This window comes from Flavobacterium sp. LHD-80, from assembly GCF_030929605.1.
In the GTDB taxonomy this organism is placed as follows: Bacteria; Bacteroidota; Bacteroidia; order Flavobacteriales; family Flavobacteriaceae; genus Flavobacterium.
Map to the genome: position 1 here is coordinate 115,343 of NZ_JAVFVS010000008.1, position 57,671 is coordinate 173,013.

Sequence of the window (57,671 nt, forward strand, 5' to 3'; positions counted from 1 at the left end):
AACTCTCAGTTGGCTATCAGGCAAGAAAAGTTTATTCGCGATTTAAAAAACGCGCTTTTCCGTGTTGAAAACAAAACATATGGTATTTGCAAAGTAACAGGTAAATTAATCAGCAAAGAAAGGCTTAAAATTGTTCCTCATGCTACAATGAGTATCGAAGCTAAAAACTTGCAGAGATAATGATATAATTATCATAAAAAAAGCGCTCCATTTTGGGGCGCTTTTTTCTTTAATACGACTCTCCACGTTTTAATTTCGGTAAATTATATTGCGAAAAAGAATTTCCGACACAGACAATAAGCGAATCAGTTCGATTTCGATTTATTACGAAACAATTAACGTTACTTAAAAAGCGCTTTTTTGATTTAATTAGTTATTTTTGCGCATCAAAATTTTATAAAATGTCATTACGAAAAGCGTATTTCCTTATATTTTTAGTTTTAATTGTCGATCAGCTGTCAAAAATTTATGTAAAAACAAATTTTATTCTTGGTGAAGAAGTGGTTCTTTTTGATTGGTTTCGAATTCATTTTATTGAAAATGAAGGTATGGCTTGGGGAACTAAGATTCCTGGAGAATATGGAAAATTAATTTTGACAGTTTTTAGAATCTTCGCAGTGTTCGGAATCGGATGGTGGCTTGCAGATGCCATTAAAAAACGTCATTCTACTTATTTAGTAGTGGCGATTGCTTTAATTTTTGCTGGTGCTGCCGGTAATATTATCGATTCTGTTTTTTACGGAGTAATATTTGACGGTAGTGAGCATAACATTTCAACGCTTTTTTCTCCTAATCCTTACGGAACTTGGTTTCATGGTTTAGTAGTTGATATGTTTTATTTTCCTATCTGGGAAGGAAATTTGCCAACATGGCTTCCGTTAGTTGGAGGGAAACATTTTGCTTTTTTCAACGCAATCTTCAATGTTGCCGATGTTGCAATCTCGACAGGTGTTGGTATTTTATTAGTTTTTAATAAAAGAGCTTTCCCAAAACACGCATAAATTATTTTAAAATTCAAAAAATAAATTCCAAATTCCAATATTTGAAAGTGTTCATTGCGCACAGATATTGGAATTTGGAATTTTTCATTATTGGGATTTAAATATTTATTGTGTTATTTTTACAGTACAAAAAATCAAATTATGCAAAGTCCGTCTTTCTCAATTTATGATGCTTCTGCAGGCTCAGGAAAGACGTATACATTGGTTAAAGAATATCTGAAAATTATTCTCTCTTCACCTAAAAATGATGCTTACCGAAATATTCTAGCAATAACGTTCACCAACAAAGCGGTTCATGAAATGAAAAGCCGAATTGTTGGGAGTCTTTCTGAATTTGCAAAAGAACAGCCTTCTGCAAAAGCAGTTGATTTGATGGAAGATTTGTCTCGCGACACAGGACTTTCGATTATTAAAATCAAAACTAAATCTCAGAATATCATAAAGCATTTAATTCATAATTATGCTGCTTTTGATATTTCCACAATTGATAAATTTACTCATAAAGTAATCCGTGCTTTTGCACACGATTTAAATCTTCCGATGACTTTTGAAGTTACTTTGGACACGGAAAATTTATTGATCGAAGCTGTTGATGCTATAATTGCGCAAGCAGGTCAAGATGAAACGCTGACCAATTTGTTGATTGATTTCACAATGGAAAAAACCGACGATGATAAAAGTTGGGATGTTTCTCGTGAGATTTTAGAAACTGGAAGATTGGTTTTGAACGAAAATAATCGAAATGAGATTTTACATTTTCATGATAAATCAATCGAAGAATTTATTGAGATTAAAAAGAAAATGCTTGCGCTTTGTAAAGATTTGGAAGCTGAAAATGAATCTTGGGCAACAGATGCGCTTTCATTAATTGATAAAAACGGAATTGATTTGAAATCATTTTCGCGAGGTACTTTTCCGAATCACTTAGAAAGTATCCGTGATGGAAAATTCAATCCCAGAAATAAAACATTTCATGAGTTTGATGATATAGCAATTAATAAAACAGCCAAAGACAAAGCATTAATTGAAAACATTATTCCAGAACTGCTTCAAGTTTTAGATAAGATTTATAAAAACTTCGAAAAAAGAGATTTTTATAAAGCTTTCCTGAAAAATATAACACCACTTTCTTTATTGAATACGGTGAGTAATGAATTGGCAAAAATTCAGTCCGAACAAAATATTCTTTCTATTTCAGAATTTAATGCTATTATTCATCGCGAAATTCAAAATCAGCCTGCGCCTTTTATTTATGAGCGTTTAGGCGAGCGATATCGTCATTTTTTTATTGATGAATTTCAGGATACTTCTGAGATGCAATGGCAAAATCTAATTCCTTTAATTGATAATTCGCTTTCCGGTCTAGATGATTTTGGGAATAAAGGAACTTTAATGATTGTGGGGGATCCAAAACAATCTATTTATCGCTGGCGTGGAGGAAAAGCGGAGCAATTTATTGAATTAAGTAAAGATGTAAATCCGTTTAATAATCCAGATAAACAGATAAAACATCTAGATACAAATTACAGAAGTTACAGTGAAGTAATTGATTTTAATAATTCGTTTTTTAAACTAATTTCTTCGGAATTTTCAAATGTAGATTATAAAGATTTATATGAAAATCATAGTTTTCAAAATGCAAATTCTAAAAAAGGCGGTTATGTGAATATTTCGTTTCTTCCAATTGTTGAAAAAAACGATGCTGTCGATGAAGAGGAAGTTGTTGAAAAATCGGATTTATATGTTTTGGCTACTTTAAATACCATTTTAAAAGTTCTTAAAGATGGTTTTCAGTATAAAGATATTGTGATTTTGACCCGAAAAAGAGGTCAGGGAATTGCAATTGCAAATTATTTGACTGAGCAAGGTATTCCGCTTTTGTCGTCAGAAACTTTGATGATACAAAATGCGACAGAAGTGCGTTTGATTATTCATCTTCTAAAATATTTAAATAATAGCGCCGATCTAGAATCCAAAGCTAATTTTCTTCATTTTTTGGCTGAAAATGTAAATTCACAAATGCCAATTCATGATTTTATTGCCGAAGGAATGTTAAGAAAAATAGAAGCTGATTTTGAAAAATGGCTTTTAACTTTCGATGTTTCATTGTCTTTTGAAGATGTTAGAAAAAAATCATTGTATGAAGCTGTAGAAATTATTATTGCGAAGTTTATTCTTCCGTCAGAAGGTAATGCATATGTGCAGTTTTTCTTGGATATAGTTCTTGAAAGAGATGTGAGAAATCAAGCCGGAATAGCTGATTTTTTGAATTATTGGGACAAAAACGCTGAAAAGTTTAGTATTCCGTCTCCAGAAGGAAATAATGCAGTTCGAGTTATGACGATTCACAAGTCTAAGGGCTTGGAATTTCCGGTGGTAATCATGCCTTTTGCTGAAGAAGATTATAATCGAAAACCAAAAGATAAATTATGGCTCGACACAACCGATTCTGATTTAAATATTCCAAAAGCTTTAATAGATAACAGTAGTGCGGTTGAAGGTTTTGGTGAAAATGCTTCAGCAGTTTTTAATCTGAAAAAGCAAGAAGAACTGCTGGATAATATTAATGTTCTATATGTTGCTCTAACTCGTGCAGAAGAGCAGTTGTATGTCATTTCGCAATCATTAAAAGAGAGAAAAGATGGTGAATTTCCTAGCAATATGGCTTCTTTTTTTATCAAATATTTGATTCATCTTGGAATTTACGATTCCGAAAAATTAGAATATGAATTTGGAAACCGAGTTAAATTGTCTCCTTCAATTGAAGTGATTAATTCGGTAAAAGAAATTCCAGTAGTAAAAGAAGTTCTGAATCCTAAAAACATAAAAATCGCCCAAAGAGAAGCATTGATGTGGGGTACACATCAACAGGAAGCAATATCTTATGGGAATGTGGTTCATGAGATTTTGGCTTTTGTTAAAGATAAATCAGATGTTGATTTGGCAGTTACAAAAGCAATGGAAGATGGGCTGATCAAGGCTGATCAAGCAGATCAGGTTTTAAAAACACTTCAGCATATTGTGAGTCATCCAGAAATCAGTATTTGTTTCGATGGAAACAACAAGATTTTGAATGAGCAGACGATAGTTCAAAAAGAAGGAAAAATCCTTAAACCAGATAGAATTGTGTTGACAGAAGATAAAAAAGCATATTTACTAGATTATAAAACTGGAGCAATAAATTCAAAATACAAACAGCAAATTCAGGAATATCAAGATGCTATTGAAGATTTAGGATACAAAGTGTTAAAAAAGGCTTTGGTGTATATAGGAACCGAAATCGATGTAGTAAATTTGTGAAAAAATTAATCAGATGTTAAAGAAAAAAGGGCTTGTTTTTGTTGTAAGCTGTTAATTTTTAACGTTTTAAATATAAGGAAATGTACGGTAAAATTAAAGAACATCTGCAAACTGAATTGCAGACAATTGAAGAAAACGGAATTTTTAAAAAAGAGCGTATCATAACTTCAGCTCAAGGTGCTGAAATTCAAATTTCAACAGGAGAGACTGTTTTGAATTTTTGCGCAAACAACTATTTAGGGCTTTCTTCGCATCCAGAAGTAGTTCAGGCGGCAAAAGATGCTATGGATACACACGGTTTTGGAATGTCGTCAGTTCGTTTTATTTGCGGAACTCAGGATATTCACAAAACATTAGAAAAAAAGATCGCTGATTTTTACGGAACAGAAGATACTATATTGTATGCTGCAGCTTTTGATGCAAATGGTGGTGTTTTCGAGCCTTTGTTGGGAGAAAATGATGCTATTATTTCAGATAGTTTAAATCATGCTTCTATTATCGATGGCGTTCGTTTGTGTAAAGCGGCTCGTTATCGTTATGAAAACAGCAATATGGAAGATTTGGAACAACAATTAATCAAAGCAAATGAAGCTGGAGCTCGTTTCAAATTAATTGTTACAGATGGTGTTTTCTCTATGGATGGTTTAGTTGCCCCGTTAGATAAAATTTGTGATTTAGCAGATAAATATGATGCAATGGTAATGGTTGATGAATGTCATGCTGCAGGTTTTATTGGTGCGACGGGAAAAGGAACTCTTGAAGCAAAAGGAGTAATGGGTCGTGTTGATATTATCACGGGTACATTAGGAAAAGCTTTGGGTGGTGCAATGGGAGGTTATACAACTGCCAAAAAAGAAATAATCGAGATATTGCGTCAGCGTTCAAGACCTTATTTGTTTTCTAACTCGTTAGCACCTGCAATTGTTGGCGCTTCTATCAAAGTTTTCGAATTGCTAGAAAAAGATACAACACTTAGAGATAAATTAGAGTGGAATACTAATTATTTCAAAGAAGGAATGAAAAAAGCCGGTTTTGATATTATCGATGGTGATTCTGCAATTGTGCCGGTGATGCTTTATGATGCAAAATTATCACAAACTATGGCAAATGAGTTATTAAAAGAGGGTATATATGTAATCGGTTTCTTTTTCCCTGTGGTTCCAAAAGATAAAGCTAGAATACGCGTACAGCTATCTGCGGCTCATACTAAAGCGCATTTAGACAAGGCGATCGAAGCCTTTACATTAACAGGTAAAATGTTAAAAGTTATATAATTACCACATTCAGTGAATTTTTGTAGGTTTTTTTTAACATTTCATTTTGTATTTAAAAAATTTGGTGTTACTTTTGCTTGTAATTAACTAAATTGTAATTAAAAAAATTAAGTATGAAACATCTTAACAAACTTTTAGTTGCTGTGATGATGGTGATGGGTTTAAGTTCTCACGCACAAGACAGTAACAATCCATGGGCTATCTCATTTGGAGTTAATGCCGTTGACACTAGAACAAGTTCTGGTTCAGGGAGTGGTTTCTTTGATCAACACTTCTCGCAGCCATTCGCTGTAAAAGACAACTGGAATATTTTACCTTCTTTATCTTACATTGGTGTGTCTAGATATGTTGGTAGTGGTTTCTCTGTTGGTTTACAAGGTTCTGTAAACAAAATTGATAAATTTGTAGTTTTTAATCAGCCAAGTTACGGACCTGTAGACGGAAGAGGTAATAGTGTTTACAATCCTGGAGACTTAATGTACTACGGAATTGATGCTACTATTAAATACAGCTTCCAAGAATTAATCAAATCTAAAGTGATTGATCCTTCGTTATCTGTTGGTGGTGGTTATACTTTCTTCGGAGATAGCAGCTACGGAACTGTTAACCCAGGTGCTGGTTTAACTTTCTGGTTTACTGATGCTATTGGTCTTGAATTAGCTACAAAATACAAATGGGCTGTTAGTGGAGATAGAGTAGATGCTTCTGGTACTCCAGATGCTGTTTCTCACTTCCAACATACAGCTGGTCTTATCTTCAAATTCGGAGGTAAAGATACTGACGGAGACGGAATCTATGATAAAGATGACGCTTGTCCAGATGTTGCTGGTTTAAAACAATTCAACGGATGTCCTGATACTGACGGTGACGGAATCGTTGATGCTTCTGATGCTTGTCCAGATGTATTTGGTTTAGCTGCATTAAACGGATGTCCTGATACAGACGGAGACGGAATTGCTGATAAAGATGATGCTTGTCCAGATGTTGCTGGTTTAGCTGCTTTAAAAGGTTGTCCTGATACTGACGGTGACGGAATCGCTGATAAAGATGATAAATGTCCTACAGTTGCTGGTCCAAAAGAAAACGGTGGTTGTCCTTTCTTAGACGCTGACAAAGATGGTGTTGCTGATAAAGATGACGATTGTCCTACAGTATTCGGTCCTGCTAGTAACAGAGGTTGTCCAGAAGTTACTTCTGAGGCTTTAGAAGATCTTAAAGTTCAAGCAAGAGCGGTTTACTTCAACTCAGGTAAAGCTACTTTCAAAACAGGAGATAAAGAAACTCCAGCTAGATTAGATGCAATTAAAGAAATCCTTAAAAACTATCCAAACGCGAAATTCTCTATTGAAGGACACACAGATAGTACAGGTTCTGCTAAAATCAACCAAAAACTTTCTGAGGACAGAGCTAAAGCTGTATTAGATGCATTAGTTCAAAGAGGTGTTAATCCAGAAAACTTAGAGTCTAAAGGATTTGGATCTTCTCAGCCAGTTGCAAGCAACAAAACTGCTGCAGGTAAAGCACAAAACAGAAGAACTGAAATCAGACACATTGGTTCTAAATACCAAGGTAAACTATAATTTACTTTGTAAATAATACTTAAAAGCCATTCTTAATTGAATGGCTTTTTTTATTTTTATAAAATGATAAATAATTCTTTTCTAGATAAAATTGCTGCCGTAGTTATTCAGAATTATGGAACAAAGCTTGCGGAAACAACCATCATCCTTCCTAATAAAAGAGCTAAAGTATTTTTAATTGATGCTTTGAAAAAAGAAACTCAAAAAACGATTTTATCACCTGAAATTATTAGTATTGAAGACTTTGTGCAAGATGTAGCTGCAATTCGTTCAGTAGATTCAATTGAGCTTTTGTTTGAGTTTTATGAAGTTTATTTATCTGTTACTGAAAAACAGCATCAGCAGTCATTTGAATTATTTGCTAATTGGGCAAAAACACTTTTACAGGATTTTAATGAAATTGACAGATATCTTCTAGACCCTGTTCATGTTCTTTCTTATTTGAAAGATATTGAGGATATAAAAAAATGGGGTATTGAAGTCGAAAACAAAACAAAACTTTTAGAAAAGTATATTGATTTCTGGAAACTTCTTCCTCTGTATTACGATTCATTATACAATCACTTGCTAAACAAAGGAATTGGGTATCAAGGATTGATTTATCGTGAAGCGGTTAATAATCTGAATCATTTTTCAAATACAGTTTCAAATCGATCTTTTGTTTTTGCTGGTTTTAATGCTTTAAATGCAGCAGAAGAAAAAATTGTACAACATTTATTGGCTTTGGATCAGGCGAAGATTTATTGGGATACAGATCAGACTTTTTTAAATGATCCTTATCACGACGCAGGCCTTTTTGTGAGACGATTTAAGGAGAGCTGGAAACATTACAAATCACATCCATTTGAATGGATTGTAGATGATTTTTCGCAATCCAAAAACATTCAGGTTATTGGTTCGCCAAAAACCATTGGCCAGGCAAAAATAGCAGGAAGTATTATTGAAAGAATAATTTCCGAAAACCCTGGAGGATCTTTGGATAAAGTGGCTGTTGTTTTGGGTGAAGAAAATTTGCTTATTCCTGTTTTGTATTCATTGCCTTCTTCTGTGGGAGCTTTGAATATAACAATGGGATATTCGGGAAAAAACAATCCGTCGCAAATATTGATTGCCAAATTGTTTAAAATGCATACAAATGCGCTTTCTCGAAAAGGCGAAAGTTATGTTTTTTATTACAAAGACGTTCTCGATATTTTGACACATCCGCTTGTCGCTCCATATGCAAATGCAAGTCATTTGGTCAAAATTATTAAAGAGAATAATTACACATTTATTTCTCAAAACAGAATAGTAGAATTAAATACGAATACTTCGCCTTTATTTGATTTGCTATTCACGAAATGGGAAAATAACTCACTAGCTGTTCTCGAAATTATCTCATCACTTTTGCTTTTGATCAAAGAGAATTTTGACAAAGATAACGAGGAGGAAAAAATTGCAAAATCCTTTGTTTATGCCGTTTTCAAAGTAATAAATAAGTTGATTAATTATTACACCAGCCACCATTATATTGACAATATTGATACGCTTCATGCAATTTATAAGCAAATTATTGATGTTGCCGAAGTTTCATTTGAAGGTGAGCCTTTACGAGGACTCCAGATTATGGGAGTTTTGGAAAGCCGTGTTCTGGATTTTGAAACTGTAATTATAACTTCAATGAATGAAGGGAAATTTCCAGCAGGAAAATCTCAAAATTCATTTATTCCTTATGATGTTAAACGTGAATTAGGATTGCCTACTTTTAAAGAAAAAGACGCTATTTATACCTATCATTTTTATCATTTATTGCAAAGAGCAAAAAATATTTATCTTATTTATAATACCGAAAATGATGGACTAGATGCTGGTGAGCGAAGTAGGTTTATTACACAATTAGAAGTTGAAAAACAGCCAAAGCATAACTTGACTTTTGATATTTATAATCCGGTTTTGCCTGCGACTGCGAGTCAGCCAATGGTAATTCCGAAATCAGAAGCGGTTATGGAACGCTTAAAAGAAATTGCTCAAGCAGGTTTTTCACCTTCGGCATTGACAAGTTATATTCGGAATCCGATTGATTTTTACTTTCAAAAGATTCTTCGCATTCGGGAAGTAGAAGAAGTTGAGGAAAACATTGCCTTAAATACGCTTGGAACAATTATTCATGAAACTTTGAAAGGTCTTTATGAGCCTTTTATTGGTAGGTTTATCTCAGAAGACGATATTAAGAATTGCTTTAAACTTCTTGATGAAGAAGTTTTGAAGCAATTTAAAGTGGTTTATAAAGAAGGTGAGATTAAAAAAGGTCGTAATCTTTTGGCTTTTGAAGTCGCAAAACGAAATGTTTTTAATTTTCTTAAAATGGAATTAGAGGCAATTAAAAATGGAGACGCAATTAAGATCATTGCTTTAGAGCAGACATACGAACGAGAGTTGATGCATTCAAGCTTGCCATTTCCTGTTCTTATAAAAGGAAATGTTGACCGCATTGAACAACGAAACGGTAAAATAAGAATTATTGACTATAAGACAGGAAAAGTTGAAAAAGCCAATGTGGTATTGAAAACTTGGAATGGATTGACGAAAGAGCTTAAAAACGATAAAATCATTCAAGTTCTGGCTTATGCGTTTATGTTTGAAAAGGAAGCAGGAGCAATGCCAATTGAAGTTGGTATAATTTCCTTTAAGAATTTGAAATCAGGATTTTTGCCTTTTGGATTTAAGGAAGAAAAAGAGTTGGATATGGTAGTTTCTAAAGAAATTCTGGATCTTTATCTACAAGAAATTGTTTTGCTTTTAAATGAAATTTTTGATGTTGCAATTCCTTTTGAAGAAAAAATAAACTAACAATGAGAAAGTTATCGAATATATTCGAGTTTTATAAAACGACATTGCCTTATAATTTGCTGTTTTGTGGCATTGCTGTTTTCTTAGGCGGTTTTGATTATTTCTTTATATTTTTTCTGAGTTTTGGTTTTTTGGCTAGTATTGGCTACAAAGAATTTTATCGTAAAAGTGATTATTTGTTTTATATAAATAATGGCGTTTCTAAAATCCAGCTTTTGGTTTTTAGTTATCTTATGACATTTTGCACTGCAGTTTTGTTTGGGCTTATAATTTTTTTAAAAAAATAAATTATTTTGAAGAAACATACTTTAGAAATCAGCGGAATCCAGAAAAGATTTGGTGAAAAAACAATTCTTTCAGATGTTTTTTTGAAATGTGAAACATCTGAAATTATTGGATTGCTTGGACGGAATGGCTCTGGTAAATCGACTTTATTGAAAATTGTTGCTGGACTTGAATCGGTTCCTGATCGATGCGTTCGAATCAATTCGGTTTCCTTAAATACTAAGAATGTATTGCTAAACGAAGTCAGTTATTTAGATCAAGATCAGTTCATTCCAAAGCATTTTTCTGTGCAAAAAGCAATTTCCTTGTCAATCGAAAAAGAGGAGAGAATAGCTTTTTGCGATGATGAGTTTATTAAAAGTCTTTTAAAGAAAAAAATCAAACATTTATCAGCTGGCGAATTGCGTTATCTCGAAATAAAAATGGTACTCAATAATCCTTCTTTGTTTGTTTTGCTTGATGAGCCTTACAATGGACTTTCTCCGTTGATGATTGAAATTATTAACGAAATGCTCAAAGCAAGCTTAAACAAAAAAGGAATTATCATTACGGACCACAACTATCATAATGTAATAAAAATCGCAAATAAACTCGTTTTGATAAAAGATGGAAAAACGCATCAAATAAAAGAAAAAAACGAGCTTATTGAAAAAGGGTACCTTACAAGTTTAGCCTTTTGAAAAACATGTTTTAATATTAGTATTTTTTAAAACATATTTATTTTCAGATTGTTACGGTATTTTTTTTGTTTTTTTTCTTTTCAATACAAAAAAATATAAGCTTCATCAATTTTGTTTTTAGACTAAATCTTGCTTTTTGATTCGACTTTGTTTTTTTGTTTTTTGACTAAAGAGCTAAAAAAGTTTTACTTCTTAGAAAGTTCAAGTGAAAGTCTAAAATCGGAAATGAATTTTATGGAAGAAAATGTTATGTTTTTAAATGAATTTCTTTTTTCTGTTGTTTTTTATTGCGCATCTTCTTTTTATAAAAGCCAATAAGTATGTGATAAATAAAAGTGATTCAAATGGTTACGTTTGAAGTTTTTTTAACAAGTGTTTATCGAACAATTATGTTAATTAAAATATCTTTGACGCTTCTTAAAAAGAATTGCAAGTCTGTTTATTTTAAGAACAATGATAGAGAAAACAGGTATTTGAATTTTAAAGTATCTGAAAATGTGGATAATGGGAATCTCCAACAAAGAATAATTAATAAAACAATTTTGGATTAACGAGAGCGACTTTGTCTAAATTAAGGAAAGACATTATTGCCAAATTATAATTTTTTGCCCCCACAAAAGGAAGAAAAGGCTGTTTCGATGTTTATTCGAAATGGCCTTTTCTGATTTTTAAAATCTTTATTTTTAATTGAAGAACTCGGATAAAATTGTTTTCAGTTCTTCTTTGTTTTCAATATGGCTCATGTGTCCATCTTCAAAAGAAATTAATTCTGCTGTTGTGTCTTCAATTTGAGAAAGACTTTCTTCGTAATTTAAAACGGGATCTTTTTTGCCTAAAATCAATAAAACCGGAAAACGATTTTCGTGCAAAAGCCATTCCCTGTCTTTTCGTATTTTCATTCCTTCAAGAGATGCGACAATTCCTTGCAACGGTGTTTTTAAAGCCTGTTCTTTTACTTTTTCAATTTCATTTGTCAAACGAATTCTGTTGTTTTCACTAAATAAATTCGCAATAGCAAGACTCACAAAACCAATATAATTCTGTTTTACAGCTTTTATAGCACGCGTTCGGTTTAGTTTTTTCTCGGCGCTGTCTTCTTTGGAAGTTGAATTAAGTAAAACTAATTTTTGAATTTTCTGCGGATATAATTCGGCGAAAGCCAAACCAACATAACCGCCCATTGAATGTCCAAGAATAATTGCTTTTTCGATTTTTAAATGTTCCAAAACTTCGTTTACAGCATTGGCATTATCTTCCATTTCATGAACATAACCTAAAGAGTCAGATTCGCCGTGGCCCAATAGATCAATTGTAATTATGCGATATTTTTCTGAGAAAAGATCAACATAATCTTTCCACATTTTTTTGTTTTCTAGAAAGCCGTGAAGTAAAACTATTGTGTTTCCAGTTCCAAAATCTGAGTATGATATTTTGGTATTTTTATATAAAAGCGTTTTCAAACTGAAGATTTTTTGTTGTGAACCACAAAGTTAAGAAAGCTTAAGGGAAATATCTTGATGTCTTGATTTAATTGGGAAATCTTTAAAACAGATATAAATTTATTTATATCAAATTCGTGTTTGAAATAAAAAAAATGGCTTTCGTTTCTGAAAGCCATTCTAAATTAAAATCGGTTATCGCCATCTAGAAGATTTCCTAATCCGCCAAGCAAGCTTCCTTCATCACGGCTGTTTCCACCAGATCTTGGTGCCGAGGCAATAATTCGGTCCGCCAATCTCGAGAATGGAAGTGACTGTATGTAAACCGTTCCCGGACCTTTTAGAGTAGCATAAAATAATCCTTCGCCGCCAAAAATTGAATTTTTGATGCCACCAATAAATTCAATATCATAATCTACATCTTTGGTAAAACCAATAATACAGCCCGTATCTACTTTTATGACTTCGCCGTGGGCTAATACTTTTTTAGCCATTGTTCCGCCAGAATGTACAAATGCCATTCCGTCTCCTTCTAGTTTCTGCATGATGAAACCTTCACCGCCAAATAAACCGCGTCCTAACTTCTGAGAGAATTCGATTCCGACAGAGACGCCTTTGGCAGCGCATAAAAATGAACTTTTTTGACAGATAAATTTGCCTTGAAATTCGGTTAAATCAATCGGAAGGATTTTTCCAGGATAGGGCGATGCAAATGAAACTTTACTTTTGCTGTTGCCTTGGTTTAAAAATGCTGTCATAAACAAACTTTCTCCAGTAAGCACTCTTTTACCTGCATTTAAAAGTTTACCAAACAAACCAGAACCCTGTTGCTGAGAACCGTCTCCAAATATGGTTTCCATCTGGATATTGTTTTCCATCATCATAAAACTGCCAGCTTCGGCAATTACAATTTCTTGTGGGTCCAGTTCTATTTCGACATACTGCATTTCTTCTCCAAAAATTTGGTAATCTATTTCGTGCGCTTGCATAATTTCTAAATTTTTTGTTTTTAAAATTAGACACAAAATCCTGTAGAATGTTACAACATTTAGTGTACTTCGACTGTTTTTAAGAACATTATATGATTTTGTTATTTTAAATTAGTCTTAATTATGTTTTTTATTGCTTTAAATTCTATATTTTTGCACCGTTATTATATTTTATCAGAATGGCATTAGTTAGTGATTTGACCACCAAAGTATTATTTGAAACCGAAAAAGGATACAGTTATCAATGTGATTTGACCAACAGCATAATTATCAATTTTGTTGATACAGTGTCAAGTTATAAAATTCAAGATTTTTTGATTTTTCAAAGAAAGGTTAATAGCGTTGACATTCTTAACATGCTTTATGATTTGTCTGACCACTCAGATGCGCAGTTGATTGAAACTACCAAAAGAAATTTTTCCAGAAATCTTACCATCTGCGAAATAGTGCAGTTGAGAGATTTATTAAACGGAACAAAATTTACCCTTACATTACATTCTATGCTTTGCAATATTGTCAATGTAGAGCTTATTTAGATTCTTACTTAGATTAAATCCAAATTTTCAAGGGGTTACAGTTGCCGTCTTTAATTTTTGTAATTTTACACGTATAAAAATTAAAGGTTATGAAAGATTTACTAAGAACAAGTACTTCATTAGTTGAAGGAATCGAAAATATATTGAACTTACAGGCAAAATTAGAAAGCGATGCTTCTAATAAATATTTAGCTATGGCTGCATGGTTAGATAGAAATGGTTATGCAAATACAGCATCTTATATGTACAAGCAAGCCGAAGAAGAAAGAGAGCATTTTCTAAAAGTTTTCAAATATATTACAGACATGGGAGGGATTGCAGTTACGCCATCTGTTCCAGAAGTGCAACAAGAATTTGCTTCTTTTAGAGAAGTATTCGAAATTGCTTTGCAAAACGAAATTGCAGTTACACAGGCAGTCAATAAAGTAATCGCAAAATGTAGAGCGGAAAATGACTATGCTACAGAAGATTTTATGATGTGGTACGTAGCTGAGCAAAGAGAAGAAGAGAAAAACGCAAGAAGAGCTTTAGAACTTTTTGAATTAATCAACGGAAACGAAGCTGACGGCAAATTTCAATTGGATGTTCAGATTTCAAAAATCGGATAATAAACGATTTATATAAAAATAAAAAAGCCCTTAATAACATTAAGGGCTTTTTTATTTTTATGATTTTAAAAACGAATTAATATCCGAGAAGTACTTTTCTCTTGCATCCAGCCATCCGTAATGCTTGGAATGCTCCAATAAAATTAGTTTTGAATTTGGAAAAGTCTTTTGTGCCAATTCTCCAATTTCATTGCTTATAATATCTTCTTTTCCCTGAATAATCAGAACAGGATTTTTGAAGCTTTTCAATTTGGCTTTACAGTCAAAATTCATTTGTTGCATATTAGACCACAACAAACCATTTATTGTCGAATTTCCCTGAGTTAATCTTTCAGCAATTATCGGAATATATTTTCGATCGTAAACATAAGCCGGCGCCATTGCTCTTCCGCGCGCTAAACGAGCGTTGTGAGAAGTGTCGCCTTTTTCGATTTTATCATTCCAATAATCCATCGAATCTTTTTCGACTTTGCTTAGATTTTTTTCAATCAAATTTGGGCCTTTCAATAAACTCAAATCAAGACCTCCTGAAGAAGATAAAACCAATTTATCAATACTATTTGGGTAAACTGTGGCGTAATAAGAACCCAACATTCCACCAAAAGAATGTCCAAGAATATTCCATTTTTTGATTTTCAGATGTTTTCGCAATGATTCAATATCATCAGCCATTATCTTCATCGAAATGGTTTTAGAATCTATTTTTGAAAGCTTCGATTTTCCGGTTCCTCTTTGATCGTAAATAATCGTTTGTTGGTTTTCAGCCAAAACTTTTGCCATATCCTCAAAACCATTACTATTCATTCCCGGTCCGCCATTTATAATTAAAAGTGGTTCACCTTTTCCGAATGTTTTGTAATACGTCTTGCTTCCATCATTATTTACTGCATAACCTTCGGTTTGAGCGAAAGTATTTGCGGTAATAACTAGAAAAAGGAATAGAAAAATCTTTTTCATCAGGAAATTATTCATTCATCAACGTTTCGATTTCGTCAACTTCAACCGGAATATTACGCATTAAGTTAAAAGGCGCACCTTTTTCCTGAACAACAACATTATCTTCTAAACGAATTCCGAATTTTTCTGCTGGAATATAAATTCCAGGTTCAACTGTAAAAACCATATTCGCTTTCATAGGTTCGTGAAGCAAACCATAATCGTGCGTGTCAAGTCCCATGTGGTGCGAAGTTCCGTGCATGAAATACTTTTTGTACGCTGGCCATTCTGGGTTTTCGTTTTGAACATCAGCTTTGTCTAATAAGCCTAAACCAAGCAATTCCGAAGTCATGATTTTACCCACTTCAACGTGGTATTGTTTCCAAAGCGTTCCTGGAGTCAACATTGTTGTAGCTTCATTTTTAACTTTCAAAACCGCATTATAAACCGCTTTTTGACGCTCAGAAAAACGTCCCGAAACCGGAATCGTTCTTGTCATATCACTAGAATAATTAGCATATTCAGCCGCAACGTCTAACAAGATCAAATCGCCGTCCTTACATTGTTGATTGTTTTCGATATAATGCAAAACATTAGCATTATTTCCAGAAGCAATAATTGGCGTATAAGCAAAACCTTTAGAACGGTTACGGATAAATTCGTGCGCCAATTCGGCTTCGATTTCATATTCCGTAACATTTGGTTTTACAAACGAAAGCAATCTGCGGAAACCTTTCTCCGTAATATCACAAGCATGCTGAATCAAATCGATTTCTTCGCTTTCTTTTACAGAACGAATACGCTGTAAAATTGGATTGCTTTTCGCAACATTATGTGCAGGATAACGCTCTTTCCACCATTTTACAAAACGAGCTTCGCGGGTTTCAGTTTCAACTGTTGCGCGGTAATGTTCGTTTGTATTGATGTACATCGTATCAGCATACGTCATCATTTCGTTCAAAATTTTATGAAAATCCTGTAACCAATAAACTGTTCTGATTCCAGAAACCTGAAAAGCACGTTCCTTGCTTAATTTTTCGCCTTCCCAAACTGCAATATGATCGTTAGTTTCTTTCAAGAAAAGAATTTCTCTTTGGCTTTCATAAGGTGCATCCGGAAACAAAAGCAAAATACTTTCTTCCTGATCGACACCGCTCAGATAAAAAATGTCACGGTGTTGTGCAAACGGCAAAGTACTGTCGGCACTAATTGGGTAAATGTCATTTGAATTGAAAACGGCAACCGAATTAGGTTTCATTTCTGCCGTGAATTTTCTGCGGTTTTTTACAAAAAGAGCGCTGTTTATTTGATGATATTTCATAATAACTTAATTTTTGAACTTCGAATTTCAAAATTAGTGATTTTTGAAGAAGTGGCGCACAGTTGATTTCTTAAAGTTTTATTATTTGTTTTGGTTCTAATTGTTGAGTGTTTTTTAACCGCAAAGAACGCTAAGGTTTTGCGCAAAGTTCACAAAGTTTTTAGGTAATATTGTCATTTCGACAGAGGAGACTCGAGCGATAGCGAACAGACGAAGTAAATCTTCGCAAGTAACTCGACAAAGATTAATAAGTACAAAGTTTTGTCATCTCGACGGAGGAGAGATCACACTAGAAACTCGACAAATATTATCGGTTTTGTCTCGCGCAGATTTGGCAGATTCCAGAGATTTTTAATCTCAGCAACTTAGCATCTTAGAAACTTAGTATCTTAAATATGGGCATGCCCCTCCGGGTCGGGCTTTCGGCTATATCTTTTATTCCGTCCCGATAGCTATCGGGACAAATAAAAGGATACCGCCTCTATCCCTCACGCTTTTAGTTTCAGAATAAGTTTGTTATTTACGACGGAAAAAATCTAATCGATTCTGGTATTTTGTATATTGGCTGAAACTAATCCATTAAATATATGTTTGAAAACTTAAAAACTTTTCGTCAAGATTTTTATATTCTCTTTGTAAGTAGTTTAGCCGTAATTTTAGTGATGGAAATCTACTTAATTCATCAACCTGAAATATTTAAAGGTGCAGAAATTATAGGTTTAATTGTTTTGAAATTATGTTATTCAATAATGGCATCCGTTGTTTTTTATTTTTTTTTCCGTTCACTTAAGAGAAGAGAAGAAAAGAAAGCAAATATTGTCTTTGTTAATAAGTCATTTGGATAAATTAAAATCAATTAAAGATGTATGGTTTTCGGAATTATATTTTATTGCATATAATAAAAGTAAAGGTGAATTAAATTGGCCTAGTAAAGATTCCTTTATAGAAAATTATTATCCATCTTCTGAAGAAATTTCTATAATTGCAAGATGTACACCACTTAATCTAACTAGATCAGGCGATTCAAATTGGATAGATAGAATAAATAAATTAAAAAACGAAGTTCAGCCGTTGTGTGAAGAAATTTTTCTTTTAGGTAATAATTTAAAAGGCGATGAGATATCTTTAATTGGTAAGTTAAAAATATGTCAATTGTTTTTAAAAATAGCAGTATATAAATTTAGATCAGATGAAGTGTTAATTGATAATGATAATCTTAGTTTTCTAGAGCCAGAATTAATAAATTTTTTAAGTTTATATAAAGAGATTGAAATAGGTATATTGAAAAAAATAAAATAATTTATAGCAAAGATTTGAAATCCGTTCTAGCAACGAAGTTTATGAACTCAAATATCAAAATCAGAAAAATCAAAATCAGAGATTTAGATTTTATCTACAAGTCAATCTGCGAACTAGAAAATGAAGTTTTAGATTTCGAAGTTTTCAAAGAAATCTTCAATGAAAACATTTCAAACCCAAAAAATCTTTATCTAATTGCCGAAAATGAAAATGAAGGTTTAGGATTTATTAGTTTTCACACCCAGAACCTACTACATCATTGCGGATTAGTTGGTGAAATTCAGGAATTTTTTATTCATCAAAAATTTCGTGGTCAAGGTGTTGGAAGATTATTAATAAATGAGATTTTGAATTTTGCAGAGCAGAATAATTTAAAAAGTATTGAAGTAACGACGAATAAAAAACGAGTTGAAAACGTAGCGATTTATGAGAATCTTGGTTTTGCTTTGAGTCATAATAAGTTTACGATTTATAAATAATTAGGATATTTTTTAACCGCAAAGCCCGCCAAGGTTTACGCAAAGTTCGCAAGGTTTTGTGTTCAAAGCTTTGCGAACTTTGCGCTTATCCAGTATAACTTAAGAGTGAAAATTCTTTGCGTACTTTGCGGTTAAATTTTAAAGATTGAATGGAAACTTTTTTAAACCAATGAAAATAGAAAAAGCCAACATACTCGACAACCAAATCCTAACAACGATAACCAAAAAGTCAAAAGCATATTGGGGATATTCTGCAGAACAAATTCAAAAATGGGATAAAAGTTTAACCATTTCGCAAGATTATATTAGAAACAATAATACGTTCAAATTAATAGACAACAATTTGATTCTAGGTTATTATTCTTATCTTTTTGAAAATGAAAAGACTGTAAAACTTGATAATTTATTTATCTTGCCGAAACATATTGGAAAAGGATTTGGAAAACAGTTGCTTCTCGATTTCTTAAGCCGAATGAAAGAAGAAAAAATAGAAAAAATCATACTCGATTCAGAACCAAACGCCGAAAATTTTTACGCTAAAATGGGATTTGTAAAAATTGGAGAATTCGAAACTTCTATAAAAAACCGTTTCATGCCCATTATGGAAATGAAACTTTAAAAATTGAAATAAAAAAAGTGAAACAGCTAAATATTTCCATAAAACATAATCTTGTAATCGGTTTGCTGATTGGTTTATGGCTTTTCATTTTTGCCTTTATAATAAAACCTTTTGACGACGGAACTATAAATTTCAGGGCTTGGTTCTTAATCAGTTTTGGTTTTAGTGTAATGGCGTTTTTATGTTATAGTCTTTTAACTCTTATCCAAAAAAGCTTTTATGGAAGAATAGGAAAATGGAATATTAGTTTAGAAATAATAGCCATTTTTTTATTTCATATACTGTATTTGATTGGAGTTTTTGCCTTTTACAAAAGTCCAATTTTAAATGGAGGATATACTTTTTCAGAATTCTTTTCGATAATTTTTATAAAAGTCGCTTTGATTTTGACTCCGGTAATTATTCTGGCAAGAAGATATTTAATCAAATTTATTCCTGTAAAAGATGATGTCTTAATTATCAAAGGAGAAAATAAACTAGACATTTTAAAAATCCAGAAAGCAGATTTGGTTTGCGTCTCAAATGCACAAAATTATGTCGAAATTTTTTATACCGAAAACGGAAAACTAACATCAAAACTATTGCGGACTTCACTCAAAAACATGCAGAAAGATTTTAGTTTTTTAATGCAAATTCATCGTTCGCATTTAATAAATCCATCTCATTTTAAATCTTGGAGAAATCAAAATACCATTGTTTTGACTCAAATCGAACTTCCGGTTTCAAAAAATTATAAAGAAACTTTATTGGCATTATAATTTCGAGTCTAAAACAAAGTATAAATGAAGTTGAATTTAATTTGTATTTTCGTTCTTGTAAACGACTCAAACATAACAATTGAATAAAAATCTAAAATACCTTCTTTCGTTCTTTCTGGTTTTCACCATGATTGCGACAGATTGTACAATAGATTCTCAATCAAAATCAGTAGCATATTATCAGGTTTCGCAAGTCGCTTCAGGCAGAGAATTAGATTTTGCAACTTCTCGTTTATATATTTTTAACCAATTAAAATCGGGAGTTAAAACTCTGTTTTTAATTCCGGTTACTTATATTCAATTAAAAGCTGTTTTTAGTTTTAAAATTCAGATTAAACTAAAATGGCAAAAACTTCTTCATCAAAAAATAAATTCATTTCTAAAACAAGCTGTTTTTGCAAATGAAATAATCACTTCAAACATTTCATATAAAAGTTTATACACTGCTTAAGAAATTTTATTTCTGAGCCTTTATGTCTTTTTTAGGCATAAAATGATAAAATAATGTCTAATCATTTATCATTTTCAAAATGTATAAACAAAATAATAATCGTTTAGAAAAGTCTAAGCGGCCACTTCTTCATTGGATAAAAAGAAAATTTATAATTATAATTACAGCCTTTATGTTAGGAATGGCAAACGGAATGCATACGGAAGATGCCCGAATTAAAGGAAATCAAAATTATACTGAACAGCATAAGAAGGATTGATCCCTTGTTGTTTAACCGCAAAGACCGCAAAGGTTTTTTTACGATGTCTAAATAAACGCAAAGTTCGCAAAGCTTTGTGTTCAAAAAAAAGCACAAAGCTTTGTGAACCTTGCGTAATCCTTTGCGATCTTTGCGGTTAAATTTAAAACGCATAAAAAAACCGAAACATCAAGCTTCGGTTTTGGAATTTGGTACCGATAGCTATCGGGAGGAATTTCTTAATCAATCCATTTATAATATCTCGCTCCAATCAAAACTGGAATTTCTTTTTCAATTCGGTCTAAAATCCATTCGTTTTTTGGAGTTCTTACGCTTTGTTTTTGTTCTTTTTTATGAAGACTTTCGTAAGTGTTGAAATCAATTTCTACGCTTTCAGCCAAGTTTTCAAAAAGCTTCACATTTTCTAAAGCTAATTTCCATTCTGGTTGAATCGTTCCTTCAAAAACTTTCGATTTAGATCCGCTTCCATAAGCTAGGAAACCAAATTTAGTTCCGGCAACTTCTTTGTTTGTATCATAAAAATGAGCCAAAGTCGACAACAATCCCATGAAAATAGAACCTGTATAAAGATTTCCAATTAAAGAAGATGCTAATTCAGCAGGCTGTAATTTCTCGGTTACAAAACTTCTGTAGTCCTCGGATTTTGCTACTTCTTTAATTTTTGTCTGATAATCTGCAGGTGCAATATCATCAGCAATAATTTTTTCGGCACTATCTAAAGCATAAATTTCAGATAACATTCTTCTTCCCTGGAAAGAATATGGCAAGTGCATTACAATACTGTGCCAAGTGTTATATAAAGTTTCAGTCGTATTTTTTAATTTTTTGAATGAAAAGTAAGCATTTCGCGTACGATCCATGTAACATTGGTTCGAATATTGTCCGTCAAAAACCGGTTGATCTTTGTGGATTTCGATTTCGGCTTCTAAATTGTCAAACCAAGAATCGTTGTTGGTGTTTTTTGTGATTTCTTCTTTAGCGATAGTTCTGTACGGTTTGAAAAAGTCAAAAACACCTTTTGTACTCGTTGCCCAATTGTCATCAAAAGCAATAATTTTCGGATTTGCAGTTACTAACATGGCAACGGCTCCGGCACCTTGCGTATATTCTCCACCAGAATTTAAATCGTATTTTGCGAAATCAGTTGCAACAACAATTGCTTTTTTAGTCGGATTCAGTTTTACAAAATCAAGACAGTTTTGTAAAGCGTCAACACCGCCAATACAGGCAAAAGTAAAATCTACAACATCGCATTCTGCTAATGAATCTTCTCCAAATTTTTGCTCCATTAAATTAATTAAATAAGAAGCAATTGGTTTTGAACTGTCGATACCGCTTTCGGTACCAACATAGATTCGGCTTATTTCGTTTAGGTTGATTTTATTATCAGTGATCAGTTTGGTTAAAGCATTTGCTCCAAAAACAACGGCATCCTGATGAACATCTGGAAAGGTCATTTTTAGTAATCCAAGACCTTTTTCTAATTTTTCTGGTTCAATATTTCTGGCAACCGCCAAAGTTTTTATGGGTAAATGTATGTTTGCTACATCATAAGAGATAGCATCAATTCCTGTTTTCATTCTTATTTTTTTGAGCCGCTAAAGGTAAAACTATGTTATGGAATGACAATTTTTTGCTTAGATAAAATTAAGTACAGCTGGCACTTTTGAAGAAAACAAATCAAAACTTTGAATAAAATAACAATATGATAAATTTTTAGTAATCTGAATACGTATTAAAATTGGGAGAAAGTGACTGTAAAGCAATTTTTTAGATTTGCTATACTAAATTTCTACGTAAAAATACGTATATATAGTCTATTTTAAAATGATTATAAATAACAACGAAATGGTTGTAGTTCTTTTGTATTTGAGTTATTTTTGTGTAATTTTTTAAAACAAACTACTTAACACTTATGGCACAATCTGCACAGTTGAATGCTTCCATCTTAAAGAAAGTGGCTATGGCTCTTTCGGGAATATTCTTAATCACGTTTTTAGCGCTGCATGTTTCCTTAAATTTTATTTCTATAATTAGTGAAGATGTTTTTAACGAAGCTTCTCACTTTATGGGATACAATCCGCTGATCCAGTATGTAATGCAGCCAGTTTTGGCATTTGGAGTAATTTTCCATTTTGTAATGGGATTTGTACTTACGGCTCAAAACAGCGCAGCAAGACCAATTGCTTATGCAAAATACAACGGAGCTGCAAACGCTTCTTGGAGTTCTAGAAATATGATTATTTCTGGATTGGTTATTTTGGCTTTCTTAGGATTGCACTTTTATGATTTCTGGTTTCCTGAAGTTACCTATAAATATATTGCAGGTACAGCACCAGATGCTACAAGGTATTATGGAGAGTTAGTTCATAAATTCCACGATCCAATTCGTACAGGATTATATTGTGTGGCTTTTGTGCTTTTAGGTTTCCACTTATGGCACGGGTTTGCATCTTCTCTTCAATCTGTAGGGATGCACAACAAATATTCTAGATTTTTAAGTAAAGTAGGTTACTGGTTCGCAGTTGTAGTTCCAGCTCTTTTCATAATTATCGCATTATTTCATCATTTCAATAATTAATATCAATTATAATGGCATTAGATTCAAAAATTCCAAATGGTCCTATAGCGGACAAATGGACAAATTATAAAGATCATATTAATTTAGTAAACCCTGCTAACAAACGTAATTTAGATATTATTGTTGTTGGTACAGGTTTGGCTGGAGGTTCTGCGGCAGCTACTTTAGCTGAGTTAGGATATAACGTAAAAGCATTTTGCTTTCAAGATTCACCTCGTCGTGCGCACTCTATTGCGGCACAAGGTGGTATCAACGCTGCAAAAAACTATAAAGGTGATGGTGATTCAATTTACAGATTGTTTTATGACACTGTAAAAGGGGGTGACTACCGTGCACGTGAGGCAAACGTTTACCGTTTGGCTGAAGTTTCAGGTAATATTATTGACCAATGTGTGGCTCAAGGGGTGCCATTGGCTCGTGAATATGGCGGACTTTTAGATAACCGTTCTTTTGGAGGAACTTTGGTTTCTCGTACATTCTACGCACAAGGACAAACAGGACAGCAATTGTTGTTAGGAGCTTATTCTGCAATGAACCGTCAGATAGGTCGTGGAAAAATCAAAATGTACAACCGTCACGAAATGCTTGACATTGTAATCGTGAACGGAAAAGCGAGAGGTATTATCGCTCGTAACTTAATCACTGGAGAAATAGAAAGACATTCTGCTCACGCGGTAGTAGTTGGTTCTGGAGGATACGGAAACGTATTTTTCCTTTCAACAAATGCTATGGGAAGTAACGCAACAGCAGCTTGGAAAATTCATAAAAAAGGAGCGTTTTTCGCAAATCCTTGTTATACACAAATTCACCCAACATGTATTCCGGTTTCAGGAGATCACCAGTCAAAATTGACTTTGATGTCTGAATCTTTACGTAATGACGGTCGTATTTGGGTTCCTAAAAAATTAGAAGATGCTCAGGCTATCCGTGAAGGAAAGAAAAAAGCAACAGATTTATCTGAAGACGAAAGAGATTATTTCTTAGAAAGAAGATATCCAGCTTTTGGTAACTTAGTTCCTCGTGACGTTGCGTCTCGTGCGGCTAAAGAAAGATGTGATGCTGGTTTTGGAGTTAACAAAACGGGTGAAGCGGTTTACTTAGATTTCGCAGCGGCAATTAAACGTTACGGAACTGAAGATGCTTATGTAAAAGGTTTAGATGATAAAGATAGTGCTCTTGTAACTAAATTAGGAGCTGCAATCGTGAAAAGTAAATACGGAAACTTATTCCAGATGTATTACAAAATCGTTGACGAAGATCCTTATACTACACCAATGATGATTTATCCAGCGGTTCACTACACAATGGGTGGAACTTGGGTTGATTATAACTTAATGACTACAATTCCTGGATGTTTCTCAATTGGAGAGTCTAACTTCTCTGATCACGGTGCAAACAGACTTGGAGCTTCTGCTTTAATGCAAGGTTTAGCTGATGGATATTTCGTATTACCTTATACTATCGGAGATTATTTAGCTCCAGATATTAAAATGGGAGAAATTTCTACAGACTTACCAGAATTCGTTGAAGCTGAGAAAGCAGTTGTAGATCAAATCAATAAATTTATCAATAATAACGGAACACATTCTGTAGATTATTTCCATAAAAAACTTGGAAAAATCATGTGGAATAAAGTAGGTATGGCTCGTAACGCTAAAGGTTTAGCTGAAGCTATTGAAGAAATTGCTGCTTTACGTGAAGAGTTTTATAAAGATGTAAAAGTTCCTGGAAACGCTAACGAATTTAATCAGGAATTAGAAAAAGCAACTCGTGTTGCCGATTTCTTAGAATTAGGAGAATTGTTTGCGAAAGATGCTTTACACCGTAATGAATCATGTGGAGGTCACTTCCGTGAGGAGTACCAAACAGAAGAAGGAGAAGCACTTCGTGATGATGATAACTTTGCATACGTTGCGGCTTGGGAATACAAAGGAAAACCAAGTGATGCAGTATTACACAAAGAACCTCTTAATTACGAAAACATTAAATTAGTTCAAAGAAGTTATAAATAAGAATTTGGTCGAAAGCCAAAGTCTTAAAGTCAAAAGGCAAAATGTGCCAAGCGACTTTCGACTTTCGACTTTATGACTTTCAAACGAAAAAGGTATGAAACTTACATTAAAAATATGGCGTCAAAAAAACGCTCAAGATAAAGGAGGGATTGTAGAATATCCTATCGATGGAATCGAACCAGATATGTCTTTCCTTGAAATGTTAGACGTTCTTAACGAAGGTTTAATCAACAAAGGGGAAGAGCCAGTAGCATTTGACCACGATTGTCGTGAAGGAATCTGCGGGATGTGTTCTTTATTCATTAACGGTGAAGCGCACGGACCAGACAGAGGTGTTACAACATGTCAGTTACACATGCGTATGTTTAAAGATGGTGATACAATTTTTATCGAGCCATTTAGAGCAAAAGCTTTCCCAGTTATTAAAGATTTAGTTGTTGATAGAACTTCTTTTGACAGAATTCAACACGCTGGAGGATTTATCTCTGTAAATACTTCAGGAAATACAATTGATGCAAATACAATTCCAGTTAATAAAGATGATGCGGATAAATCATTTGATGCTGCTGCTTGTATTGGTTGTGGAGCTTGTGTTGCGACTTGTAAAAACTCTTCAGCAATGTTATTCGTTTCTGCAAAAGTTTCTCAATATGCATTATTGCCTCAAGGTAAAGTTGAAGCAGCTGACCGTGTTTTAAACATGGTTCACCAGATGGATTTGGAAGGTTTTGGAAACTGTACAAATACTGGAGCTTGTGAAGTTGAATGTCCTAAAGGAATTTCTCTTGAAAATATCGCACGTATGAACCGTGAGTATTTAGCAGCAAGTTTAAAAGGATAATAATCTTTTTATATAAAATTAAAAGGAGCTGTCTCAAAAAGACAGCTCCTTTTTTTTGTAAGCTTCGGAGAAGCGAAATATTTATAGCTAAGAATAGATGTTTGTATTATAAAGCTCCAGCGGAGCAACATATGTTGTAAATAGTGAAAAATATGTCGCTCCGCTGGAGCTTTTTCAATATGTCTAATTGAAATTCTATAAATATTTTACCCCGCTGGGGTTTTTGTAAATTCCATCCAGTGAAATGAATTATCTTTTTTATTGCTATTCATGATACAATTGCGATGCACTTATTTCCTGTTTTTCTTTTCCTTCCTGTTGTATAAAACAGCTTAAAGTTGTCCCGCCAATCTGATCAAAATAGCTGATGTTGATTTTATGAAAACCTTTCTCCAATTTTACCACGCCATAAGCTTCATTTAGCCAATGAACGCCGTCGTTATTCACAACTAATTCATTATCTATAAAAAGCTTCGATCCGTCATCTGAAAGCGTTGAAATCGTATAATTTCCTGTTTCTGGAATAAAGATGTATCCGTCAAATTTCAAACCGATATAACGTTCTGTTTTCGTTTTCCATTTTTCACTGCTGATTGTTCCTTCAAATATTCCTGAATTGACAGGTTTTGCAAGTTCTAAATCCTGAACTTGCTGAAATGTTCCGGTGTAATAATCATATTTCAAACCCTTTTTAGTTGGTTTTATAGCTAAAGCCGATTTTAAATCAGGGTTTCTGACCAATATTTTGCTGATAGAACTTCTGCGTCCGCTTGGACTTATTTGGACAGTTTTTATAGTTCTATATTCGCCTTTAGGAATATTTATGGCTACTGGTTTGGTATATAGTTCGGCCGTTTCATCAGGATTGTAACCATCAATAGTGTAGAAAATCTGCCCGTTTTTGATTGTTGGTTTTAAATCTAAAAGATATTTTGATGCAATTACAGCGGTTTCATTAGATCCAAAAGGTGTTGGAACTTTGTAAAGTCTTTTTTGCTGCTCTAATTTTTCTAAATGATTCGGCATCTGATTCAAAATAAAATGATTGTAGTTTTTATTTTGAGGTTGCGTCCATGCAATTTCTGCCAAAGCAAATAATCTTGGATAAAGCATGTAATTTAATTTCGCCGGACTTGTTAAATATTCCGACCAAAGATTCGACTGAACGCCCCAAATGTATTTCTGTTCTTCAACAGTCAAGCTGTCTACAGGAGTTGGATTGTAATTGTAAATTTTTTCAACTGTAGTCAATCGGCCAATTGTTAAAGGTTCTTGAGGCGAATATCCTTGATTGTAATCCAGATACAAAACCTGCTCTGGATTCATGATTACATTATGTTTTTGTTTAGCAGCGCTGATTCCACCCGATTCGCCTCGCCACGACATTACAGCTGCATTTGGTGCCAATCCGCCTTCAAGCATTTCATCCCAACCCAGAATTTGTCTGCCATTTGCGTTTAGAAATTTTTCGATTCGGGTTGTTAAGTAACTTTGTAATTCATGCTCGTTTTTCAAACCTAAATCCTTGATTCTTTTTTGGCAATTCGGGCATTCTTTCCATCTTGCTTTCGGACATTCGTCTCCGCCAATATGAATATATTTACTTGGGAATAAAGCCATAACCTCGGTTAAAACATCTTCTAAAAAAGTAAAAGTTTCCTCTTTTCCAGCACAAAAAATATCTTCAAAAACGCCCCAAGTTTCTACAACTTTGTAAGTTCGTTCTGGAAAACAAGATAAATTTGGGTAAGCGGTAACTGCTGCAGTTGCGTGACCCGGCATTTCGATTTCTGGAATAATATTTACATAATGCGCTTCGGCAAATTTTACGACTTCTTTGATTTCTTCCTGATTATAAAATCCACCATACGGATTTCCATCAAAAAAAAGTGGTGATCTTTCAAATTTATTTCCGACTAAAGTCTGTGCTCTTTTAGAACCGACTTCAGTTAATTTTGGATACTTTTTTATTTCAATTCTCCAGCCTTGATCGTCTGTTAAGTGCCAATGAAAGTTGTTTAGCTTATAACTAGACATTTGTGCAATAAAATCTTTTATAACATCAACAGAGAAAAAGTGACGGCAAACATCTAAGTGTAATCCTCGGTAAGCGTATCGTGGCGTGTCTTCAACGGTTATGATAGGCAGTTTTATTTCCTTTTTATCTGATGGTTTATTTGGCAAAAGCTGTAAAAGACTTTGAACGGCATAAAATAATCCTTCTTCAGAACCTGTGACAATTATTTTTTTGGAAGAAATAGAAATTTTATAAGACTCTTTACTTGCCAATGGACTTTTGGAAATAAACAAAACTTCAATTGAACTCTTTTTTGCAGGCAGATTTCCATTTACTGCCGCTTCAAAAATTTGTGCTGTTTTAAGTTCTTTTGTGCTGTACTTATTGTTTTCAAAAACAACTTTTATTTGTCCGTTCAAACTTATGCTGTCGCCAGTCGCTTTATATAAATTTGGAGCAGGAATAATAGAAGTGTTCTGAGTAGCGTTTTGAGCTTTTCCGATAAAACAGCAAAATAATAAAAAGAGAAAGATGTTATTTTTCATGGCTGGTTCTAAGTCAAGTATTGTGGTTTTTGGTAAATTTAATATTTGGAAATTTCTTTTTGCAAAAAATATGCAAAACATTTTAATGTTTAAATGTCTTTAAAATAGCTTAGTTAACTTTTTTATTACATTGTGTTATAATTTGTTTCGCAATAATATTGCATTATTTGTTTACATTTGTTTAAAAAATATATTGGCATGAATAATGAAAATGAAATGATAAATTACACTAAGGAAGAACGAAAAAATCTTATTTTAAAAGAGATTAACCTGCACACTCGTGTAAGTTTTGAAACACTTTCTGCCAAATTATTTGTTTCAGAAGATACTGTCAGACGTGATATTAATGAACTTGAATCAGACTCTTTATTGATTAAGGTGAAAGGTGGCGCGATGACAAAAGCGTACCATCATTCTTCATCAAATCAGACTTATGCTGGCGAATCAAAACAGATTATCGCTCAAAAAACCTTAGGACTTCTTCGCGACGGAATGGTTTTACTGATTGGAGGCGGAACTACAATTAGAGAATTTATCCGTTTAATTCCGAATGATTTAAATCTTACTATTTTTACTGTCACTGTTTTGTCTGCAGTTGAACTTCTAGACAAACCAAATGTCAAAATTATCATGATTGGCGGCAGTATTTCCTCTTACAGCCAAATGTGCGTGAGCGGCGATGTCTATAATCAATTGGCTAATATTAAAGTTGATTTATTAATATTAGGTACTAATGCCTTGGATATCGAAGGCGGTTTCTCAGATTCTGACTGGGAAACAGTTCAGGTTAAAAAAGCAATGATTCAGGCTTCTGAAAAAACGGCAATTTTGACTATTTCTGAAAAATTAGACTCCGTTTTAAAAATGAAAATTGCCAACTTATCTGAAGTTGATTATGTGGTTACCGAAGTTGATCCGAGTGACGAAAAATTAAAATCGTATAAGAAGGCAGTTCCAAGTTTAGTTTTTATTTAATCCCAGTTTTTCATTAAAAAATTAATCCAGTTCTGGTGAAAGATTTTATCTAAATCTTCATCAGAATATCCGTTGTTTTTAAATATCGGAACCAATTTTTGCAAATCGGCAATCGTGTTTAAATCATAAGGCGATTGTTCGGTACCAAAAGCGCCGTCAAGATCTGAACCAATTCCGATATGATCTGCATTTCCTGCCAATTGGCAAATGTGATCCATATGTTTAAAAACGGTTTCTAACTTGCAGTTTGTTCCTTTTGGAGTAGAAACGCCTCTTTCCCAATTTGGAACTAGCATCCAAGCATCTAAAGCGCCTCCAATAACCGCACCTCTCGAAATTAATGCTTTAATCATTTCATCGCTGTATTGTCTGTTATGATCAACCAAACTTCTGCAATTATTATGGCTCGCCCAAACTGGCCCATTATAATGATCTAAAGCTTGCCAAAAAGCGTCATCACATAAATGTGTGGCATCCAAAATAATATTCAAACGCTCCATTTCTTTTAATAAATCAAGACCGTTTTGATTCATTTTTCCCGTCGCATCCGTTCCGTTTGCATAACGTCCGGGGCCATAATGTGCCGGGCCAATGGCGCGTAATCCATAATTGTAAGCTTTCTCTAAGTATGAAATGTCAATAATAGAATCGGCGCCTTCTAAACTTAGAATATATCCAATTGGTTTTTTATCATTTGGCGTTCCGTCATTCCATAAATCAATTTGTTTTTGAAGCGATTTTTTATCTGTAATCTGTGTCATTTCTCCAGCTTCTTCCATGGTTTTGTACCATGTAATTTGACCTTGAGTTTGTGCCCAAGCCTGTTCAGGAGAATTCCATCCGGGAATGATGCTGTCCGGTTTTACAAATCGTGCAATTTGAGTCGCTACAACAATCCCGATATTACCGCGTCGCAAATCAGGAAATGAAACCGTCGCACGTTCGCGGTCTGGTTTATCTGTCATTCCTTTTTCTAAATGACGTAAAGTTGGAACATCATTTCGTAAATCTCTATTCCATTCCATCGCATTCATGCTCAGGTCTAAATGGGCGTCTAGTATAAACATATTCGTTTGAACTTAATTTTATATATTAATTTTTCTGCTTCGGGCAACAACTTTCCATTCCTCATAAATTTCATGTGCCGAATTCACAACTTGAACCGAATCGTAAAGTGCGCAAGTTGGGCATACATGATATGGAATTGCATAAATAAGATCGCCGATAGCATACTGATTTTGTCCTTTATTTTCAATGATTAAATGCTCTTCTGAATGAGCAGTCGGAATCAAATTTTCATCATTTAAAATGACTAAACGTTTGTCAATTGGATTTTCTGAAGAAACGGCTTTGTAGCCGACATCGATACAAAAAGTGGAATTTGTTGGTTTTGAAATAATGGTTCCCACAATGACAAATGCTGGCTCAAATTTTTGTTCAGGAAGATGAATCTGATAATTGGAATCCCAAAAAACAAAAGTTCCCGGACTGCATTCGACATTTTTTTCTGAAGCATAAAATGGAAATGTATTTGATCCACCGGCAACTATTTTTAGTTCGTAATCGAGTTTTGCCTGAATTGCTTTTAGCTTTTCGCTGATGCTGAAAAAAGAATTTGAAGCTACAGAAATTCGGTGTTCCAAAGTTCCTTTTAAATGGCCGTCATAAATGTGAATTCCGGCAAAATGAATGTTCTTTAACTTCAGAATTTCTTCGATTAAAGCAGTCCAATTTTCAGAAATTGAAATTCCGGTTCTGTTCATTCCAGTATTTAAATCCAAATAAACAGTCAGTGATAAATTATTCTTTTGAGCAATTTCATTTAAGGCTTTCGCCGAATCTAAATTATCGACGATTGTTGAAAAAGCGCTTTTTGAATATTTCTGAATAAGAGAAATCCATCTTTCTTTTTTATTTCCAACAGGCTGATAGGCGAGAATAATATCTGAAATCTCGTGAATAGCAGCCAATTCTGCTTCAGCAATTGTGGCGCATTTTATTTTATTGATTCCGTATGTTTTATACAAATCCAGAATTTCTCCAATTTTATGCGTTTTGATATGTGGCCTTAAATTTTGAACGTTACCATTTACAGCTTCAATCAGACGCTCGATATTTTGCTGCATACGATTTTCATAAACAGCAATAAATGGAGTGTCAACACGGGTTTCGGAATTTATTTTCCACCAATTTTCTTGCATAACTTAGTTTCTGGTTTTTTCTACAACTTCAATTAAATCCTGAAAAGCTTTCAGCGATTGCTCATAATTTAAATTCAAAAGCATTTCTTTCGAAAACAAATTAGAACCAATTCCCACGCATACAACACCCGATTTGAACCAAGATTTTAAATTGCTTTCTTCTAAAGTTACGCCTCCGGTTGGCATTATTTTTAAATTTGGAAAAGGAGCTCTAATTGCTTTTACATATCCGGGTCCGCCAATTTTATCAGCAGGAAAAAGTTTTACAACTTCGGCTCCTAATTTATTGGCATGAAGCACTTCGTTTAAAGTAGCAGCGCCGGGAATCCAGTAAATATTATTTTTGAAACAGTAATTTCCAATCTCAGAATCAGTATGTGGGCAAACAATGCAATCTGCTCCTAGGTTTATGAATGTTTCGGCATCTTCAACGCTTAAAATAGATCCAACTGCTAGTTTGATATCTAAATTATTAGCTTTTTTAAACTCGATCATTTGGCTAAATACTTCTTTAGCGTCATCTGCGCGCGCAGCAAATTCAATAATTTTTATGCCTGAATCAGCAGCTGATTGTAAAACTATTTTAGCTGTTTCAATGTTGATTTGTGTTACTAGCGGCAGCACGCCTTGAGCTTTTAAAATGCTGTACATATATTGGGGTAATTTATTATCTATTAATTCTGTTGCTTGAGCCGTTTTCCATAAAATGACTTATTTCGGCAAGACTTGTTATGGCAAAATCGCCATGTATGCTTTGTTTTATTACACCGCAGGCTGTTGCCCATTCAATACATTCTTGGCCCGATAATTTTTTGGATAAACCATAAAGTAATCCGGCATTAAATGCATCGCCAGAACCAATTTGGTCTGTCACAACGTGTATTTTGTGTTCTTTGGTTTCGTAAAAATTACCTTCATGCAGTAATAAACCTTTGTATAAATGCGCTGGTCCGTCAGATTTTCTAAAACTCATTGCAAGTGTTTTTAGAAAAGGCATTTCTTTTTTTAGCAATTCAAAAGTTTTTTGAAAACGATCTTCATCTGATTCTTTTTTGTCGGTTTTTATTCCAAAGTAAATTTCAATTGCATCCAAATCGGCTACAGTGATGGTGCTGTATTGAAGCAAATCGGGCATAATTTCAGAAGGTTTTTTCCCGTATTGCCATAATTTGGAACGATAATTAAAATCAGACGAAATTGGCAATCCTTTTTCATGCGCTGCCAAAATTCCTTCTTTACAGACAAGTCCAGCTTCATAAGAAACACCCGGGCTGATTCCCGACCAATGAAAATGCGTTACATCTTTTAAAACTTCATTCCAATCAATCTGATTTTTTTGAATGGTTGCAAAAGATGAATTGCTTCTGTCGTAAATAACTTGAGATTGTCTGATTTGATTTCCGGATTCAACAAAATACAATCCCAAACGTTCGCCTCCATAAACACATTTTGAAGTGTTGACTTTATGCTTTTGAAGTTCGTTTACGGCTAATTGTGCCAAATCATTTTGAGGTAATCTTGTAATATAATCCGTTTGGATTCCGAGTTGGGAAAGTAAAACACAAACATTTGCTTCGGCACCTCCAACATGTATTTTTATATCATTTGCCTGTGTAAACCGATTCCCATCGGCAACACTCATCCGGAGTAATAATTCTCCAAATGTTGCTATTCTTGTTTGTGGTGTTGTTGTCTTCATTGTTGTCTTTTTTTGCCAATGATTATTGATTTATTCACATGACGTTTAATTTTTAACACATAGAAACATAGTTTTGAAAATGTTGAAAAAAGGCGTTTCACTTGCATAAATGGACATAGTCACTATGTGTTAAAAGCTAGCTTTTTTCGATATCCTTTTTATAAGTAAAAAAAATCTATGTTTCTATGTGTTTAAAAAATCTGTGGGCTAAATTCTTTAATCTAAAATAATTCGAAAACGGCTTCAACTTCAACAGGAATATTATCTGGAAGTGAACCCATTCCAACGGCGCTTCGAACTCCAATTCCGTTTTCTTGTCCCCAAACTTCAGCAAATAATTCACTGCAACCGTTTATTACATACGGATGTCTTAAAAATTCGCCATTGCAGTTTACCATTCCAAGTACTTTGATAACTCTTTTTACTTTATTCAAGCTTCCAAAATTGGTTACTATCGTAGAAAGCATCGTTAATCCGACTTGTCTTGCTGCCAGTTTTCCTTCTTCAATATCCATATCATCGCCAATTCTGCCAATGATCAAAGATTTGTCATCACGAACCGGACCGTGACCAGACAGGTATAAATATTTACCATCAACTAAATAAGGTTTGTAGATGCCAAGCGGTTGTGGTGCTGGCGGTAAAGACAAACCAAGTGTTTCAAATTTTTCTTGAGGTAATAAATTCATGATATTAATGTATTATAGAGTTTAAAATAAAAACGAAAATGATTCCTAAAACAGATACTAAGGATTCCATTACGGTCCAGGATTTAAAAGTATCTTTTAGGCTGGTATTAAAATATTCTTTGAACAACCAAAAGCCTGGGTCGTTTACATGTGAACACATTAGGCTTCCGGCTCCAACTGCCAATACTAATAAGTTGGGATCCAGACCATTCTGTTGTAACAAAGGTAATAAAACACTGGCAGTCATTAATCCGGCTGCGGTGGCTGAACCAACACAAATGCGAATAATTGCCGCCATTAACCAAGCGAGTAAATAAGGATGAATATTGGTTTGTGTTAAAGTTGCTACGATGGTTTCGTTTACACCGCTTACAATCATAACTTCTTTTAAGCTTCCTGCACCACCAACGATTAAAACAATCAATGCAACATCTTTTATCGCAATTGCGTAATCATCCATTATAGAAGCGAGATTTCGGTTCATTCTTATGCCTAAAGTATAGGTGCAAAGAAGAAGGGAAATCAGCATAATTATACTTGGATCTCCAATTGTTTTGCAAAGATTGTTTACTGCTTCATTTTTTGTAATCAATGGCAGTAAAGAAGTTATGGTCAAACCAAAAACAGGAAATAAAGCCGAGAATAAACTAATCGAAAAACTTGGCAGTTTACCTTTGTTAGCGACTTCTTCTACGTTTATAATTTCATGATCTGATTCGGTTTTAATGTTTTTCAGCAAATTTGAAAATAGCAATCCTGCAATAAAGATGGTAGGAATCGCAATGATAATTCCGTAGACCAAAACAAGACCAATATCAGCATTTAAAATACTGCTTAAAGCCATTGGTGAAGGATGGGGAGGCAAAAAACCGTGTGCTACTGAAAGCGACGCCAGCATTGGGATTCCCAGATATACTTTTGAAAGCTTAAATTGATGGGCTACTGAGAAGATTAAGGGTACTAACAAAACAAAACCAACACTATAAAATAGAGGTATCCCAACAATAAATCCGGTAATCATTAATCCTAGACGAACATGTTTTTCGCCAGTCCATCCCATAACTGTTTTTGCAATAACATTTGCCGCGCCCGAGGAAACGGTAAGTTTGCCAATGCAAGTTCCAAAAACGATTATTAATGTAATTGATCCTAACATTTCGCCCAAACCTTTTTGAACTGTTTGTGACAAAGTATTTATTGGCAGACCTAAAAATAGGCCTGCCAGCAAAGCTGTAATGATAAAGGCAATAAACGGATTGATTTTAAACCAAGCAATTTGAACGATTAAAAATGCAATGCATGCCGTAAGAATTATAATGCTCATTATCTAATTTTTGATTATTTATCCCACCAGATTCTTGTTGTGAAACTGTCTTCGCCCTGACGCTTAACAGCTTCTGCTAAGTTAGTTGAATTAACAGAATATTCACTAGTTGGATATTTGAATCGTCTTGGAATTGTGCCATTTGTAACATTTCCTGGGAAGTTTACAGGAACTAAAACCGGATAGCCAGTTCTTCTCCAGTTTGAATATACTTCTTGTTCGTCTACAAAAAGAGCTACATAAATCTGCGTATGAATTTGATTCATTTTTGCTTCAAATGAACCAGCTGTATTGAAAGGATTTGCCGTTAAATAAACTGTTGCATCAGTGATAGCATAAGCAGGTCCGTAAATTCCCATGTTTAAGAAAGAGGCTTTTACTCCTTTTTCATATAAATCTTTGTCCGTTTCATTAGTGTACCAGCCTCTAGCTGCCGCTTCAGCCAATAGTAAATTGGTTTCAGCATTGCTTATTACCATAAGTGGTGCGTCATATTTGAAAACCGTACTTTGATTTGGTTCCGAATAAGTTCCTTGTTCTACTGGAGTAGGAGCAGTTTTAGTTCCGTTTGGAAAACCTTTTTGAACAGCAAGTGATGTATTTTGAGTTGTTCCTTGCCAAACTCCCGAATAAACACTAATTCTAGGATCGGCAGTTGATTTTAATAAATCGATAAAAGTTTTGGCTAATTTTCCGCCTTCTACATTCTTCTGACCGTATGATCCCGCTGTAAAATCTTGCCTTCTTGAATCAAATCCAACAGGGTTTCTGTTAATGTCATTTGGTCCGTCAGTATATCTAATTACGGCATTATCGGTTCCATTTACAATTACGCCGCCTGCAATGGCTTTGGTTACCCAAGTTTTAGCCAAAGTAGGATCAACTTTAGTTAACCTCATTCCTAAACGCAACATTAAAGAATAAGAGAATTTTTTCCATTTTGTAACATCGCCGTCATATAAAAAATCGGCTTTACCAAAACTTGTTTTTGACGCATCCAAAGCTGTAGCTGCTTCGTCAAGTTCCTTTAATAAATCTTTATAAATAGATTCTTGAGAATCATATTTCGGAAGAAAAATAGCAGAACTATTTGCTTTTGCAGCTTGAGAATATGGAATATCGCCATATAAATCTGTAAGTCTGTGGTACAAATATGCTTTCCAGATTCTGGCAATATTAAGTTTATTGCTGTCGTTTGGACTGTTTTTAAGTGCATCAATAACGATTTCAGTCTCGTTTATTCCAGTTGGATACGCTTGATTAAAATACGCAGAATAATATACTTCATTACTAAGATATTTATCACCAGCTCCCGAAGCTTCTTTGTATGTTGCGTAATGTTGCAACATACCACCACATTCCAAAATATTTGTAGCAAAATAATTGTTGTTTAAACCGTCCAATTGTGCTTTGCTGAAAATGTAATTCGGATTTGGTTTTTCAACAACATTTGGATTGGTATTGATTTCTTCGAAATCTTTGGTACAGGATGTCATACTTACTGCAAGTATTCCTGCCATATATAAAAAGGTTAGCTTTTTCATTTCTCTTCAAATTAAAATTTAACATTTAAGCTTAAACCAAAGCTTCTTGTTTTCGGTAATCCAAATTGCTCCACACCTTGAGCGTTTCCTGCACTAAATACAGATTCTGGATCAACGTTTGGCGTTTTCTTGTAAAGGATGAATAAATTTCTGGCAACAAAAGAAACAGAAAGGCTCTGAAGTTTTGCCAATGCTTTTATTCTCTCAATTGGTAATTGATAACCCACAATTACTTGTCTCAATTTGATGAAACTTGCATCATAAATAAAAGTCGAAGAAATGTTTCGTAAACCGTCATAATATGTTCTCAAGTTTTCTGGAGCAATTGTCATATTTACAGGATTTCCGTTTGTGTCAACTCCTGAAATTGGCAATCCGGTTTCACGGCCTTCTAATGTTAGCTTGGTTAATCCCATACGTGTTCCGTATAAATCAGTTCCAGAATATAAGCTTCCGCCAAATTTTCCATCAATTAAAAAGCTGAAGGATACTGCTTTGTATTTGAATTCGTTGCTGATACCCGCTCCCCAAGGATGAACTCCTTGTCCTAATTCTTCAAGCGGTCCTCTTGCAATACTTGCAGATCCTCCGCTTACATTGTAAACCGTATTTCCGTTAGCATCTTTTAAAGGTTTGTAACCTTTTATGATACTGTAAGGTCGCCCAACGTCACTTGTAATGGTTACATATCCATTTACAGAAGTCGCCATTGTAATCGAATTCAAATCATCTGTAAGTGCTTGAACGGTGTTTTTGTTATAAGATCCGTTGAAAGTCGCATCCCATGAAAAATCTTGGTTGCTGATGATTTTTCCAGTAAGTAAAAGTTCAACACCCGTATTTTTCATTTTTCCAAGATTCAGCAAAGCCGTATTTGCTCCTGAACTTGTTGAGATTGTAGTTTCAACAATATCATTTGTAGTGGCACGATTGTACCATGCAAAATCAACATTTAATCTGTTGTTGAAAAAACCTAAATCGGTACCAATTTCAAATGTTGTAGAAGTCAGTGGACTTAAAGTTGAATTAGGAACTCTGCTGCTTGTTGGTCCCTGCAATTGTTGTCCGTTATGTCCTCCTTGAACCATCGAATACGATTGGTTTAAGGCATAAGGATCTGGAGTTGCACCTCCAACCTGAGCCCAAGAACTTCTTAGTTTTGCAAACGAAACCCATTCAGGCATTTTTAATAAATCGGAAACAATTATACTAGTTCCAACTGATGGATAAAATACAGTATTATTTTCTGCTGAAAGTGTAGAAAACCAATCTTGACGTCCAGTGAAATTTAAAAAGATTACGTTTTTATAATCGAAATCGGCGGCTCCATAAACAGAATTTGTTTTTGTTTTTCCGTATGGATAAGTGTAAGTAAGGGTTTGTAAATTGCTTAATGCGTAAAAATCGTCTAATACATATCCAGAACCTTCAACTTTAGTTTCATCTCTCAAAGTAGTTCTAGAGTTAACACCAACTAAGGCATTTAAAGAAAAATCTTTGTAGAAGTTCTTCTTCGTATAATTTAAAATGGCCTCAGTATTTAAATTTGAAAGTTTCATTCTAGAACCTTGTGCATATCCAACTGGATTATTTAGAGTAGTTTTCGGGATATATCCAAAGAACTCATAATCTGTATAATCTTGCCCGATTCGACCTTGAAGAAAAAGATCTTTTGTGAAATTCAATTTTACATTTAGCATCCCAATAAAACGGTTTTTGGTGTCACTATTTTTAATTTTATTGACAACAAAATAAGGGTTTGTTGCAACGGCAACTGGATTCCAAGCTTCTTCGATTCCGTTTTCATCATAACCAGGAGCCAGATTTCTAATGTCAACTGTGTTTGCAATCATATAAGTTCCCCAGTTTGCATTTGCTTCTGCATCAGAAACTGTCGGTCTATTATCTGATTTTTCCAAATTGTATTGCGTTACCACGTCAAATTTTAACCAATCAGTCAAGTTTACATTGCTTGCCAAGTTGAATGTTTTGCGGTTGAAACCAGAATTTGGCAAAATACTTTCATTTTCTAAGTTTGAAAATGACAAACGTCCAGTTGCTTTTTCAGTTCCTCCAGATAAAGCGATCGAGTTAATAAAAGTAGTTCCGGTTTCGTAGAAGTTTTTGATGTTGTTTTTTTGTGCTACGTAAGGTCTAGCAACGCCGTCGAACTGAACAACATTTGTTCCGTCCATTTTTGCTCCCCACGACCAACGTCCGTCAGCAATGGCTTCAGCTTGATTAGCTGGTTTTTGTCCGTTGTGGCCAGAACCGTATTCGTACTGCCAATCTGGAAAAATAGAAGGTTTTTCAAAAGTAAATGAGCTATTGTATTCAATTCCAATGCCTTTTTGGGCAGTTCCTCGTTTGGTTTGAATTAAAATAACTCCGTTCGCAGCGTTGGCGCCATACAAAGCCGCAGCTGTTCCTCCTTTTAAAACGGTAATTGATTTGATATCGTCTGGGTTGATAACTGCGGTTCCGTCACCACGATCGACATTTATTCTTGTAGATCCTGGGCCATTTCCAATACCTGGCAAATTTAGCTGTGTATTGTCAATTGGCAAATCATTCACTACATACATTGGCTGGTTATTTCCGTTTAATGAACCATTTCCACGAATTACAACACGGCTTGAACCGTTTGGTCCAGTTGCAGTACTGCTCACGTTTACTCCGGCAATTTTTCCAACCAAAGCGTTTGTGATATTAGTTTCTTTAGCTTTAGTAAATTCAGTTCCTTTTAGTTCGGTTACCGCATATGAAACTGCTTTTCCGCTTTTTTTAACTCCCAAAGCGGTTACCAAAACCTGATCCAGAACATTTTCAGCTGGTTTTAATTTAATTACTAAATCTTTTGTATTGTCTAATTTGAATTCTAAAGTTCCGTAACCCATATAAGAAATAACAATATGGCTTTCGCTTTCAGGTACATTTAATTTAAAATTTCCATTTTCATCTGTAACAGCAGCAATTTTAGGGTTGTTCTTTGCATAAATTGTAGCTCCTGCAATCGGCATTCCATCGTCTTGGCCTAAAACTTGGCCAGAAATTTCAGTTTGATTGCTTTTCTGTTCAAAAAGATGCTTTTTTATTGCAGTCTCTTTTGCATTTGCCGAGAAAATCATTCCTCCAACAAATACTAATGAAATTAGCTTTGTTTTCATAATTCTTTGGTTTTCATGTTTTTTTTGGTTTTTATTGGCAGTCAAATATAGATATTAATTTTTCACATTTGCATTTTTTTTGCATAAAATGCATTTTTTTTGCAAAATAAAAGTTTGATGTGTTTTTAATTTCCACATGAAATATTGATTTTAGACGTTTTTTGAGAAATTTTTGCAGAAAATGCTTTTTGCAGAAAAAAATAGTTTTCGCTGAAAATTCGTATTTTTGAATTATGAAAATCGCACTTATACAATCAGATCTGCATTGGGAAAATGCTTTGGAAAATAAAAAAAGCTTCGAATCGAAAATAAAGCAAATCGATTCGGAAGTGAATTTGATTGTTTTGCCAGAAATGTTTTCGACAGGATTTACAATGAATCCTTCTGCTGTTGCCGAAACAATGAATGGTGAAACTGTTCTTTGGATGAAAGAAGTTGCAAAACAGAAAAATGCCGCTGTTACCGGAAGTTTGGTAATTGTTGAAAATGAAAAATTTTACAACCGAATGTTTTTCGTTTTTCCTTCAGGAGAAATTCGATATTATAATAAACGCCATTTATTTACTTTGGCAGGAGAAGATCAGTTTTATACTGCAGGAACAGAAAAAGTTATTGTAGAATATTTGGGCTGGAAAATTTGCCTGCAGGTTTGTTATGATTTAAGATTTCCGGTTTTTGCTCGAAATACAGAGAATTACGATTTGCTTTTATATGTTGCCAATTGGCCAAAAGTGCGCACCAATGCATGGGACGCTTTGTTGAAAGCACGTGCCATTGAGAACTTAAGTTACACAATTGGTGTAAACAGAATTGGTTTTGATGCCAATAATTATGAGCATATTGGCCATTCGCAAGCGGTCGATTTTTTAGGAAATTACATTCTTGAACCACAAGAAACTGAAGGTGTTTTTGTGGTGGATTTAGATAAAAATAAAATGTTGGAAACCCGAAAAAAACTCGATTTTTTAAGTGATCAAGATGTTTTTGAAATTAAAATTTAGAAAGCTTTTCGTTTCTTTTCGGCTTCTTTCTTCTTCTTTTCATCTGTTTTTTTCTCGACTTCAGGACTAAATGGAATACTTAAATCAATAGGCTGATCAACATCCCAATTTGCCCGAACATCAACTTCTTTCTGGAAATAAAAAACTTCTTCAGAATAGGTTTTGCTCAGGAAATTTCCCGTGTCGTAGACTTTGTTTTTATTATCGTCATAAATTACGCGAACAGAAAAGGCTTCCGGTTCCACTAAATTGAATTCGATTTTAGTCTCGCCTTCAGAATATGCGGTTGCAAGAACTTTGTCGCCTCTTTTATTAATAATTTCAACAATAATCGGGAAACGTTTTACATTTTGAAGGTTCAAAACTAAATTTCCATAATCTTCTAATTCCTTAGTGGTTAATTTATAAGACAAAGTATCATTTGACTTGTCATAAAAATCAGTTAAAGCGCCTGGCATTAATGTAAAACGGTATTTTTCTAAAGGCTCTTTTTTGAAATCAAAATATAGTTTTTGCTCAAATTCATCATATTCTGTTGTGAATTTTACAGCAACAGAATCTTTGTTGACTAATGAAATTTTTGAATTGTCGAATTTCACAAGCGGTGTTTCTGATTCTAATGTGAATCGCTCTCTGAAATTAAGGACGCCATTTTGAACCGGCTTAATATTCAGCGTATCTTTTTTTAGTTCCTTAATTTTAAAACCGAATTTCTTGTTGTATTTATCGGAATTAATTTCAAGAGAAAGTGAATCGGTTTTTATTGGTTTATACCAAATTTGCAACGAGTCTTTTTTAGGGAATTCGGTGACAATAGTTTCCAGAACATCGTTGTGGTTTTTAAGCGTAATTTTAGGTTTGGTAACTTTGAAATCCATATTTCCCTCATACGGAAGCAATAATCTGTTTCCAGATGCCTGAATGGGTTTGAAAGTTTTTAAAGGCAACTTTTCTTTAAATAATTCCAATTCAAAAATAGTATCGTTTGGAACCGTAATAGGATGTTTTATAAAAGCAATTTTGTCATCTTTTGGATTGAATTTATTGTTGCTTGATTTGTCTTTCATGGCAACCAAAAGATATTTTCCGGCCTTTAAATTCTCTAATTTAAAAGTTCGCAAACTGTCCAAAGTGTTGGTAATATATCTTGGAAATTCTTTGTAAACTGCAGAATCTTTGTATTTGTCATTTATTTCATAAAGCATAACAGATACAAAATTGTCGACATATTTTTCATAAGAATCTTTAATAATTCCTTTTATAGAAAGCGAGTCAATATAAGATCCAGTCGAAAAAACGTACTTAAATTGATTGATTGAGTTTCCTTCATTATTGTCGGCAATACTTTGGCCAAAATTCATACTATAAGTCGTATTGGGCTGTAAAGTATCTTTTATTTTTATAGTGATCACTTTGCTCGCATTTGTTGGCAATACAAGCGGTTCGTGTTTCATTGGTGGCGAAATAATCAGCTGTTTGTTGAGATTTTTCAGCTTTACATATTCATCAAATGTCAAAATGATTTCATTGGCTTTGAAATTTGTGCTGAAATTTTCAGGAGAACTTGATCTCAAAACAGGAGCAAGCGTATCTTTTAAACCGCCTGTAATACTGCCTCTTTTAGCACAGCTCATCATTAAAAATACCAATAAAAGTGAAATGTATCTGAGAGTGTTTTTCAACATAATCGTTTTTGAATTTGATTGCACAAAATAACAATTATATTTGCTTTAATCGAAATTTTTTGGCTATTTATTAGGATTTGCAATTTTCAGGTTTTGGCCTTTTTTACGGTAATATTTTCTTACTTTTGATTTCAAATGTAATACACTTGGTTTTGTTTAAAAGAGTTTTCTGGATTTCATTCTTTCTTTTGCTCACAGCGTGCAGTAAAAACGACAAACCTATAATTTCGTTTTATTATTGGAAAACCAATTTGAAATTTTCAGAAACCGAAAAAGAAGTTTTAAAAGATAATAATGTCAGTAAACTTTATATCAGATACTTTGATATTGGACTTGATCCAAAAACAAAAAATCCATTTCCTATAAGTCCAATTCATTTTCAGGATAATATTCAAGTTTTTGAGATTGTTCCGGTCGTTTTTATTCAGAATAAAGTAATGCTTCAGCAAAAACTTGATGTTAAAGATTTAGCTGAAAAAACGATTCGTTTGATTACTGAAATCAATGAAAAAAATAAAATTAATTGTTCCGAGATTCAAATTGACTGCGACTGGTCCTTAGAAAGTAAAGGCAATTATCTTAAATTTATTGAACAAGTTAAAAAGCTTTCGCATAAAAAACTTTCGGCAACAATCCGGCTTCATCAAGTTAAGTATTTTAAGAAAACTAAAATTCCAAATGTTGATACGGGTGTTTTGATGTTTTACAATATGGGAAGTATTGCGCCAGATGATCTGAATTCGATTTACAGTAGAGAAATTTCAGAACGATATCTTAAAAGTCTAAAAAAATATCCGTTGCAACTTAATTATGCATTGCCTATTTATTCTTGGGCAATTCATATTCGCGATCAAAAAGTTATTGGACTGCGATCGAAAATGAGTTTTAAAGAATTAAGGAACGATAAAAATTTCGAGCAAATTAATTCGATATTTTTCAGAGTAAAACAATCAAATTATAAAAATGGTGTTTATTATGAAGAAAATGATCTGCTGAAAATAGAATGTATTTCGGCAGAAAATTTAAAAGAAATGGCTGGAGATTTAAGCGAAAATACTACGCAGCCACCAAAAGAAATTATATTTTACGATTTAGACGAATTCAATTTAAAAAATTATGAAAAGAATATTTTCGAGCAAACTGTTTCTTGTTTTTAGTATTGGTTTGCTTTCGGTTTACGGGGTAATTTATGCATGTGCCGGTGGTGACGACTGGGATTTTTTTGGATACAATTCGAATTTTACGCCAGAAACTTTCGCAGACAAATCATATTCGCCACTGTTTTTGTCAGGTTCAATTTTTTACGGAATTGGATTTGATACTGAACATAATTCGAGATTCAATAAAAACATAAAAGAAGATTGGGCTTCTTATTTAAAAGGAAAAGCAGATACTACTTCAGTCAATTATTTTTTAATTGGGAATGAAACAAAAAGATATTATTCGGATGATAAAAATGTAATTAAAAACAAAGAAGAAATTGCAGATCTTCATGCTTTTTATAAGTCTAAAAAAGAGAATAAGACGTCTCAAAAATGGAGCAAAAAGCTCAATTTGAAAGATGAGAAAATCAAAAATTTTGTTGAGTTTTTATATTTGGCACAAAAAATAGAAACCGTTTCAATTGGTGAAGAAAATTGGAGTTACGAGCCAGTGGTGGCAAAAACGTTCAAAGATGCAAAAATGATTCAGTCAATCGAAAATGTTTATAATACGTTATCAGATCCATTTTTGAAAAACCGTTATTGGTTTCTTACTATGAAAGCACGTTTTTATAGCAATGACAAACAAAAAGCAATTGATTTTTTTAATAAAACGGAAAGTTCGGTTCCTAAAAACACCTTGTATTACAGAGCGCTTTCGTATGTTGCGGGAATTAATTACAAGCAAAAGAAATACGCGACTTCTAATTATTTATATGCAAAAGTTTTTGATAAATGCCCTGAATTGAGAGTGGTTACAGCATATAGTTTTCGTCCAAAAAACGATTCAGATTGGAATAAGGCGCTTTTGATGGCAAAAAATAATGATGAAAAAGTGGCGCTATGGGCAATTCATGGTTACTATAAAGATGAAAAACAGGCAATCGAAAAAATTTATGAATTAAACCCGAAAAGCGAACATTTAAATTATCTAGCAACAAGACTCGTAAACGGACTTGAACAGTCTATAAATAATTCGTTTCAGAAAGATGGAGGAGAAAATCAGCCTCAAAAAAAATTGACTGTCGTAGAAAGCAAAACAGAAAATCAAGCGAAAGTCGATAAAAAAGCATTGGATTTGATTGCTAAAATTTCGGCAGCTGTAAATACAGACAGGCCTTATCTTTGGGATTTGTCTCTTGGGTATTTGCAGACTTTAAAAGGGGATTATGCTAATGCTGATAAGAATTTTGACAAAGCCGTAAAAACACTTCCTAAAACGGAATTGGCAGGAATGCAACTGCGTTTGTTACGTTTTGTAAATAATTTGAATAAAATTGATAAGCTGACAGACAAAAACGAAAAAACAATTCTAGCCGATTTGAATTGGCTGTATTATGAACTTCCAAAAAACTATAAAGGGCAGGAATTCCGTTATCAAAATGCTTCTTCATGGAGCAGAAGTTATTTGTCGACCCTATATCGTGAAAAAGGGGATTTGGTTATGACTGAAATTTTTGGTGAATCGCGTTATAGTTATTGGAACGACGGAAATTCGTTTTATGATAATGAAAAAGTTTTATTGGATATGAAAGCTTTTCTAGAGAAATCAAACAAAACTGAAATTGAGAAAATTGGTGCAGGAATTTATAGTTTGAAATTAAAAGATATTAATAATTTTCAAGCGGTTCAGGCAACTTTCAAAAATAAAATCCCAGAAGCTATTGAATTCATGAAACAAACAGATTCAGTTCAATATTATAAATTTTTGGGAAATCCGTTTAACGGAAACATAAAAGATTGCCATGATTGTGAGCATGCGGCGTATCAGAAAAAGAAATATTCACAAATGGATTTTTTGATTACAATTAAAGATATGCAGGATAAACTAGCCAAAAAAGAAGATATCTATACAAATAGTTTGTTGCTAGGAAACGCATTTTATAATATTTCGCATTTCGGGAACGGAAGAACTTTTTATGAAATCAGTATTGTCGGTTATGGTTCAAGTCCGTATTCTTTCAGGAATTCAATGAAGGAAATGATTACGAATAATTCGGTTTCAAAAATGTATTATCAAAAAGCTTTTGAGGCAGCTTCAAACAAAGAACAAAAAGCAAAATGTTTGTATTTGATTTCAAAATGTGAACGAAACGACTATTACAATAAAAAATACAACAACATTAATAATTACTGGGAAATTCAAGATGATAAAATTAATTTTATTGCTTGGAACTCATTCAAAGCTTTAAAGAAAGACTATTCTGATACGAAATATTATCAGGATGTCATTGCCGAATGTGGTTACTTTAATACATATGTGAACCAATAAATTTGAAAGATGGTAAATAAAATTGAACATATAGGAATTGCGGTTAAAAACATGGACGATGCTAATGTGTTGTTCGAAAAAATGCTTGGCGTTCCGTCTTATAAAATGGAAGCGGTGGAGAGCGAAGGTGTATTGACTTCTTTTTTTCAAACCGGAAATAATAAAATTGAACTTTTAGTAGCAACAAACCCTGAAAGTCCGATTGCGAAATTTTTAGAAAAAAAGGGCGAAGGAATTCATCATATTGCTTTTGATGTTGCAGATATTTATGCCGAAATTGAACGTTTAAAAAACGAAGGTTTTGTGCTTATAAACGAAGTTCCAAAGAAAGGCGCCGACAATAAACTGGTTGTTTTTCTGCATCCAAAGAATACAAATGGTGTTTTGGTTGAGCTTTGCCAGGAAATTAAATAAAAAAATAACATTTTTGTTTTCAAATAAGGTATTGAAAATCAATATCTTTTTTTAAAGACTGTTTCTTCAAATTAGAATTATATACAAATGATGTCTTAAAATATTTGGAGTGAACGAAAAATAGTAGTAATATTGCATCCTCAAACCGGTCCTATAGCTCAGCTGGTTAGAGCACCTGACTCATAATCAGGTGGTCCCTGGTTCGAGCCCAGGTGGGACCACTTCTTTAGAAACAGAAAGCCTTTACAGAAATGTAGAGGCTTTTTTTGTTTTTGGATAAATCCTTGTACACTATAGGCAATAGAGGATTAGCAACTTATAAGTGCCTAGTTCTAGAATAAAATTACTTCTCTTCTTACTTCAATTTAGTAATTCACGAGGCATACAATTAGGGTTGCAATTCTATTATTTTGGGTTGCATGTTAAGTCATTGATATATAATAAAATACAAGTATAATGAGTACACAATCATTTAAGATATTGTTTGTGATTTCAGGAGCTAGAATTAATAAAAAAGGTTTAGTTCCTTTAATTTGCAGAATAACATATAATGGGAAAAGAAAACCATTTTCTACAGGATTGTTCATCAATCCTGAATATTGGTTTAGTGAGAAACAACAAGCCAAGCCTCCTAGTGAAGAGAATGATCATATCAACATACAAATTAGCCTGATTAAAAATAAACTTAATCAGGCTTTTTTATTTCTACAAGTTCAGCAAGAAAACTTTGATGTTGAAGATATTCTCTTGCAATACAAAGGAGAAAGTACAAAAACACAAAAAACAATATTGATATTGTTTCAAGAGCATAATGATAAAATGGAGAAGCTAATAGGTAAGGATTATGTCATAGGTACATTTTGGAAATTTAGACAAGCTAGAGAGCTATTAAAAGATTTTATTAAGCATCAATTTAAAAAGACTGATTATCAATTTGAAGATTTGAATCTGAAATTTCTTGTTGATTATGAATTCTTTCTCAAGACAGAAAAAAATTTGAGTCAGGCTACTATAAATAAAACAATACAAAGGTTTAGAAGAATTGTAAGAATAGCTATTTCAGAAGATCACCTGGAAAAAGAACCATTTTTGATGTACAAGGTTAAGAGATCAAAGAAAGAAGTAGTTTTTTTAACTCCTGAAGAACTTGATAAGCTTGAAAAACATAAATTCGCACAGCCAAGACTTCAACAAGTTAAGGATATGTTTGTTTTTTGTTGCTATACAGGCTTAGCTTTTAATGAAATGTCTAGATTGGAGGTAAAGCATATTGTTGTTGGTTTTGATGGTAATAAGTGGATTAAAATAAATAGAGAGAAAACAAAAAAACTAGTTTCTGTCCCAATATTATCCAAAGCCACTAGCATAATAGAGAGGTACTGTTCTGAAAACACACCATTTATATTGCCTAGAATTAGTAACCAAAAATTTAATTCTTATCTCAAGGAAATAGCTGAAATCCTAGCTTTTGAAAAGAATTTAACTCATCATACCGCAAGAAAAACCTTTGCAACTACAGTATTACTATATAATGATGTTCCTATGGAAATTGTTTCTGAGCTTCTAGGACATTCAAAAATTAGTATAACGCAAGAATATTATGCTAGAGTAGTACAGAGTAAAGTGAGTGAACATGTTACTAAATTAAGTGAAAAATTGAATAAGAAATAATTAGATAGTTTTAGCTGTGTTGTATATTTTTACAATACAGCTAAAATTATTTTATGGAACTACCAAACCAATATTTTCAAGACTTCCCAATAGAGTTTAAAGAGATTAACCCAAGTGATTTTCCAGAATTTGAAATTGAAAACAATAACGAGAAAATAATAATTGAGCCCAATGACGAGGGCTTTATAAATGATGCTTTACAACCACACATAGCACTAGAAGATAAAAATACTGTTATAGTAAATGCATCTGTGGGTAATGGTAAATCATATTCTGTTATTCAAACTATCAAGAGATATTATAATTCAGATGAAAATTATTTAATAATAGTTGCTACACCATTTAAAAGTTTAGTTGAACAATATGTTAATGACATACATATTGATGCTGAAATTCCTATAGAACAAATTTTTAATTATCTCGAGTTAGACAGAGATGTAACTTCTGATTATACGAGAAAAAAAATACAAGTAGTTTCTGTTAACTCTTTACTAGGGAATCCTGGAGAGGATAGTTTAATAAATACAAATAAAAAAAGGAGGTATTTAAATAGTTTAATTCAAAAATCTACAGAAGAAAATCGTAAAGTAGTATTTGTTTATGACGAGATACATGATGCTATACAGAATTTTAAAGAAGAGTATATTTTTAATTTATGGAAATGGAGGAGTATAATACATAAAAACTTCATTATTAGTGCCACATTTAACGAGGCTTCTAAAGTTGTAATTAAATATCTGGCAGAACTGACAGATAAGAAAATACAAATAATAGAATCAAGGAGATTAGCTATACCAGAAAAGCAAAGTGAATTACACTTACATTATAATCCTGAAAATAGACTGGAATCAACCAGTAAAGTTCTTGTAGGTGTTGTTGATGATTTATTAGATAGAAATAAAAATATAGATATTCTTTGTTTTTCTAAAGCTCTAGTGAAAGATATAATTAAAGATGTTGATGGAATAGGTGGGAAATTAAAAAATAAATTTGGGGATATTAATGAATGTACTTCTTCATTAGGAAGTAATTCAATGCCTAGAAATAGGTTTAATAGTGATAAATGTAATATTGGTACAAATTTCAAAACAGGTGTAAGCATTAGAAAAGAAAATCATGCCTTTTTAATTATCATGCCTCCAAGATCTACTAGGGTTGGGTTTAAAAAACAATATGGCATATTTTCTAATGGAATTAATTCAGTTATACAAGCAATTGCAAGACAAAGAACTCAAGGAGAAATTCATATTGTTTTACCAAGACCAGATGAATTTGATTTTAGCTCTCTAAGTCTTTCAGGAATGAGTCCAGAACAAATTGACTCATTCACTTTAGCTTATAAAACTATACAGTATTACGGAGTTAAGGAAACTCCTGTAAAGTATCTAAAACTCAATTCGCAAGAAGCATTCTTACGAGATTTTTACAATAATGTATTGAAGAGAAATGTACTAGAAGAAATTGAGTATATTAGAAACTTAGACAGATCTAATCTAGCTAGATTAGCTTACCCAACATATGATATTTTTAAATTAGAGAAAGGCGAAAAATATCTAGCAAATTATTTTGATTTCTTTGGAGCTGATATATCTGCGTATTTAACTTATTCAGCATTTACAAATCAATTCGTTAATTGTAATTTAGTATCTATAAACTATGAGAACGATATAATCTTTGAAGAAAACAAAATTCAGAAAGGACTGAATGACTTTTTTGAGACTTATCTCAATGAAGATTACTATGAGGTAGTTAGGGAGAATGCTAATTTTTCAATGTTTTATGAAACAATGAGAAATGAGATATTTTCAAATTTTATGATTAAATATAAAAAAGATAATTCTGAGAATTTGACACCTATTTATAGATATTCTAACAAAGAGTTTGAAGTTCAACTTTTAATATTTTCAGCTTTTAAATTCTATGACACTAGCTACAATAGATATACTATAGTAGATGGTGTTCCTGTGGATGTAGATTATGTTCGAGGAGATTATTTCCTAGATAATATAAAAGCATGTTTGCATATTGACTTAGCACAATCAGCCTATCCTGAAGATGTCAAGCAAAAAATAAAATTCTTTCAACTTCTAAATTATTTTAGAAATAAGCTTATTGAAAATATAATCCATTATAGCTCAGGGACTCTTGATTTTTACTATTTGAACAATAGACCAAATGGGTTGTTTGATGAGAATGATGTTGCAAAGTTTGATGAATTACAAACACTAGCTACAAGAGATAGCCTTTTAAATCATGGAGTATTTGAATTTATAAGAGGTCTAAATATTAATTCATTTTACACTAAATTAATTGATGATTTTTTTGAGTTCACAGCATACAGACTTCCTGTTACGAATGGAGGTAATGTTAGAAGTAATGTAAAAAAAATAACTCGTACAAAGGAATTGCCTAGTAATAATGAGAATATAGATTTAATAGAACCTAGGACATATCACTATGAGCAACCAGATGAAGAATATATAAATGAAAATTATGGTAGCCAAGAAGAATATGATCACTACCAGAATAGAATTAATGAACTATTAGATTCTTAAATATCTAATAAAAAATAATTTAGAGTCCGTCCATTATTTGTGAGTGTATATAACGCACCTAACAAAAAGTGGACGGATTTTTTATTACTATGCCTATTTAAAATTTTAGGGGATCAACTCAATCTAGAAATTTTCAATTTAGAAAACTCACATAAGGGGTTCTTTAAAAATCTCCCCAACCTTAAAAATCTTTGATTTAACAACGCACGAACTTGGAGGAGGACTACTTTAGGAGTAGGTTTTGTTTCAATGTTTTGATGCACAAAGCTACTAAATTTTCAGGACATTATCAATGGTTAAAGCTATTTTGAAGCTAATAGCCAAATCTTTATATGCCTGAAAAAATATTTTTATTCATTTCAATATTAATTATTTTAAACAATTTTATTTATGCAATTAAGACATTCTGAAAGAAAAAAAGCCAAGATAAAAATGGCTCTTCAAGGCAGTAGTGGTTCAGGAAAAACATATTCAGCTTTACTGCTTGCACATGGCTTAACTAATGGAGATTTTTCTAAAGTTGCCATTATAGATACTGAAAATGGAAGTGCAGATTTATATGCGCATTTAGGACAATATAATGTATTGACATTACCACCTCCATTTACACCTGAAAACTACATTAAAGCAATTGATGTATGTATTAATTCGGGTATGGAAGTAATTATTATTGATAGTATTTCTCATTGCTGGGATTACTTATTAGATTATCATTCTAGTTTATCAGGAAACTCATTTACAAATTGGGGGAAAATTACCCCTCTTCAAAAAGCATTTACAGATAAAATATTACAGTGTGATGCTCATGTAATTGCCACAATGCGAACAAAACAAGATTATGTCCTAAATCAAAAAGATGGTAAGTACATTCCTGAAAAAGTAGGCTTAAAAGCTGTACAAAAAGACGGATTGGACTATGAATTCACAATAGTCTTTGATGTAGATATTAAACACTTTGCTATCTCATCTAAAGATAGAACAGGTCTTTTTATGGGTAAACCTGAATTCATAATTAATTCCCATACAGGTAGAAATATTTTAGAATGGTGTAATTCCGGAACTAATTTACAAGATGCTAGGGAGAAAATTAAAGATTGTAACTCAATAGAAGCATTAAAAGGGCTTTATTTTCATTATAGTAATTGGAGGGAATTATTAGAATATGATTTTAAGGTTCAAAAAGACAAAATCAATACAAATGAATTATTAATTAATCCTAAATCCTTTTCTACAAATGGAACTACTACGCACAGAAACTAGACCAATAATGTATCTTAATACTGTATCTCCAAAAGTCATACTAAATACTCCTATTGTATCTAGTGGGCATGCTCTACCTAAGGTAGCTTCTTTTGAAACTAAGCCCTTCATAGAAGCAAATACTACTGAGATTAATTTAGCACACTTAAAAAACAACTGTGTTATTCCTGTATTCTCAAAAGACAATGAAAGAACCATAGCGCATCAAGAGTACATTGAAATTGTACAAGGTTGTGTTAGTAAAGTATTTCCAAATCATGTTTTTGATAAGCCTGAAATACGAGTGTCTCATGAAATAAAAGGTAGAATTCCTGAAGCAATAAATAAACAAGCTAAGGATCTATTAGAGTGCGAGAGAACTCAGTATTTTGAAAGAATGGCTTTTATTATTAGAGTTCCAAGTATCATAGAAACAATTAATGGTAATGAAATGTCTTTAGTAGTAGGTGGAGTTCGAAGTTATAATTTGGAGAATTTATACAGCAAGAAGTCTTTTGAGAAATTCAAATTCTTTATTGGGTTTCAGGTAAAAGTATGCTGTAATTTATGTGTAAGTACAGATGGATTTGCAGAAGAAATGAGAGTAACTAGTTACGTGGAACTCCAAGCTAAAATTATGGAAGTACTTCAGAATTATAATTCTGAAAAACACTTAGTGCAAATGAAAGCACTTTCTGGACATTCTATTACAGAGCATCAATTTGCTCAATTATTAGGTAGAGCTAGATTGTACCAACACTTGCCCAAAAAAGACAAAATAAATATTCCTGCTTTACATTTCAATGATGGGCAACTGAACAGCATTGCAAAGGATTACTATGAAAATGAGAATTTTGGCAGGAATTCAGATGGAGATTTGAATCTTTGGAATATGTACAATCTTTTCACACAGGCTAATAAGAGCAGTTACATTGATACATTCTTAGATAGGAATGTAAATGCTTTTGATTTCTCAAATAGTATTTCTAAGGCACTAAATGGTAAAAGTAATTATCATTGGTTTTTGAGTTGAATAGTCCCAGTCCATTAAAGGACTGGGCTTTTTTAATCAATGCCACACCATCATATTGGATATATTTGCAGTGTTAAGGAATCTAAATGTTAACTAATAAATCTTTCAATTTCGAATCTCTTGAAATCATTTAGTGTACTTAAATATAATTTAAAATCATTATTTGCCATCAAGTTATTGCTAGAATCGAAACTTAGATTAATCATTTGATTGTCTTTTCTTAACCTGCTTATTAAACTAATATTTAATCCAAATTTAGAAAAACTGATAACTTCTTTATCTACAGTGCCATAAATATATTTGTTATAGATATCCTCTGAAATAAGTTCATAATCATAGAGAAATACAATAAACTTATTGAGTTTAAAACTTATAAAATCATCTTCAATTTTTAATTTTACAATTGCATAATTAATTAGCTCTTTATCGTTTTTTTCAGTTAAATCAATTGCTACATTCTTATTGTATATATCTCTAAAATATGTTGAAGATTTGTATGGTAATTCCCCATATGTCTCCCCTATATAATAAATATGATGTTTTTTATCATTGGATTCTCTTCTGCCTTTTAAATATTGATGTAGTTTATTAATGTTTTGTTTTAAAGAGTATTTTCGGTTTTCAATGTATACATCATAAAAATCTCTAGCTACTTGTTGTTGCAATCTGAAGAACTCAAAATCTATTATAAATTTATCATCATCTACGAAATCTTCTATAAAAATTTTAAAAATTTTATCTAATAGCTTAGTTGCTTGCCAGTCTTCGGAATTAGCGTCAATTCCTTTAAGTTTTGTAAATAGCTTTTCTGTTAATTTGTCACTATCTGAATAAAATAGATTAATTCCATTTTCAATTAAGTATTGCTTTAATCTAAATTGATCATTAGTGTGCTCATCAATTAAAAAGTCTTCATCTTTTATTACTTTTAGAATGTTAATTTTGTCACTTTCTTTTTCTTTTTCTATGTTGAAATTTTCTAGTGTTGGATTTTCAATTTTATCATCAAACATTCTATTCCTTAATTCTAAAATTTTTGAGAACATTTTAGTATTGTCTTTATTCTCGAATTTATTATTTACAAAATGAATTTTAGGTAATAGCTTACTTAAATTATTTCCACCTTTAAAAATCTCATTTAATCTATTTACCCGACCTATTAAATTTGTGAGTTCTTTTCCACGTAATCCATATGTATTGAGAATGAAAAGCGTATCAATAGGCAAGTTTATTCCTTCGAGTATAACTGAGTTTGCAATGACATATTTTAATTCAGGAAGAGTTTTAAATTTATGTTCTAAATATTCTTTAATTAAATCGGGTAGTTTACCATGCAGATATATTATTCCATAATTTAATAAATCAATACCATAAAAGCTACCATGCACTTCTTCTTTAAGAGTTTCTATTATTTCACTGACATTTCTAAAATCATTAATTTCCTCTACATTTTTAGATAATCTTAAAGCTAATTTTTCAATGATTCGTGGTGAGTTATAATATAAGAAGTTTTTGAAGGCAGAATTATCAACTATGTATCTAATAAAATCTGTACTAGTGCCAATTTCAAATCCAGTATTGGACTTGTTAATAAAGTATTTATTATGCTTTACAATTTTATGGTCTGTCCTAAATTCAAATAACTCAGGAGATTTAATGTTAAAATTAATTGTATGTGAGTTTATGTTTTGCTTATTGTCAAATTTTAGATTGTCAATTTTATTAATCAAAGGAGATAGATAAACTACTTTTTGATTATTATTTAGCTTTTTATTAATTCGTAGTAACCTACTTAATAACAAACTTCTGTTGTCTTCGGATTTAACTTTTTTAAAAATATTATGTGCTTCATCAATTATAAGTACATCAAAATAAATGTCTTTTCTTCTTTTTAATAGTCTTAATGCTCTTTCTTGGGTAAAAACTGCTATAAATTTTTTTTCATTTATATACATCTCTTCATGAATCAAAATTTTATATCCTAGGTCTGCGTCTCTTACCATTTTGTAGGTTTGCATCAAAAGAGATTTAGTAGGTACAACAATTACTATTTTATTATTGTTATCTAGTTTGTTTATATAATCAATTATTACAGAGCTTTTTCCATACGAAGTAGGTGCTAAAAAACCTTTTTCATTACAATTATCTTCAAGGAAATTATTTCTTTCTTTATATTGTTCATATGTTTCAGTATATATATTTTTTTCTGATTTGTTGAGAAATTCTTGTAGCTGAATTGAAACAAAAAAATCATTTAAAGTATTTGTTTCAAGTAAGTCATTTTCTAGAATTACTTTAGAGATTGGGTAAAATCCAAACAATGTTGCAAAATCATATAAAGGTTTATAGTCTGAATATGTTATAGAATATTTCAAAATCAAAGAGTATGCAATTTCAGCATAGGTTTTAAATTTTTTGTTGATATCATATTCTTTAAGAAACATTAATGCCGCAGTAAGAATAAAGCTTTTCTCATTATCTTCTAAATTTATATTAGTAGTTAATTTCATTAATAGATTGCTGAATTCACTATTCTTTTTAATAATATCAGTGAGTGTTCTTTTTTCTTCTGTTAGCATATGAATCTTCTATGATTTTAAGTAATCAAGCATGTTTTTAATTGCTCTTTTATTTATACAGATAACAATGATTTTTTTATAGTTTTTTTTAGCTAGATAATTTTCCACTTCCATTTTAACTTGCTTACCATTGATAGGAGCCCATTTTGCCTGCATAAATATTGTTGAACATGGAATTATATTAAAATGTTTGATTTCAAAATAGTTTCCCTTTGTATAGTTTATAGAGAGGTCATTTAATTTTTCTTTAATGGTTTTTTTAACTTGTGTATCTGCTAAATTTGCATGTTTATATGCATTCTCCCATGGATTATTGACCTTATCCTTTCCCTCAACTTTATTTTTTAAGCCATTATAAGCTTCTGCAATTTTATTTTTGTGAGAAATATCTACTGTGTCGATATCTCCAGATTTACTCTCTAAAATCCATTCTTCTTTAGATTTTGAATAATATCCATCAAATCCTTTTTTTAAGGAATTTTCTTCAAGGTTTGTGAAAAGAAATTCAGGTTTGAATTTTTGTGAGTTAATGAAGAAATGTATCACAAGTTCTGCAACTGCCCCCATTTCAATGTCAGACTCTTTTTTTGAATCAAAAAAACTAACTAATTTATTCTTAACATCAGATAACCCTATGTTTCTAGATCCTTCACAGATTTTTGTTAATTTATCATCAAAGAATAGCTTTAAATCATTATCAATAATATCAATATCAATTACATATATTATATTTCCACAAGCAAGTTTTAGCTTCTTAAACTTAAAAGGATTTTTCATTAGCCTCTAATTTGATTTAATTTCTTTAAGATCTTTTTATTCATTTTTTAGTAATTCAATACTATATTGTCCATCTTTAAAAAAATCAATTTCTAATAACTTTAATATTTCATCATCGTTTTTGCAGGAATTATATGCCCTCTCATTATAAAGGTCTTTAAATGTAAAAAAAATAGTATCGGACTGACGAATTGGGACTACTTTTAGAATAGAATATTTTTCAAGTAATGGTTTGAATTTTTCACACCCATTTTCAGTTAAACAATTTAAAAAGATCCAATAAATCTCAAAATCAGATAATTGAGCTCTTATTATAGAAGAATATTGATATTTAATTTTAAAATCCTCTACTTTATTTTCATGAAAGATAGAATTGTCAATTGTTTTAAAGATTCTATAAACATTTCTAAAATAATGTCCTAAATCAGCATTTATGTCAGAATATATGGTGAAATAGATATCTGTAAATTTACTTGTTATTTCAACCTGATTATATTTAAGTTTATGTGTTTTTTTAAAAAGTTCATTAAACCTTGTAATATCTTTTTCTTTACTTTTTTCTTTTAAATAATCATCTTCCTCAAAGATCATTTTGTCAATGTAAAGAAGGTAATCCAAAACTTCAAAGGAGAATTTAAAAACATCTCTTGATTTTAAATGCTCATTAGTTATGATACCATCTCTATATTCATCTTTTATTAGAGTATTAGTCTTAATAAACTCCTTTAAATCATTATGAAAATGATAGATCTTTTTAGTTTCAAAATCTATGTCTGTAATAATTTGATGGTGCATAGAAAGTAAATTAAAAAAAGTATTCTCAAAATTTTGCCTATATTCTTTTTTTTCTTGTTTTAAGAATTGATCATTTATTTTATCATTTGCAACTATTTGCGCTTTTAAAGCAAGATATACTAATATTGAACCAAATAGGCTTAGAAAAGGTGCAGTAATACCTCCAATTGTATCTCCAATTGGTCCGGTTTCTTTAAATGAAACTATTGA

Annotated in this window: 46 protein-coding genes and 1 tRNA gene (2 of these 47 running past the window's edge); 29 read left to right on the forward strand and 18 right to left on the reverse strand. The window is 32.4% G+C overall.

Annotated elements, in window-relative coordinates; all coding sequences use genetic code 11:
- From RB619_RS11925 to RB619_RS11960, 8 genes are all read left to right on the forward strand, one after another.
- A protein-coding gene (locus RB619_RS11925) for a TraR/DksA C4-type zinc finger protein (RefSeq protein ID WP_012022792.1) crosses the window boundary here: on the forward strand, positions 1 to 180 show its 3' end. Its footprint begins 201 nt before the window's first position; the window shows 180 of its 381 coding nt (coding positions 202–381); the start codon falls outside the window, past its left edge; the stop codon is at positions 178 to 180.
- Positions 181 to 401: 221 nt separating this feature from the next.
- Positions 402 to 1,001, forward strand: coding sequence for a lipoprotein signal peptidase (locus RB619_RS11930; protein ID WP_308097701.1), 600 nt, complete (start codon positions 402 to 404; stop codon positions 999 to 1,001).
- A 141-nt stretch (positions 1,002 to 1,142) separates the two neighbouring features.
- Positions 1,143 to 4,301 carry a UvrD-helicase domain-containing protein gene (locus tag RB619_RS11935; RefSeq protein ID WP_308097703.1) on the forward strand — a complete coding sequence of 1,053 codons (3,159 nt, stop codon included), beginning with the start codon at positions 1,143 to 1,145 and terminating at the stop codon, positions 4,299 to 4,301.
- Positions 4,302 to 4,381: 80 nt separating this feature from the next.
- Positions 4,382 to 5,575, forward strand: a complete 1,194-nt coding sequence (gene kbl, locus RB619_RS11940; RefSeq protein ID WP_308097705.1) for a glycine C-acetyltransferase — start codon at positions 4,382 to 4,384, stop codon at positions 5,573 to 5,575.
- A 113-nt stretch (positions 5,576 to 5,688) separates the two neighbouring features.
- Positions 5,689 to 7,155, forward strand: coding sequence for an OmpA family protein (locus RB619_RS11945; RefSeq protein ID WP_308097707.1), 1,467 nt, complete (start codon positions 5,689 to 5,691; stop codon positions 7,153 to 7,155).
- A gap of 63 nt (positions 7,156 to 7,218) precedes the next feature.
- Positions 7,219 to 9,984, forward strand: coding sequence for a PD-(D/E)XK nuclease family protein (locus tag RB619_RS11950; RefSeq protein ID WP_308097709.1), 2,766 nt, complete (start codon positions 7,219 to 7,221; stop codon positions 9,982 to 9,984).
- Between the two features lie 2 nt (positions 9,985 to 9,986).
- Positions 9,987 to 10,271: a hypothetical protein gene (locus RB619_RS11955; protein ID WP_308097711.1), complete on the forward strand. Its 285-nt coding sequence runs from the start codon at positions 9,987 to 9,989 to the stop codon at positions 10,269 to 10,271.
- 6 nt (positions 10,272 to 10,277) lie between these two features.
- Positions 10,278 to 10,949: an ATP-binding cassette domain-containing protein gene (locus tag RB619_RS11960; protein ID WP_308097713.1), complete on the forward strand. Its 672-nt coding sequence runs from the start codon at positions 10,278 to 10,280 to the stop codon at positions 10,947 to 10,949.
- A 683-nt stretch (positions 10,950 to 11,632) separates the two neighbouring features.
- On the opposite strand, the gene RB619_RS11965 is transcribed toward RB619_RS11960, so the two are convergent.
- The gene (locus RB619_RS11965) at positions 11,633 to 12,409 is read right to left on the reverse strand and encodes an alpha/beta hydrolase (protein ID WP_308097715.1); all 777 of its coding nucleotides are present in this window, start codon (positions 12,407 to 12,409) and stop codon (positions 11,633 to 11,635) included.
- A gap of 164 nt (positions 12,410 to 12,573) precedes the next feature.
- On the reverse strand, positions 12,574 to 13,377 hold the full coding sequence (locus RB619_RS11970) for a TIGR00266 family protein (RefSeq protein WP_308097717.1): 804 nt from the start codon (positions 13,375 to 13,377) through the stop codon (positions 12,574 to 12,576).
- A gap of 179 nt (positions 13,378 to 13,556) precedes the next feature.
- Here RB619_RS11970 and RB619_RS11975 point away from each other — a divergent pair, with 179 nt between their 5' ends.
- Positions 13,557 to 13,913, forward strand: coding sequence for a hypothetical protein (locus RB619_RS11975; RefSeq protein WP_115887521.1), 357 nt, complete (start codon positions 13,557 to 13,559; stop codon positions 13,911 to 13,913).
- A gap of 89 nt (positions 13,914 to 14,002) precedes the next feature.
- Positions 14,003 to 14,521, forward strand: coding sequence for a ferritin (locus tag RB619_RS11980; protein WP_264553155.1), 519 nt, complete (start codon positions 14,003 to 14,005; stop codon positions 14,519 to 14,521).
- Between the two features lie 57 nt (positions 14,522 to 14,578).
- On the opposite strand, the gene RB619_RS11985 is transcribed toward RB619_RS11980, so the two are convergent.
- Positions 14,579 to 15,493, reverse strand: coding sequence for an alpha/beta fold hydrolase (locus tag RB619_RS11985; RefSeq protein WP_308097722.1), 915 nt, complete (start codon positions 15,491 to 15,493; stop codon positions 14,579 to 14,581).
- The gene (locus tag RB619_RS11990) at positions 15,486 to 16,778 is read right to left on the reverse strand and encodes an aminopeptidase P family protein (protein ID WP_308097724.1); all 1,293 of its coding nucleotides are present in this window, start codon (positions 16,776 to 16,778) and stop codon (positions 15,486 to 15,488) included. Before RB619_RS11990 ends, RB619_RS11985 begins: the two co-directional genes overlap by 8 nt.
- Before the next feature lie 587 nt (positions 16,779 to 17,365).
- Between RB619_RS11990 and RB619_RS11995 the strand changes: the two genes are divergently transcribed.
- The 6 genes from RB619_RS11995 (at position 17,366) to RB619_RS12020 (ending at position 20,384) form a co-directional block, all read left to right on the forward strand.
- Positions 17,366 to 17,623: a hypothetical protein gene (locus RB619_RS11995; RefSeq protein WP_308097726.1), complete on the forward strand. Its 258-nt coding sequence runs from the start codon at positions 17,366 to 17,368 to the stop codon at positions 17,621 to 17,623.
- Entirely contained in the window at positions 17,616 to 18,077 is a 462-nt protein-coding gene (locus RB619_RS12000; protein ID WP_308097728.1) for a hypothetical protein, read from the forward strand. The genes RB619_RS11995 and RB619_RS12000 overlap by 8 nt, the downstream gene beginning before the upstream one ends.
- Before the next feature lie 41 nt (positions 18,078 to 18,118).
- The gene (locus tag RB619_RS12005; RefSeq protein ID WP_308097729.1) at positions 18,119 to 18,556 is read left to right on the forward strand and encodes a GNAT family N-acetyltransferase; all 438 of its coding nucleotides are present in this window, start codon (positions 18,119 to 18,121) and stop codon (positions 18,554 to 18,556) included.
- A gap of 169 nt (positions 18,557 to 18,725) precedes the next feature.
- The gene (locus RB619_RS12010) at positions 18,726 to 19,175 is read left to right on the forward strand and encodes a GNAT family N-acetyltransferase (RefSeq protein ID WP_308097732.1); all 450 of its coding nucleotides are present in this window, start codon (positions 18,726 to 18,728) and stop codon (positions 19,173 to 19,175) included.
- A gap of 17 nt (positions 19,176 to 19,192) precedes the next feature.
- Positions 19,193 to 19,933 (forward strand): LytTR family DNA-binding domain-containing protein, encoded by a 741-nt coding sequence (locus RB619_RS12015; protein ID WP_308097734.1) that lies wholly within the window; start codon positions 19,193 to 19,195, stop codon positions 19,931 to 19,933.
- 79 nt (positions 19,934 to 20,012) lie between these two features.
- Positions 20,013 to 20,384: a hypothetical protein gene (locus RB619_RS12020; protein WP_308097736.1), complete on the forward strand. Its 372-nt coding sequence runs from the start codon at positions 20,013 to 20,015 to the stop codon at positions 20,382 to 20,384.
- A 477-nt stretch (positions 20,385 to 20,861) separates the two neighbouring features.
- Here RB619_RS12020 and RB619_RS12025 read toward each other — a convergent pair whose 3' ends face one another.
- Complete coding sequence (locus RB619_RS12025) at positions 20,862 to 22,223, reverse strand: hydroxymethylglutaryl-CoA synthase (protein ID WP_308097739.1); 1,362 nt, start codon at positions 22,221 to 22,223, stop codon at positions 20,862 to 20,864.
- 335 nt (positions 22,224 to 22,558) lie between these two features.
- On the opposite strand from RB619_RS12025, the gene RB619_RS12030 reads away from it, so the two are divergent.
- The 3 genes from RB619_RS12030 to RB619_RS12040 all read left to right on the forward strand — a co-directional run bounded on the left by RB619_RS12030 (position 22,559) and on the right by RB619_RS12040 (position 26,077).
- Positions 22,559 to 23,224 (forward strand): succinate dehydrogenase cytochrome b subunit, encoded by a 666-nt coding sequence (locus RB619_RS12030; RefSeq protein WP_142451542.1) that lies wholly within the window; start codon positions 22,559 to 22,561, stop codon positions 23,222 to 23,224.
- A gap of 11 nt (positions 23,225 to 23,235) precedes the next feature.
- A complete protein-coding gene (locus tag RB619_RS12035) occupies positions 23,236 to 25,236 on the forward strand; it encodes a fumarate reductase/succinate dehydrogenase flavoprotein subunit (protein ID WP_308097742.1) in 2,001 nt (666 codons plus the stop codon).
- A 94-nt stretch (positions 25,237 to 25,330) separates the two neighbouring features.
- A complete protein-coding gene (locus RB619_RS12040; protein ID WP_308097743.1) occupies positions 25,331 to 26,077 on the forward strand; it encodes a succinate dehydrogenase/fumarate reductase iron-sulfur subunit in 747 nt (248 codons plus the stop codon).
- Between the two features lie 264 nt (positions 26,078 to 26,341).
- Here RB619_RS12040 and RB619_RS12045 read toward each other — a convergent pair whose 3' ends face one another.
- Entirely contained in the window at positions 26,342 to 28,639 is a 2,298-nt protein-coding gene (locus RB619_RS12045) for a family 20 glycosylhydrolase (RefSeq protein WP_308097745.1), read from the reverse strand.
- 198 nt (positions 28,640 to 28,837) lie between these two features.
- Here RB619_RS12045 and RB619_RS12050 point away from each other — a divergent pair, with 198 nt between their 5' ends.
- Entirely contained in the window at positions 28,838 to 29,614 is a 777-nt protein-coding gene (locus RB619_RS12050) for a DeoR/GlpR family DNA-binding transcription regulator (protein ID WP_308097747.1), read from the forward strand.
- On the opposite strand, the gene RB619_RS12055 is transcribed toward RB619_RS12050, so the two are convergent.
- The 8 genes from RB619_RS12055 to RB619_RS12090 all read right to left on the reverse strand — a co-directional run bounded on the left by RB619_RS12055 (position 29,611) and on the right by RB619_RS12090 (position 40,238).
- A complete protein-coding gene (locus tag RB619_RS12055) occupies positions 29,611 to 30,681 on the reverse strand; it encodes a membrane dipeptidase (protein WP_308097749.1) in 1,071 nt (356 codons plus the stop codon). The genes RB619_RS12050 and RB619_RS12055 overlap by 4 nt on opposite strands.
- Positions 30,682 to 30,699: 18 nt before the next feature.
- Complete coding sequence (locus RB619_RS12060; protein WP_308097750.1) at positions 30,700 to 31,815, reverse strand: D-TA family PLP-dependent enzyme; 1,116 nt, start codon at positions 31,813 to 31,815, stop codon at positions 30,700 to 30,702.
- A gap of 3 nt (positions 31,816 to 31,818) precedes the next feature.
- Entirely contained in the window at positions 31,819 to 32,466 is a 648-nt protein-coding gene (locus RB619_RS12065; protein WP_308097752.1) for an aldolase, read from the reverse strand.
- Between the two features lie 16 nt (positions 32,467 to 32,482).
- On the reverse strand, positions 32,483 to 33,514 hold the full coding sequence (locus tag RB619_RS12070) for a sugar kinase (protein ID WP_308097754.1): 1,032 nt from the start codon (positions 33,512 to 33,514) through the stop codon (positions 32,483 to 32,485).
- Between the two features lie 221 nt (positions 33,515 to 33,735).
- Positions 33,736 to 34,203 carry a RidA family protein gene (locus RB619_RS12075; RefSeq protein ID WP_142451554.1) on the reverse strand — a complete coding sequence of 156 codons (468 nt, stop codon included), beginning with the start codon at positions 34,201 to 34,203 and terminating at the stop codon, positions 33,736 to 33,738.
- 4 nt (positions 34,204 to 34,207) lie between these two features.
- A complete protein-coding gene (locus RB619_RS12080) occupies positions 34,208 to 35,527 on the reverse strand; it encodes a gluconate:H+ symporter (protein ID WP_308097756.1) in 1,320 nt (439 codons plus the stop codon).
- Between the two features lie 14 nt (positions 35,528 to 35,541).
- Positions 35,542 to 37,047: a SusD/RagB family nutrient-binding outer membrane lipoprotein gene (locus RB619_RS12085; protein WP_308097758.1), complete on the reverse strand. Its 1,506-nt coding sequence runs from the start codon at positions 37,045 to 37,047 to the stop codon at positions 35,542 to 35,544.
- A 35-nt stretch (positions 37,048 to 37,082) separates the two neighbouring features.
- Entirely contained in the window at positions 37,083 to 40,238 is a 3,156-nt protein-coding gene (locus RB619_RS12090; protein ID WP_308097760.1) for a SusC/RagA family TonB-linked outer membrane protein, read from the reverse strand.
- Positions 40,239 to 40,471: 233 nt separating this feature from the next.
- On the opposite strand from RB619_RS12090, the gene RB619_RS12095 reads away from it, so the two are divergent.
- The gene (locus RB619_RS12095; RefSeq protein WP_308097762.1) at positions 40,472 to 41,239 is read left to right on the forward strand and encodes a nitrilase family protein; all 768 of its coding nucleotides are present in this window, start codon (positions 40,472 to 40,474) and stop codon (positions 41,237 to 41,239) included.
- On the opposite strand, the gene RB619_RS12100 is transcribed toward RB619_RS12095, so the two are convergent.
- On the reverse strand, positions 41,236 to 42,924 hold the full coding sequence (locus RB619_RS12100; RefSeq protein ID WP_308097764.1) for an Ig-like domain-containing protein: 1,689 nt from the start codon (positions 42,922 to 42,924) through the stop codon (positions 41,236 to 41,238). The two genes, RB619_RS12095 and RB619_RS12100, sit on opposite strands and share 4 nt — an antisense overlap.
- A 152-nt stretch (positions 42,925 to 43,076) precedes the next feature.
- Here RB619_RS12100 and RB619_RS12105 point away from each other — a divergent pair, with 152 nt between their 5' ends.
- From RB619_RS12105 to RB619_RS12140, 8 genes are all read left to right on the forward strand, one after another.
- Entirely contained in the window at positions 43,077 to 44,081 is a 1,005-nt protein-coding gene (locus RB619_RS12105; protein WP_308097766.1) for a hypothetical protein, read from the forward strand.
- Positions 44,041 to 46,398 carry a hypothetical protein gene (locus RB619_RS12110; protein ID WP_308097768.1) on the forward strand — a complete coding sequence of 786 codons (2,358 nt, stop codon included), beginning with the start codon at positions 44,041 to 44,043 and terminating at the stop codon, positions 46,396 to 46,398. The genes RB619_RS12105 and RB619_RS12110 overlap by 41 nt, the downstream gene beginning before the upstream one ends.
- 9 nt (positions 46,399 to 46,407) lie before the next feature.
- Positions 46,408 to 46,812, forward strand: a complete 405-nt coding sequence (gene mce / locus RB619_RS12115) for a methylmalonyl-CoA epimerase (protein WP_308097770.1) — start codon at positions 46,408 to 46,410, stop codon at positions 46,810 to 46,812.
- Positions 46,813 to 46,959: 147 nt separating this feature from the next.
- Positions 46,960 to 47,033: transfer RNA gene (locus tag RB619_RS12120), tRNA-Ile, on the forward strand.
- Between the two features lie 235 nt (positions 47,034 to 47,268).
- Positions 47,269 to 48,483 (forward strand): site-specific integrase, encoded by a 1,215-nt coding sequence (locus RB619_RS12125; RefSeq protein WP_308097772.1) that lies wholly within the window; start codon positions 47,269 to 47,271, stop codon positions 48,481 to 48,483.
- A gap of 53 nt (positions 48,484 to 48,536) precedes the next feature.
- Complete coding sequence (locus RB619_RS12130; RefSeq protein ID WP_308097774.1) at positions 48,537 to 51,038, forward strand: DEAD/DEAH box helicase family protein; 2,502 nt, start codon at positions 48,537 to 48,539, stop codon at positions 51,036 to 51,038.
- 390 nt (positions 51,039 to 51,428) lie between these two features.
- Complete coding sequence (locus tag RB619_RS12135; protein ID WP_308097776.1) at positions 51,429 to 52,298, forward strand: AAA family ATPase; 870 nt, start codon at positions 51,429 to 51,431, stop codon at positions 52,296 to 52,298.
- The gene (locus RB619_RS12140) at positions 52,273 to 53,310 is read left to right on the forward strand and encodes a DUF3871 family protein (RefSeq protein WP_308097778.1); all 1,038 of its coding nucleotides are present in this window, start codon (positions 52,273 to 52,275) and stop codon (positions 53,308 to 53,310) included. The genes RB619_RS12135 and RB619_RS12140 overlap by 26 nt, the downstream gene beginning before the upstream one ends.
- An 89-nt stretch (positions 53,311 to 53,399) precedes the next feature.
- Here the strand turns inward: RB619_RS12140 and RB619_RS12145 are convergent, their stop codons facing one another.
- The 3 genes in view from RB619_RS12145 to RB619_RS12155 are tightly spaced (at most 36 nt apart) and all read right to left on the reverse strand, a layout consistent with a single transcriptional unit that may run on beyond the window.
- Positions 53,400 to 55,889: a DEAD/DEAH box helicase gene (locus RB619_RS12145; RefSeq protein WP_308097780.1), complete on the reverse strand. Its 2,490-nt coding sequence runs from the start codon at positions 55,887 to 55,889 to the stop codon at positions 53,400 to 53,402.
- 9 nt (positions 55,890 to 55,898) lie between these two features.
- Positions 55,899 to 56,666: a hypothetical protein gene (locus RB619_RS12150; RefSeq protein WP_308097781.1), complete on the reverse strand. Its 768-nt coding sequence runs from the start codon at positions 56,664 to 56,666 to the stop codon at positions 55,899 to 55,901.
- Between the two features lie 36 nt (positions 56,667 to 56,702).
- Positions 56,703 to 57,671, reverse strand: the 3' portion of a protein-coding gene (locus tag RB619_RS12155) for a putative phage abortive infection protein (protein WP_308097783.1). 159 nt of this gene lie beyond the right edge of the window; only the last 969 of its 1,128 coding nucleotides appear in the window; the start codon falls outside the window, past its right edge; its stop codon occupies positions 56,703 to 56,705.

What these genes read in the sequence shown, in the direction of transcription:
- RB619_RS11930 (WP_308097701.1), top strand. Translation starts at nt 402, where the DNA reads ATGTCATTACGAAAAGCGTATTTCCTTATATTTTTAGTTTTAATTGTC.
- RB619_RS11935 (WP_308097703.1), top strand. Translation starts at nt 1,143, where the DNA reads ATGCAAAGTCCGTCTTTCTCAATTTATGATGCTTCTGCAGGCTCAGGA.
- kbl (WP_308097705.1), top strand. Translation starts at nt 4,382, where the DNA reads ATGTACGGTAAAATTAAAGAACATCTGCAAACTGAATTGCAGACAATT.
- RB619_RS11945 (WP_308097707.1), top strand. Translation starts at nt 5,689, where the DNA reads ATGAAACATCTTAACAAACTTTTAGTTGCTGTGATGATGGTGATGGGT.
- RB619_RS11950 (WP_308097709.1), top strand. Translation starts at nt 7,219, where the DNA reads ATGATAAATAATTCTTTTCTAGATAAAATTGCTGCCGTAGTTATTCAG.
- RB619_RS11955 (WP_308097711.1), top strand. Translation starts at nt 9,987, where the DNA reads ATGAGAAAGTTATCGAATATATTCGAGTTTTATAAAACGACATTGCCT.
- RB619_RS11970 (WP_308097717.1), bottom strand. Translation starts at nt 13,377, where the DNA reads ATGCAAGCGCACGAAATAGATTACCAAATTTTTGGAGAAGAAATGCAG.
- RB619_RS11975 (WP_115887521.1), top strand. Translation starts at nt 13,557, where the DNA reads ATGGCATTAGTTAGTGATTTGACCACCAAAGTATTATTTGAAACCGAA.
- RB619_RS11980 (WP_264553155.1), top strand. Translation starts at nt 14,003, where the DNA reads ATGAAAGATTTACTAAGAACAAGTACTTCATTAGTTGAAGGAATCGAA.
- RB619_RS11985 (WP_308097722.1), bottom strand. Translation starts at nt 15,493, where the DNA reads ATGAATAATTTCCTGATGAAAAAGATTTTTCTATTCCTTTTTCTAGTT.
- RB619_RS11990 (WP_308097724.1), bottom strand. Translation starts at nt 16,778, where the DNA reads ATGAAATATCATCAAATAAACAGCGCTCTTTTTGTAAAAAACCGCAGA.
- RB619_RS11995 (WP_308097726.1), top strand. Translation starts at nt 17,366, where the DNA reads ATGTTTGAAAACTTAAAAACTTTTCGTCAAGATTTTTATATTCTCTTT.
- RB619_RS12005 (WP_308097729.1), top strand. Translation starts at nt 18,119, where the DNA reads ATGAACTCAAATATCAAAATCAGAAAAATCAAAATCAGAGATTTAGAT.
- RB619_RS12010 (WP_308097732.1), top strand. Translation starts at nt 18,726, where the DNA reads ATGAAAATAGAAAAAGCCAACATACTCGACAACCAAATCCTAACAACG.
- RB619_RS12025 (WP_308097739.1), bottom strand. Translation starts at nt 22,223, where the DNA reads ATGAAAACAGGAATTGATGCTATCTCTTATGATGTAGCAAACATACAT.
- RB619_RS12030 (WP_142451542.1), top strand. Translation starts at nt 22,559, where the DNA reads ATGGCACAATCTGCACAGTTGAATGCTTCCATCTTAAAGAAAGTGGCT.
- RB619_RS12035 (WP_308097742.1), top strand. Translation starts at nt 23,236, where the DNA reads ATGGCATTAGATTCAAAAATTCCAAATGGTCCTATAGCGGACAAATGG.
- RB619_RS12040 (WP_308097743.1), top strand. Translation starts at nt 25,331, where the DNA reads ATGAAACTTACATTAAAAATATGGCGTCAAAAAAACGCTCAAGATAAA.
- RB619_RS12045 (WP_308097745.1), bottom strand. Translation starts at nt 28,639, where the DNA reads ATGAAAAATAACATCTTTCTCTTTTTATTATTTTGCTGTTTTATCGGA.
- RB619_RS12050 (WP_308097747.1), top strand. Translation starts at nt 28,838, where the DNA reads ATGAATAATGAAAATGAAATGATAAATTACACTAAGGAAGAACGAAAA.
- RB619_RS12055 (WP_308097749.1), bottom strand. Translation starts at nt 30,681, where the DNA reads ATGTTTATACTAGACGCCCATTTAGACCTGAGCATGAATGCGATGGAA.
- RB619_RS12060 (WP_308097750.1), bottom strand. Translation starts at nt 31,815, where the DNA reads ATGCAAGAAAATTGGTGGAAAATAAATTCCGAAACCCGTGTTGACACT.
- RB619_RS12065 (WP_308097752.1), bottom strand. Translation starts at nt 32,466, where the DNA reads ATGTACAGCATTTTAAAAGCTCAAGGCGTGCTGCCGCTAGTAACACAA.
- RB619_RS12070 (WP_308097754.1), bottom strand. Translation starts at nt 33,514, where the DNA reads ATGAAGACAACAACACCACAAACAAGAATAGCAACATTTGGAGAATTA.
- RB619_RS12075 (WP_142451554.1), bottom strand. Translation starts at nt 34,203, where the DNA reads ATGAATTTATTACCTCAAGAAAAATTTGAAACACTTGGTTTGTCTTTA.
- RB619_RS12080 (WP_308097756.1), bottom strand. Translation starts at nt 35,527, where the DNA reads ATGAGCATTATAATTCTTACGGCATGCATTGCATTTTTAATCGTTCAA.
- RB619_RS12085 (WP_308097758.1), bottom strand. Translation starts at nt 37,047, where the DNA reads ATGGCAGGAATACTTGCAGTAAGTATGACATCCTGTACCAAAGATTTC.
- RB619_RS12090 (WP_308097760.1), bottom strand. Translation starts at nt 40,238, where the DNA reads ATGAAAACAAAGCTAATTTCATTAGTATTTGTTGGAGGAATGATTTTC.
- RB619_RS12095 (WP_308097762.1), top strand. Translation starts at nt 40,472, where the DNA reads ATGAAAATCGCACTTATACAATCAGATCTGCATTGGGAAAATGCTTTG.
- RB619_RS12100 (WP_308097764.1), bottom strand. Translation starts at nt 42,924, where the DNA reads ATGTTGAAAAACACTCTCAGATACATTTCACTTTTATTGGTATTTTTA.
- RB619_RS12110 (WP_308097768.1), top strand. Translation starts at nt 44,041, where the DNA reads ATGAAAAGAATATTTTCGAGCAAACTGTTTCTTGTTTTTAGTATTGGT.
- mce (WP_308097770.1), top strand. Translation starts at nt 46,408, where the DNA reads ATGGTAAATAAAATTGAACATATAGGAATTGCGGTTAAAAACATGGAC.
- RB619_RS12125 (WP_308097772.1), top strand. Translation starts at nt 47,269, where the DNA reads ATGAGTACACAATCATTTAAGATATTGTTTGTGATTTCAGGAGCTAGA.
- RB619_RS12130 (WP_308097774.1), top strand. Translation starts at nt 48,537, where the DNA reads ATGGAACTACCAAACCAATATTTTCAAGACTTCCCAATAGAGTTTAAA.
- RB619_RS12135 (WP_308097776.1), top strand. Translation starts at nt 51,429, where the DNA reads ATGCAATTAAGACATTCTGAAAGAAAAAAAGCCAAGATAAAAATGGCT.
- RB619_RS12140 (WP_308097778.1), top strand. Translation starts at nt 52,273, where the DNA reads ATGGAACTACTACGCACAGAAACTAGACCAATAATGTATCTTAATACT.
- RB619_RS12145 (WP_308097780.1), bottom strand. Translation starts at nt 55,889, where the DNA reads ATGCTAACAGAAGAAAAAAGAACACTCACTGATATTATTAAAAAGAAT.
- RB619_RS12150 (WP_308097781.1), bottom strand. Translation starts at nt 56,666, where the DNA reads ATGAAAAATCCTTTTAAGTTTAAGAAGCTAAAACTTGCTTGTGGAAAT.